Genomic DNA, 57671 nt, shown 5'->3' with positions numbered 1-57671 from the left:
TAAATTGCACTTTTTAATTGTGCTGTTCTGTTTGTCGCAATGAACAGGCAAAATCAATGTTCAAAATAAACCCAACACCCAATGAAATTTCACAGCCATCACGGCTGCTGTCCCTTTTAAGATTTTTACTAGGGGCAAAATACACCATTGATGCATCAAAAAATGCTTTAATAAAGAGACACATCATTCATTCTTATTTGACCAATCGGAAAGTAAAAATTGTATTGCTTACTGATCGAGTAGTAAAGTTTTTCTGCGAGTCACTTAAATATAAATTTATTTATACTAGAACACTTATAGTATAAGGAACGGCGAGCTTTTACAGGGAATGTTGGGATTTAGGTGTACCAGATCATAGTTAGATGTAAAGTGATAAAGAACATGAATACAGGATGAATCAATTCATAAAAAAGAGCTGTTTTCAGAATTCTGAAAACAGCTCTTTTCTTTTAATTATGGTGCTATTTTTTAAGTAGTACGCTCTTCGACACGTTCTTTCATTGTAAAATCCCTCCCTCGTTACATTTTATCAAGATTCAGAATATTCCAAACCCCGATATTGTCACTATACCATAACTCATTTCATTTTACTACCTTTTTTTTAATATTTTGTTTATTTATTACAAATAATGCTATGAATTTCTTCTGACATTCTAAGTGTTTCTTTCTCTTTTTCCATTATTAATTCGACTTTGTCAAGCATTCTCTGAATTAAATTTAACCTATTATTCATAGTTGATTTTAGAACCATATTCGCCGACACTTTCCAATCTTGTCCTATAAATAAATAAGCCTCTGCTATATTTTTTATTTCAGGATAATAAACAGAAATATCAAATAGATAATCAGCATATTTATATCTAGAATTTGAAACCGCCGATAACCCCCTATATATTTCCATAATTTTTTCTTCAGACTGATTGAAGGTGTCATCAATATTATGTTCGTAATAAAAATCTAAAAATTTTTCCAAACCCGACAACCCAAATTCTTTAATAACACCCGGTACATCAGGAATATTAGAGGTAGATATTATTCCCCTCAGATTATTATTATTATGTTTAATAGGTTCTAATAGTATTTCCTTAGTTAAATAATTTTCTTCAGGTAATTTAATATACATGTATTTAAGATTCATAGAGTTTGCCTCTATCAGCTCTTTAGGTTTTAGTTCTGCTATTGAACCATAAGCATCATCAACATATGTAAAAAGACTTTCTTCATAACCGATAATTGTGATTATATGAGGAGTGTGACGTGTTTGATAATACATATTTCCTCTCGTATAGTATGTATCAACTGGGACAAGTACAGGTTCATTTTCTCTTAGAAGATTGATTATTCCACTTAAAAAATCATTTTTATATTTATGTTTAATAGTCTTTACTTTAATATTGTGTATCCACTCTAGCTCTTGGACACGGGTTAAATATGAACCTTCTAAATTACCAATTCCATACTTTTCATCAATATAATAAATTAACCCTGATTGTTTCCAGACTGAATTAGAATGGGGATAATTCTTATAAAACAATATGTTAGTTACACTTAAATTCATACAATCATATCCAGCTCTATTATATGGTTTAATATCCAATATCATTATAAACACCCATCCTTCTCAAGTGTTAAAGAAAAAATATGCATACTGGGATTATCAACTAGTAATATGCTTTTAAAGAGACTATTACTTGGAATTCCAACAACAGAATACCATATATTAGTTTTTACTGTCCTAGTATAACCACTCTTATTTGAGTTAATACCTTCACAAATAATACCTTTTTTATTATTAAATTTAGGCGAAGACTCAATCCAATCTGTTAATCCAATTTTTACTTCTTTAATATCATTTCCCACAAGTTTAATAGGTTCAATAAAAGAGCCATTATCAGCGGCACCAAGAACATGTATATTGCTATAATATGCTTCTTTAATTTGAATTTCTTGATTCATAAACTCCAAATTGTCAACAACTAAAGGATCTTTATTTGGAAACAAAAAGGGCACACCATATAATTCTAAAACACTTCTAGAAGATGGGAGATTTTCAGAAATATAACTTGATCCAAATCCAGTAAAATTAGCATCTTGTGGATTATTCATTCTGGAAATCCCTTTATTATTAAATAATTCTTCTAAATTTATCATTTCGTATTTCCCCATAAAATCACCTTTCTTAGAAAATATACTTATTTAATTTGTTTAAAAGTTTTCGTCTGTTTTTGCAAAATCATTTCCTCTTATCTTTCCAGTTAAGTAATCTTTAACTGCCTCATCAACTTTTTTATAGTGATTAAGATTAAAAGTTTTTTCTCCAAAAATGGGGGTATCTATTAGATTTAATTCTGAATGTGAATGTAAAGAACTAACAATTTCCTGAACATAAGCAGAACTTGACAACTTAGCGAGGGTGAAACTTTCTCTTAACCCTTTAATTTCATTTACATTTTCGTCTATAAATATACTGGTCTTATGAACACAAAAAAGTTCTGAAATTATTTTATTAGAATTTACTTTCCAAGTATTAATTAATCTTTTTCTTCCATAAGGCAAATTAACTTTATAAACTCGACATATGTCCATATCCCAATGTGGTTTATCAAAGATCAGTACAACCATATATGTCACTATTCCTTCACTATTTGCTAGATAAAATTGTACATTTCGCCTGCGTTTTTCCCATAAAAATGAACTTGATCCATTAACAAGAATCTCATTTCCAATTTTTAAATTAACATTGATAGTATCTAACACTTGCTTTCCTGATATTGAAAAATCACTATAAACATAAGTACCTCCGAGTATTTCAAAAGGTGTACCAGGTTTAATATTACTAATCATTAATATTAAATCAATTGGGTGTGATATCTCAGATGTAACTCCTATTGTAGGTCTATGATCGTATAACCTGAACTTTCCCCAAAAAAAACTTGCCCTTTTTACAGTAAGGTTGTTTGTTTGCATCCAATTCAACAAATACTTTAAAATTAAACTATGTCTCTCTACAAAATGCACAGCAATTTCATTTTCATCATATATAGAAAGTATATCTCTGACTTGATTAAATTTCTCAACCAACAATTTTTCAACTAAAATTCTTTTATATTTTGTAGAATATTTCTTTATATCTTTAAGTATATTAAAATGGCTATTCTCATTTGTTGCTATAACTATAATATCGTACGCCCCATTTATGAGAAGGTCATTAACTTTTTGATAAGTTTTTATATTTGTATTATAAAAATTTTCAAGTCTCTCTCTATTTCTATCACAAATTGCAACTAGTTTTACATCGCCTTTAATTTTTTCTCTATATAATATCGCTCTTAAGAACCTGCTGCCCGCACTTCCCATACCAATTAAAGCAATTGATAGCATAATATTAAGTCCCCTTGAATAGATGTTTTCTTTTTATTCTTCCTTAGATAGATAATCAGCAAGGATTAGGATCCCTTTTTGTAATTCAGCTATATCTATTTTTTCATGAGCTGAATGTGCATCAGAGAGATCACCGGCACCAAAAATTAAAGTGGGTATACCAGTAAATCTTTGATAAAGATGTGCGTCACAACTTACACACCATCCATAGCTTTCTTGTTGTTTTATTCCATTTCTATTTAGTGAATTCATTAAGCTTACTACGTTCGGGTCATTTTTCTCGATCAGGTAAGCACTATTCTTTAATCCTTCAAATTTTATACAAACATTATTATTAGTCCAGTCATCATTTGTATCTCTGCATACTTTTGTTATTTTTTCTTTTATATCTTCAATAGAGTAGTTCGGAAGAAAACCAATATTACAAATAAGCTCGCAATATTCTGGGACGGATCCTGCCCACTCTCCTCCATTTATTTTTCCTATATTTATTTGTACTGGCATATCCCATATGGAAAATGCTTGATTGTTTTTTGCTTCTTCTAGTAACTCTAGTTCTAAGCACTTAAGTCGATTTACTATATTGTAAGCACTTTCTATAGCATTGACACCTGCTTCTTTACTTCCCATATGTACTGCCTTACCTTTTACGGTAATATTCGCTGTTATACAACCACGATGTCCCCTATACACTAAAAGATTTGTAGGTTCCATCACAATTATAGAATCTGCCTCGACACCATGCAGAATAGAAGATATAGTTCCATTACTACTGACCTCTTCTTCAATCACTAAATCAATAGCTATTTCTTTATTTATTTTAATATTGTTTTCTTGCAAAAACCTAATAGCTTCTATTAGCATAATTAAATTACTTTTTGTATCACAAGCACCGCGTCCATATATGTAACTATTTTTAATGTATGGAGAAAAAGCATGAGGAAAGTCTACTGTTGCTGGGACAACATCTATATGAATATTAAATAGCACACTCTTTAAACTATTATTTTTACTGTATTTAAACGCTTTAATATTAAAACGTTCTGAATTAATAACTGATTGGTTGGTTTTCACAAAAGCTGAGTGAAGTTCTAAATCTTTATGTAAATGTTGTTTTTCAATTATAAAGCCAACTTCGTTTAGATAGTCTCTTATAAAATTTAATGCTCTATGTTCATGTGGTGAAGAAGTATCTATACTTAAATAAGAAAACAAATTACTTATTATCCTATCTTCATTTTGATAAAACCACTCTTTAAATTTCATTTTCATTTTAACACCTCATTCTTTGTTGTTATTATTCTGATTGTCTGTTCTATTAAATTTGCATTCTTGCTTGCTTCTTTTCTATCCTTCCCTGTTACAATAATATAACCAATGCCTTCCGCCATATTGCGAGGTTTTTTCACAATATCTCCTACAGAGTATGGGGGAAACTTCCACCACTTAAAGTCATAATAACCTGGTAAATTTTTAATTTCTTCTAAACCCTCTATATTAGTTATAATACCTGGTTGTGCAAAAATTGTTCTATTTACCATACCCTTTTCATATTTTGGATTCAAATAATTGTAATCAATTTCTTCATGTAGTGCTTGTTGAATAGCAGCTCGGAGGATATTCGTACCATTACTTAAAGGAATCATCTCTGTACCGAAGCGAGGACCACCAAGCCTAGGCGTAATTTCAAGAACTTTTATTTGTTTGTTATGTAATATAAGATCTCCTTTTACAATCCCATTTTTAATTCCTAAAGCAAGGGCAGCTTCTTCAGTAACTTTAGAACACATCCTTTTTTCTTGATCCGCTAAAAGTGTAGGAATAATGTCTCCAACTTCCACAAAGTGGGGCTTGTACTTTTCATAATGAAAAACTCGTTCGGAAAGACCAGTTAAATGAAACTTTCCATCTATCATTAAACCTTCACTGCTGTATTCTGTTCCTTTTAAATATTCATTTACTATAACACTTTTTTCATTAGTAGCATTCGTACAGTATTTATAGGCTTCATAAAGATCTTGTTTACTTTCCACAAGTACTACGCCTATCGATCCGTATAGATTTATAGGTTTTAGTACTAAGGGAAACTCTACATCTATTGCCCTTTCCAATAATTCAGCATAACTATTTACGATTCTATATTTAGGTGATGGAATATTATTCTCTTCAAAAATTTTACTTCTATTTGATTTTATAGTTGAATTAACTGCAACTTCATAAGGAATACCGAATAAATTAAAATGTTCCGCAATGATTGATACAGATATTGCTGTATCAATACATAAACTAAAAACAGCTTCAAATTCATATCCTTTTTCATATAGGTAACAAGCTGCTTCTAAGGCGCTCTTAGGATCAATAGGATCTGCTCTAACGAATTTAGTAATATACTGCATGCCAATATCATGCTTAAACTCTGCTATCATATAAATTTCGTAGTCTTTGTTAAGATCTTTTAAAATCTCGGCACTATTTCCATTACCACAGAATAAAATTCTTCTTTTTCTCAATTTATAACACCTCATTATCTATGACTATTATTTATTGATATCGATACTTGTTATATTATCCAATTCCTTTAATAATGTTGTTTTTTGTACTAAGTATTTCAATTCTTCAATAAAAGGGGTGATCGAAGTATCGTATGATAGATAAGGTACAATCTTTCTTACATTATCATAAAGAACTTTGGTTGCATTTGATAGGTTGCTTTCTTCTCTTATATCAATAGCTTGACAAGCACATAAAAGTTCAAAACTAACGATATATAAAGTATTCTCTAAAATTTCTTTACATCTCCGTGAAGCTATTAATCCAAAAGAGACTATATCTTGAAAATCTCCAGTTGATGTTAATGTTTGTATTGATAATGGTGTGCATAATGATCTATTTTCAGCAGTCAGGGAAGTACTCATAAATTGACCACCCATTAAACCTAATCTTAATCCTGGATTTTCTTTTGTTAGGAAAGCAGGTAGACCATTACTATTTGACTTATCCATAAATCTATCAATTCGTCTATCAGACAAATTAGATAATGTCGTTAAGCAAATTGATAAGTAGTCCATAGCCATAGAGATATATTGCCCATGGAAATGTCCATTATGAAAAACATCGTTTTCCTCTGGTAAAATCAAAGGATTATCACTACTTGAATTGATTTCATTTTCTATAATAGTCGATGCAAATTCAACAGTTTCATATAATGGACCTAGTATCTGAGGAGAACATCTTAATGAATACGCATCTTCAATTTGATTGTCTAAATGCTCTACAACATTTTTTTTCTTTTCTTGAATATTAGCCTCTGTTTCTGCTTCATCTATAACAAATTTACTTGATTTTAAAATATTATAAATTTTAGTTGAAAAATAATTCTGTCCTTTATGGAGTTTTCTTTTATGAACTATTGGATCAAAAGGTTTAAGCTTTGTAGCAAGCCCTTCAAAAGTCAACGCAGAAATGTATTCGTAAAAGCCTAAAAGTTGTTTTACCCCATCACTTACCATAGCACCCGTACCTGCCATAGCCGAGGTTCCATTTATAAGAGCTAGACCTTCTTTGTAGCCCAATTTCATTTTTTTAATTTTAGCTTTAATAAGTGCTTCTTCTCCTGTTAAAACTTCGCCTTCAAACTTTGCCTTCCATTTTCCCACTCCAACCAATGCTATAAACGCTAGAGGCCCTAAGTCTCCGCTTGCACCTAAAGATCCTTTTTTTGGTATACATGGTATTACATTTTTGTTTAACATATTCAAAAATATTTTGAAATTCTCTAAAGATATTGCAGAAGCCCCTTTAGATAGAGAAATTAATCTCGCTAACATTGTCGCCCGAACATCTTCATCACTCATATATTCGCCTACATTTGAGGCAACAGAGGATATTAAATTATTTTGTAACTTTTCGGAAAATTCGACAGGGACTAGATAATCTACAAATCCTCCCATACTTGTTGTTACACCATAGATTATACGACCATTTTCAACATATTCATCCAATAATTTTCTAGACGCTAAAATTTTATTTTTCACTTCATCATCAATTTCAACTTTCAAATCTGGCTCTTTTACTATTTTAATAAAATCAGAGAGACTTATTTTTTGGTTGGATAATACAAATTTTTTAAATGAGTAATTTTCCATTAAATTATATTCCTCCTACTAGCTTAAGTTAAAATTTTTTATGCTTTGAGTAAAAATCATACAATCTAGGTAACATTTCATTTCCCAATCCTCGCTCTATAGCTTGTTGAAAAAATAAAATAAATTCATCAACAATAAATAGTTTACTCTGTTCTTCTTCATTAATTATTTCTTTAAAATATTTTAAATCTTTATAAGCATTGTTGATTGAAAATTGTAATATACTTTCTTCCTTATTATTAATCCAATTAATCATTGAAGGTAAAGTAGATATATAATTAGAACCTTTGGACATTATCTCATCAAGTTTATTAACATCAATGTTATTTAATTTAGCTAATGCCAAAGAAGTAATAACTATTCCTGTAAACCCCATAGAAATGAAATTGTTAAATAGTTTTAATTTGTGTGCTTCCCCTAATTTGCCTATATAAAAAATATTCTCCGAAAAACAGCGCAAAATGTCTTTATTTTTTTCAAAAATAGTATAGTCTCCACCAACCATAACATTTAGTTTACCCTTTATTGCTTCTTCAGGGCCTTTTGTTAGTGGGGCATCAAGAAGGGTTACTTGTTTATCCTTTAAATAATCCCCTAAGATTTTTGTTGATTCTGGGCGGGATGTTGAACAATCAATAATTACAGCATTATTCCTTAAATGATTAATAACTCCATCTTCCCCTAATAAAACTTCTTCTACAACCCGAGAGTTAGGCAAGCATAATAGAATTGTTTCACATTTAAGAGCAATATCAATTATTGAATACTCTAGCCTTGCCCCCATCTCCTGTAACTTTTGAACTTTTTGACTATTTCTGTGTTTAATTATGTGTAAAAAGTACCCTGCTTTTATTAAATTTAAAGCTATACCGTAGCCCATATTTCCAATTCCTATAAGACCAATTCTTTTACTCATTGTTTTTTTCTCCTTACTCAAACTTTTTATTTTGTATCCTATTTAATCTTATATATACAAAATTTATAATATCTTCTATCGTTTTAAATTTATCATAAATTAAAAAATCATCGTCAAACTCGATTTCAAAACGTCTTTCAATTTCTGAAACCATTTTGATAAATCGTACCGAATCCATACCAATTTCACTAATTTTCAAAGTTTTATTCTTAAAATCTGTCTGTAAAATATCATTTATAATATACATTATAGTTTCTTTATAATCACTTTTGTGTTCTGAAGTTTTTCCTTTTTGAATAACAAGTTCTTTAATTTTTTTCCGATTTATTTTCCCGTTAACGTTCATAGGAAATGATTCAAGACAAATGAAATGACTAGGAACCATATAAATTGGTAGTTTATCAAGTAAAAAAGATCTAAGTTTCTGTTCATTTATTGTGTTATTACTTGTAAAAAATGAACAGATCCATTGCTCGTTATTCTTATCTCTATTAATTTCTGTTACACATTGTTTTATTCCAGGGTATTTAATGATTACTTTTTCGATTTCTTCCAATTCTATTCTGTATCCTTGAAACTTAACTTGATTATCCTTTCTACCTAAATATTTAATATAACCACTTGGCAAAATTACACCGAGATCACCAGTTTTATAAATTCTATTCTCACTAATTGACGGAATTGAGACGAAGTTTTTTTTGGTAAGCTCAGGCTTATTAACATAACCTTTACCTACACCTATCCCTGATATATAAATTTCTCCTTTTTCGTTAACTCCCAGTTTTTGTTGTTTTTCATTTAAAATGAATACATTCATATTTTTAATAGGCTTTCCTATATGAATATCATTTGCTTTAGTTAAATTGCAATAAGTTGCAAATGCAGTTATTTCTGTTGGTCCATACAGATTATAAATCTTAGCACTACTATTAGTTTTAATTAATTCAAGTAGATTATAGGATATATTTTCAGCACCTAATAGCACAGTAGTTAGTCTTTTTAAAAAAACATAATCGTTATTGTAACTAAGGAGGTATTCTAATCTTGTAGGAGGAATAAGGAGTATATCAACATTGTTATTTATAATTAATTTTTTCATTAAAACAGGGTTTATTTGCTCTTTTTCATTCGCAAGCACAACTGTCAAACCCTTACATAAAGGTAAAATAGTTTCAGGTACTGACATATCAAAAGAAATATTTGATATGCAGGCTATTGTTTTCCCAAAATTTATTCCAACTTCTTCTGTTCCATTTCTAATTAAATTCATTAACGACTCCTGTGTTATCAGAACACCTTTTGGATCCCCTGTCGAACCAGATGTATAAATAATATAGGCTGTATTTTTCATATAATTAGGTGAACTTTTTTGTGGAATATCTTCAGTATATGTTGTTATTTCTTTTGCTTTAGACATATTTATAATTTTCTTGTTCTTAATGTAATTGCAATCTTGATCAGAAACAACACATTCTGATCCGCTATCTTTTATTAAATAAATAATCCTTTTTTCGGGTAATGTTGGTTCTATGGGGACATAAGTTGCACCTAGCTTCAGTAATGCAAATAATGTAGCAAGTAGCTCAGGAGACCTTTTCATTATTATACTTACTATTTTACCTGAATGAATTCCCTCTTTTTCTAAATATAACGCTATTGAATCCACACGGAATAGAAACTCTTTATAAGTAATTCTCTGACTTTCGAATTTGACTGCTACTGTGTCTGGATACTTAAATGAAGTCCTCCTTAACAAATCATAGATTGACAGTTCCATTTTATTACCCCCCCTTAAATTAACTGCTAGCGCTGCTATAATTCTTTATTGCATAATTCCAAAATATACGGACTAAAACAAAAAGAATGATCGGGACAATATAAGCCCATATTAAAAGCGTATTAGAAATCTTGCCAACTAAGAACATTGAAGGAAAATTTGAGATTGTAAAAATAGGTATAAGAAAAATCCCTATTCTTTGAATTATTTTTGTATAAATTACCATCGGCATTGTATTAAAATCCCATGCCTTATCTGATATATTAAATATCGCCTTTGTTTCAATAATCCAAAAAGACAAAAGCTGCGGAATCAAAAATAATGTATACGCAACAATTACTCCTAAAAAAATTAGTAATATATAACCAAGAAAATAACTAAATGTTAAATCTATATTTAATTTTAAAATAGCCATAATAACCATTGCCGTTCCACCTAAAAAGTTTGATAGGATCATAGAAAAGTCAATTTTCCTAAGTGTTAACATAAACTGGAGGGAGACTGGTTTTATTATAAGAAGATCTAAGTCACCCTTTTTTATGTTATTAGGTATTTCGTAAAAATTAATCATTATAAATCCAGTATAGAATGCTGTTATTATAGAAAAAGTTCCTACATAAAGTAAAATTTCATCTGGTGAGTAACCGTTAATAGTAATGTCTAGATTATAAATAACAATAAGATACATAATTTTTGTAAATATAAACCCACTTTCTACAATAAACCCAATGAAAAAATTCCATCTATATTCCATTTGAGTTATTAAACTAAGTTTTAAAAATTGAATATATACAATTAAATGCTTATTAACTACATTAATTAATTTACTCATTAGCCACCCACCGCCAAATATTTGTTCATACCAATTTTCCACAAAGCTTTAAGGAGAAAAAAGTGGATAACTATCCATACTAACTGAATTAGAACTCCATTAAGAATCATGGAAGGGCTTAATCTTCCTGTTATTATGTTTATCGGAAAATATACTGTATATTTAAAAGGTAAAAAATTAAGAGCATAGTTTAATCTTTCACCAAAAATATCTAAGGGGAATATTGAACCACTTATAATTAACGTTAAAAGATTGACTCCCCAAAAAAGCATTGATACTTCTTCAAACCAAAATGCTAATGAACTTATACAATAGAAAAAAAGAAAATTAAGCAATATAGATAATAATATAGGTATAATCGAAAAAAATATATTGATTATATTTAAATCTAAATCCATAACCGAGTTAATAGTACATAATAAGAATACTGAAAGTATTATTGTAACTAATAATTCGCTGCATTTTTGTCCTAAAAAACAACTACTTCTAAACTTAAAATAATTTATTGGCTGAATAAGAAATTTACTTAAACCCCCATCCTTTATATCTAGTGCAATATCCCTCTCAAACCCTGTAGATACTAAATTCGTAACCAAAGCAGCCATTACGGTATATATAATTAACTCACTATAAGTATAACCAAAAACTGTTTTGCTACTAGTATTTTCAAAAATAGAAGACCACAAGTATAATTGGATTACTAAAGTGAAAAATCCTCCAAATATATTAAGAAGGAAATTAGTTCTATACTCCATTGAATTTTGAATTCCTAATATAAAAGTTTTCTTATATTTTAGCCTCTTTCTCAATTTTAATCACACCTTCTTTCCTATACAATAATTCAATGCTCTCTTCAATTGGAATATTTTCTATGGTGAAATCTTTTATTGGAAATTGACTTAGAATGGATAATAAATCTTGATTAACAATTTTATTTTCAACTTCCAACTGTACATTATAATCATCATACATCCTAATATTTCCAAGTGGAGATAACTCATTTTTATTAAAGTTTTCTGTGAAATTTAGATTTATTAGTTTTTTATTGTTAAATATCTCATTTATTTTATATAAATCACCATCATAAACTAGCTCCCCATTATTAATTACTATAACTCTATCGCACAATTCCTCTATATCTTCCATATAATGACTCGTTAGTATTATTGTTGTTTTGAATTTTTGGTTATAATCTTTAATGAATGCTCTAAGATTTCTTTGAGTAATTACATCTAAACCTATTGTTGGTTCATCAAGAAAAATTATTTTAGGTTGATGTATTAGTGCAGCAATCAATTCCATTTTCATTCTCTGTCCTAGAGATAATCTTCTTACTTGAACGTTTAATAAATCTTTAACTTTTAATAATTCAGCCAGTTCTCTAACAATTAAATTGAACTGTTTATCATTTATTTCATATATATATTTATTAAGATTTAGTGATTCTATTGCAGGTAAATCCCACCAAAGCTGACTCTTTTGCCCCATAATTATGGAGAAGTTTTTCTTAAACTGTTCTTTTCTTTCCCATGGTATATAGCCGCTTACTGTAGCGGTTCCTTCAGATGGATAAAGTATTCCAGCTAACATTTTTAATGTCGTAGTTTTTCCGGCACCATTAGGACCTAAAAATCCAACGATCTCACCTTCTGAAATACAAAAGGACACATTCTTCACAGCTTTTTTGACTAATTTCTTTCTTCGAAATAAATTTTGAAGTGAAGATTTTACCCCAAGCTCTTTTTTATAATAATCGAAATGTTTAGACAAATCTTTGACTTCTATAATCATAAGACCATTCCTTTTCACATTTAGTCTCATAAGGCAACCATCAACAAATAGAGAAGTTTTGTTAACCAAAAACAATTGTTATAAATAACTCTTTTTTAATATATACAAAAACATTTACATATTAATATTTTTATAGATTATTCTTATACCAATCAATAGTTAACCGCAAACCAGTTGCAACGTCATAATCAGGTTTATAATTCAATAAATTCATAGCTTTATTTATATCTGCATTTGAATGTCTAACGTCTCCAACCCTATCCGGACCAAACTTAGGAACTATTTCTTTTCTAAGAATTCGAGAGATATCTGAATATAGCTGAATTATGGTTTTCTGTTGGCCGAATGCAATATTGAAAACCTTGCCAAAAGACTCTTCTTTAGCAAGACAAGCTTTTAAATTAGCTTGGACTACGTTATCAATAAAAGTAAAGTCTCTAGTCTGTAAGCCGTCACCATTAATTATTGGCGGTTTATTATAGAGAAGCGTCTTGATGAATTTTGGTATAACCGCAGCATAAATTGAATTAGGGTTTTGCCTCTTTCCAAAGACATTAAAATAACGCAAACCAATAGTTGGAAAATCATAAATCTCATTAAAATTTTTCGAATAAAGTTCTTTGGTAAGCTTTGTTATTGCATAAGGAGACAATGGATTACCTATTCTATCCTCAATTTTTGGTAGATTTAAATCGTCACCGTATACTGAAGAAGAAGAAGCATATACAAATCTTTTTACTTTAGCTTTTTTAGAGGCTACAAGCATATTTAAAGTTCCGTTCACATTTACATCATTTGTTTCAATTGGTTTGTCTATAGATCTAGGCACAGAGCCGAGTGCTGCTTGATGTAGTACATAATCAATTCCCTCACATGCCTTTTGACATTCTTCTAAATTACGAATATCACCTTTTTGGAGGTCAAAATTAGAGTTGCTATAAAAAACTTCAATATTTTCTTTATTACCAGTAGAAAAGTTGTCAAGAACCCTTACATAAAACCCCATTTCTAGTATTTTTTCAACAAGATTAGACCCAATAAAACCCGCTCCACCAGTAACGAGAAATTTGGAATTTTCAGGGAAATCATATCTATTATTATTATTATTCAACTTAAAGCCTCCAATAGAGAAAGTTTTTATTCTCTACTTCTTCTCGATTAAAAATGCCTTTTAAATCAATTAAAGTATTTTTTTTTATATTTATTTTATAATTTTGATTTTGCACTTCAGAGGAAGTTGCAGCTTCCATAATTGCAGCTTCGAAAGCAACATTATTGTATACATTGATTCTATACATATTTGAAATATCAGTTAAATCAATAGATTTAAATATATTATGAGGGACAGCGAAAATTATACAGTCCATATTTTTTATATCATTAATATCATTAAGTTTAATTCTGTATTCATCCCATAAATCATCTGCATTTGCAATAGGATCTACTACCTTTATGTTGGTTTCATACTCTTGAAGCTCTCTAATTGTATTCACAACTAAGCTATTTCTTATATCCGGACAGTTCTCCTTAAATGTCACACCAAATACTGCAATTCTTGCTCCCTTAATATTCTTCCCGGCTTTTAATAACATCTTTATAGTATTTTCCGCAACATACTTTCCCATACTGTCATTTATTTTACGTCCAGCAAGAATTATTTGTGAATGATATCCTATCTCTTCAGCCTTATATGTAAGGTAATACGGATCTATTCCTATACAATGTCCGCCAACTAAGCCGGGTGAAAAGTCCATAAAATTCCATTTAGTTTTTGCAGCTTCTAAAACAGACTTTGTATCTATCCCCATTTTATTGAAAATAATTGAAAGCTCATTCATAAAGGCAATATTTATATCTCTTTGAGAATTCTCAATTACTTTAGCTGATTCCGCCACTTTAATACTTTTTGCTCTATAAACTCCTGCCTTTACAATTGTTTTATAAACTTGTGATATAATATTAAGTGACTCCCTGTCCATTCCAGCTACTACTTTTGTGACATTTTCCAAATTGTGGTGATCGTCCCCTGGGTTTATTCTTTCTGGTGAATATCCAATTTTAAAATCAATCCCACATTTAAGACCTGACTCTTTCTCTAATATTGGTGCACATATTTCTTCTGTAACGCCAGGATAAACGGTAGATTCATAGACTACAATCGAATCTTTTTTTAAGTTTCTACCTACAATAGAACTTGCCTCTTTAAGTGGAGATAAATCAGGGGTTTTATTTAAATTAATAGGAGTAGGTACAGCAATAATATGAAATCTAGAATCCAAAAGCTCTTTTTCATTATACGTAAACAAGATATCTGAATTTTTTATTTTTTCCCTTTCTACTTCATAAGTATATTTTTTACCTTTCAAATAATTTTTTATTTTATCCTCAGAAATATCAAAACCTATTACTTTAAAATATTTTCCTAATGAAATTGCAAGTGGCAATCCAACATATCCTAAACCAATAACTGATACTTTAAACTTCTTATCCCGTAAAGATTTATACAAGTTCATAATTTCCTCCCATAAATATATGCGGACATGAGAATTCTTGATAAATTACAAAGGATTCCTAAAAAACAGTTATCAAGATAAGTCAAGTATACTTAATACACACAATATAAAAACTCTGAAAATTTCAATTCGCAATTCGATTTTTCAATTGCCCTTTTTAAGTTTTAGCCCTAGCATATCAACATCAGTTGTATATAAATACCCTTAACTTGATACCTTCAGCTTCTTTGATTATTATACCATAGTTACCACAATTATACAAACATTTTTCTGGTTTTTCAGAAAATTCTTTTTGATTTTAACAAATTCAATGGCTTAAATTCCATAGATAGCTAGAAAGGAATAATACTAAACTTTCGTCCTGAACTGCCGATATTAACAATAAGGCCGGCGCGATACTCCCTATAACATCCTTTTCAGTAGATTTCATTATCGTGCCGGTTTTCTCACATGCAAAGCAATCCCGCCAATCAGATTGGCGGGATTTTATTTTTTATTAATTTCCTGTCCAAACGTCTTTTATATAACGTTTTTGGTCTTGCAGCTTTTGCAGCCAATCGGCGGATTCTTCCTGACTTGCCCCTTTTTCAGTTTCATATGCCCATCGCAAAGTTTTCTCTACGTCAGGAGCCATTTGCGATCCATCACCGCATACGTAAATATGAGCGCCTTTTTCAATGAGTGTCATCAATTTCTGTGAATCTTGCTTGAGCAAGTGCTGGACATATCCTTTTGATTCGTTTTCGACGCGCGAGTAGCATCGGCGGATTGTGACCAAACCTTCCTGTTCCGCTTGATCCAGCTCTTCTCTGTAAAGGTCGTCATGGTCCGGGCGGCGGCAGCCGAAGTATAAAAGTGCTTCACCAAGGGTGCTTCCTTCCTTCTTCAAAACCGATCTTGCCTGAATAAAGCCCCTGAATGGCGCAATTCCTGTGCCCGGCCCGACCATAATCATAGGCGTTTCAGGCTCATCCGGCATCTGGAATCCGGACTGCGGGGTACGAATGAAACAGGCTGCTGCATCACCTGTATTCAATTCTGCTAAATAATTAGAGGCGACACCCCGGTATTCACCTCGGCCGCTCCATGCTGAGGCTTTCACAACTCCTACCGTCATGCTCACGATATTTGCATGAACTTTCGGTGAGCTTGAAATGGAATAGTATCTCGGTTTTAGTGATGGCAAAAGTGCTAAAAACCGTTCAAACGGCATTTCGCAGGCAGGATAATCCTCTAAAAAATCAAGCATGGTAAGACGTTTTGCAAGTACCTGCTCTTTGTAAATGCCATCATCTAAAACGAGCTGTTCCAGCTCTTTTTGATGCGGCGGACAGACTGTATAAGAGGCCAGCTCCCGAAGCTGAAGCCTTGATGCCGGTTCCTGCAGCTCCACATAGGACGACAATAAATCCGCAACTTTGATCGGCCGATCCATCGGCAGATGAGACATATGAGCGCTTCCGCTTACTTTTATCACATGATTGGACTGCAAACCGAATCGGCTGAGAACCCGCTGAACAAGCTCCCTGCTGTTCTTCGGCATGATTCCGATATGATCGCCTTCTTTATATGTTTTACCAGCCGGAATTTCCAATTCAATATGGCGGGTTGAACGCGTGCTGTCAGCTGTCTGGAGTTCTCGATTCTCTAACACAACCCCTTCAAACGCGCCATATGCTTTAGCAACCGGCGTTTCCGTCGCTTCACTGAGAAAAGCAATCGATAATGAAGGCCTGTCTTCTTTCTGGGCTATTTCGTTAATATCAAATGCGTCCATCGTTTCCTTCCAGAAGCGGTTTTCCCAAGACTCGCGATGGCTTTCAAAATCATCGGCGGCGTCACCTTCCCCAATCTCTGTTAAACGCGATGCCCCCTTTGCTTTCATCATGTCATCAATCAGGCGGGGAATCCGCTGATACGTGCTGGCCCAGCTCCGGTTCCCGCAGCCGAATACCGCATAGGAAACACCTTTCAATTGGCCTTCCTCAAGCTCTTTCAGCCACTCTACAAAGCCGGCTGCATTATCAGGCGGCGACCCATTATAAGAAGCCGTTACAATGACGACTGCCCCTTCTTCAGGGAGCTTGCCGATATAATCATCAAGCGGAGCCGTTTCAGCTGTAAAGCCCATCTGGCGGCCTTGAGCAGCCAATTCACCGGCTATTCCCTCAGCTGTCCCAAGGTTTGAACCGTAAAGAACGAGTAAAGGTGTGCCGTGTTTAGGTTTGGTTTCTTTTGGCTTTGTTTCTGCTTTGATGTCTGCCTGTTCTTTTCTCTGTACATTAATTGCCGCTGTTTTCCGCGGTTTCACAGTAATTTTAAAATCATCCGGCTTGATCGTTAATGCTTCTTTGATTTTTAGTTCGTAGCCAGTATGGTTAATCAATTCAAAATGCTTTAATACAAGACCGAGAACCATTGTCGCTTCTTGAAGAGCAAACTGCATGCCAATACAAGCGCGCTGTCCGTTTCCAAACGGCTTATACGCATGGTGAGGGATACTTGAAGGATCCTCAAACCGTTCCGGACGGAAATCTTCCGCATCCGGCCCCCAAGCGTTTTGGTCCCGGTGCAGTTTTGGAATTAAAACAGTGACTGGCTGCCCTTTGCTGATCGGATATTCCCCGCCTAGAACAGTATCCTCCTTCGCATATAGAGAAAAAGCCGGAGCTGTTGGATACAGTCTGAGGGTTTCATTTAAAACCATCCGAGTGTATTTGAGCTGCTGGATTTGTTTATATTCAGGCGTGTCATCCGTTAACACGCGATCCGCTTCCTCCTGAGCTTTTTTCAGTTTTTCTGGATGTGTAAGCAGACAATAAATCGCAAAGGAAAGCAAACCGCTTGTTGTCTCATGTCCAGCAATTAAAAATGTGATGATTTGATACCTTATGTTTTCATCATCCAGCGTTTCACCGGTTACTGGATCTTTGGCATAAAGCATGAGAGACAAGAGATCCTTGATGTTATCATCCGGATTCGCCTTTCGCTCCGCTATCATTCTATCAACCAGGGAGTTCATGACTTCTATATCCTTTTGAAACTGCAGCTTCGTTTTCACCATCATCTTATCTTGCAGGCCCAGTCTTTTTGATTGATTCATCGCCTCTTTTAAGGCACGGAGCATACTGGTGATAAACGGATGCTGTGAATCACGGTAAAAGCTGTTGAATCGATAGTTAAACCCGCACAACCCAATCGTATCAAGCGTCAGACGTGTCATATCGTCTGCTACATCAATTTCTTCATTAGGGTTTAACCGGCTCCATTTTTGAATCAGCTGGGTTGCGATATCCAGCATCATAGAATGGTAGCCTTTCATGGCTTTTTGACTAAAACTCGGCAGCAAAATGCGGTGGGCTTTTTGCCAGTTCGGTTCGTGCGTCCAGCTTGTAAATAAGCCATCTCCCCCGAATTCGCGCACCTTTTGCAAGCCTTTGCCAAGGTTCTTGTCAAAGCGGCTTTCATCACACACTTCAGCCACAAGATTGTGGCCCGATACAAAAACACTGGATACTCCCGGAAAATCAAAACGGAAAATCGGCCCCAATTCATCAGCTATCCGCCATAAGGATTGAGAAAGCTGTTCTTTTTCAAGATGCGGAAGATTTTTTAAAGGTCCGTATGTTTTGGGCTGAGGTATTGCGCTTGCCTGTTTCATTAACATCTCCCTTTCCTATTTTTGTGATGAATGAAGCTAATGGCGTCCCAGCAGCATTGTTCCAATTCAGTAATTAAATCAGTGTCCATCTCTATATCACCTGTTTGAACGAGCTGATATATCTTGAGAAACGCCCCTAATACAATCGCAATTAACACATTAGAGGGCAGGCTGCGAATCACGCCTTCCGCTTTTCCCTTATTAAAATAGTCATCAAGCATTTGAGTCAGATTTTCTATCATTTTTTTGCTTGTATGATTTAAGTAATGAGCATCTTTTTTGGTTTCAAGAAAAAAAAGCGCATAGTCGCTCTCTTTCGTAAACTGAACGAGACAGCAAAATACGTGGTGAAAGCCTTCTCTGACAGGCAATTCTGAAACGTCTTGCTTCAGTTTTTCCGTAAATCGCTGGATGCTTTCTTGAAACAGCACGTTAACGAGTGTTTCTTTGCTGTCAAAATAACGATAGATCGTTCCTGTCCCTACATGAGCACGTTCAGCTATCATAGGAATAGTGGTAGCGTCAAAACCCCTTTCCGTAAAAAGTGAGACCGACGCTTTCATAATCATGTCGTATTTACTGCTGGATGCGGATAGCATATAATCTGACAACCTCCGATTCGTTTGCGGAATGAATATTCATTCCTTTTGTTCACAAAGAATGTCTGCCCTGTCTGAAATCACCTCTTTGTTCTTTCTTCTGTTATAAGTTTAAATGAAAAAAACTTTTTTTAATATAAAGTATATGCAAAAAATAAAAAATTAAGAAAATATACCCAAATCCAAATGTAAGGATCTTGGATATATTTCCCGAGAAATTTTTTATTTAACAGCCACAATACATAGACAGGAAGCACGCCTGATAACAGAAAGATCCCTGAAATGCTGGTCTTTCAGCAGTTGAATATACGTTTTCTCTTTTTCACCGGTATTTGTGTCAATACTGATATAAAACCGGCCGTCAATTTGAAGCACCCTGTAAATTTCTCTTAATGCAAGCCTAATATCGGTGCAGCTTTGAACCGTATGTAAAGAAAAGACTTTATTAAAGGTACGGTCATCAAAGGGAATGTCCTCTGGATAGCCATGAAAAACCTCCCCGTTCCCCATGTTCTTTCGATTCGCACGTGATATCTGTCTTACCTTTCGTTTTGAAGGATCAATGCTTTTTAGGCTACCCTTTTTTAGTTTCTTGGTTATGCTTTTAAAGACAGTGCCGTTTCCAATTCCAATTTCTAAAATTCTGTCATTTTCTTGTATATCTATAGAGTCAATCATCATATGCTCAATTGTTTTGGTTAGCTTATATTTCCGAGAAAATAATTTCCAAAAATCCGATCGTTTATAGAGTCTATTTTCTAGCATTTTAAACACCTGCTTTTGGTTTCCTATGTTTATTTATTATATTCAAAAAATAAACATCATCTTCATTCTAAAAGTGAAGGAAGGTACCAACTAGACGGCAATGTATTGAAAAATGTTTCAATAGAACTAAACTTTTTCATTTTTTTCCGCAAAAAAAGCAGAAAACAAAATGTTTTCTGCCCTCTTTCTAATGCCAATGATAAGGGAATACATACAGCCTTTGCTGCTGCATTGCCATCAGCCTCTGCTGTCGGAATGGATTTCCATAACCATGTTTGAAGGAATGCGGCATGGACGCATAACCATGGCCAATCGACGGCAGCCTTTTTTGATAATCGTTCATCATGCCATCACCTGCCTCACAGTAACGTTGATTTATTGTATGCAGGCAGGCATTTTCTTGACAGTCATATCGCTAAACTTGGTCCTTCTCCATTGTATAATGCATCAATAATTCCATTCTAAGCATATGCCATTCCCCCTTCAGTTTTTTTCGTTGCTTTTAGCGCCAGTTTGTTAAATAAAGATGCTTTAACTGAGACTCTTTCATTTCATCATAAATCTGCTCAATCTGCTGTTCTCGTTCGAATTCTTCCAGGCTTTTAAACCGTTTTTTTATCGTTAACGTTAAAAAGAATAGGTTAATCGTCATATCGCTCACCCCCTTTCAAAGTCCGCATCAAGCGAAATAACCCGCGGCACACCCCTTCTGCCGCGGGCAAATAAAAACCGCAGACAAAAGAAGACACCAATGCCTCTACTGCCTGCGGGGAGTTGCGTATGTCCGACTATTCCGAATTTAATGCGTGCGATAAGCATCGGTTAAGGAAGGACACGAACTCTTCCACAGGCTGAATAAACCATGAACTTTTACATGTGTATCACGTACAGGTTGACGTCGTTGTCTCATTGTCATTTTGGTTCAGCCTCCTTTGCTTTTTTTCTTACTTTGTAAGTATATCCACCAAATTCCATTTTGTAAACATCTTTTTCTAAAAATGGACGGAAATTGTGCAAATCATCGAATGGATTTGCCCGTTGGTCATGACACCTGCTTCATTTCTTTTCTGGAGCGGTCTTTCTTATGATATGCAATAAAATAAATGAGACCGACAAATACAGCTCCGCCGATGACATTACCGATAAAAGCCGGAATGATGTTTCCGATGAACTGCCCCCACGTGAATGAGCCTGCAAAAATGGCAGCAGGAATCACAAACATGTTGGCGACAACGTGCTGAAATCCGATAGCCACAAAAGCCATGATTGGGAACCAGATGCCAAGGATTTTTCCTGCTGCGTCTTGGGCGCCGAAAGAAAGCCACACTGCAAGACATACAAGCCAGTTACAGCCGATGGCGGAAATGAGAACCTTGCCAAAGCTCATATCAAGCTTTCCTTGGGCAACGGCAATCGTTTTTTCTAAATAAGGACCTGTTTCAGTCAATCCAACCAAATGCCCGAAAAAGTACGCAACAAACAATGCGCCGATTAAGTTCATAATTGTGACGATTCCCCAGTTAATCGCTAACTCTTTTACTGATATTTTTCTCGAAAATAACGCCATTGCAACTGACATCATATTGCCTGTGATCAGTTCAGCGCCAGCGAGTACGACAAGGATCAGGCCGACTGGAAATACTGCTGCACCAATCAAACTGGACAGGCTCCCCCATTCTTTCGGAAGATCGCCGATTACCCTGATATCAAGCAAATACCCAAGCGCGATAAATGCACCGCCTAAAAACCCCAGCACGAGCAGTGACGGCAGCGGGAGCTTTATTTTTTTCATCCCTGCTTCAATTGCTGCTTCCGCTATTTCATCCGGTTTTCGAAAAGCCATAATAAAACGCCTCCATTACTTCTTCTTTTCTCACAGTTATGCAAGAAAGGCAATAAAAAAGGCAGCACTCAAATAACCTGTGTCAAACCAGGCGTTTGAATGCTGCCTAACTTGTATGCATACCCATACAACAATATCAAGCAGTATGAAGATATTGAAAGAGAATATATACAGTTCGTGCATACATTCCATTGCTTTAGCCTTCTATAACTGTAGCAACATCATATCAAATGTGACAAATTTGTGTCAATGACAAATATACTAGCTTTGCAGAACTTCTTTTTGCTCATCTATTTTTCGGTCAAAAACAAATACAGATACAGCTATGTTTTCCTCAATTTTAATATCAGAAAACAAATGGACTAGCTTAGCTCCCATGAGTTCCTCCATTCCTTCCGGTGTTTGTTTGGAATAAAGGTCTTGAATTAGGCTTGTCCGGGCCGCATGTACCATCTCTCTTCCTTCAGGCGTGCGGGCGATAAACTGCTCGCTTGCACTCAGATTTCCATATAGTGTTGAAACTGCCATGTTTTCTACAAATACAGTATGAATTCTCTCAGGCCCTTTTCCGAACAATTCTTTGCGAAGTTTTCGAATAATATCATTGAATTCATGAATTTTTTTAGACATGCTGATTACCCCTTCCGATATTGCCTTATAAAGGCTTTTCCCGGTTCCCCTCAGGACATTTCACTTGGTTAAAATTTTCCTGCCATATTGTATTATAATAAATATCACATTATAATAAAAGCAGTGTTGATGGATTTGTAATAGGATCTTGTTATGAGTCTATCGTTTTATAAAAATCAAGGATTGGTCTGTTAGTAAGACTTGCTAGTGAACTATTCCGCCATGTGTGTTTACACCTTCTTAGAATTAAGGGCAGGTGTATCTCTATACATGGCTTTTTTTGACTTCTTGAAAGAAAGATGGAGGGGAATATGAATATGATGGACGTTAAGTCGATCAGTGTCCGTGTAGACGGAACAGAAATTCAAGCACGAGCAGGGGCCACAATTTTAGATATTTTAAATGAAAACGGAATTGAGTACCCGCAGATTTGCCACGTACCAGAGGTTGACCCGATTCAAACTTGTGATACTTGCATAGTAGAGGCAAACGGCAAGCTGGTTCGTTCATGCGCGACCGTTGCAGAAAACGGGATGTCTATTGATCTTTCAGGAAATCGAGTGAAAGAAGCGCAAACCGAAGCGATGGACCGCCTTCTTGAAAATCATTTGCTGTATTGTACAGTTTGCGATAACAACAATGGAAACTGTACGCTGCATAATACAGCGGAAATGATGGGGATCGAGCATCAAAAATACCCATACACGCCAAAAGAAGATCCTTCTTGCGCGGTTGATATGTCTCATCCTTTTTACCGCTATGATCCAAACCAATGTATTGCCTGCGGCCAGTGTGTTGAGGTCTGTCAAAACCTTCAGGTAAATGAAACACTCTCAATCGACTGGGAGCGCGAACGCCCTCGCGTCATTTGGGATGAGGGAGTTCCGATCAATGAATCTTCCTGTGTCAGCTGCGGTCAGTGTGTAACAGTATGTCCATGTAATGCACTGATGGAAAAATCAATGCTCGGGCAGGCTGGTTTTATGACAGGCATTAAAGAGGACGTCATGGAACCGATGATTGATCTCGTGAAAAATGTTGAACCGGGGTATGGCAGCATTTTTGCCATTTCTGAAGTCGAAGCGGCAATGCGTGAAACGAGAACGAAAAAAACGAAAACTGTATGTACGTTCTGCGGTGTCGGATGTTCATTTGAAGTATGGACAAAAGGACGGGATATTTTAAAGATCCAGCCTGTTTCTGATGCTCCGGTTAACGCGATTTCCACATGTGTCAAAGGGAAATTCGGCTGGGATTTTGTCAATTCTGAGGAGCGGATCACAAAGCCTTTAATCCGTAAAAACGGAGCCTTTGTGGAGTCTTCTTGGGCAGAAGCCCTCGATCTTGTCGCAAGCAGATTAGGATCAATTAAAGAGCAGTACGGTAAAGGCTCTGTCGGGTTTATTTCTTCTTCTAAAATTACGAATGAAGAAAACTACGTCATTCAAAAACTAGCGCGTCAGGTATTTGAAACAAACAACGTCGATAACTGCTCACGCTACTGCCAGTCTCCTGCTACAGACGGATTGTTCCGCACTGTCGGCATGGGCGGTGACGCCGGCACGATTAAAGATATTGCCAAAGCAGGCCTCGTCATCATTGTCGGTGCCAATCCGGCGGAAGGACACCCAGTGCTCGCAACACGCGTCAAACGGGCACACAAGCTCCACGGTCAAAAACTGATTGTTGCTGACCTGCGTAAAAATGAGATGGCTGAGCGATCTGATCTGTTCATCAGCCCTAAACAAGGCACAGACCAAGTTTGGCTGATGGCTGTTACGAAATATATGATCGACCAAGGCTGGCACGATCAGGCGTTTATTGATGAGAACGTCAATTACTTTGAAGATTATAAAGAAACCCTTAAAACGTATACGCTTGATTATGCAGAACGCATCACAGGCCTTTCAAAAGAAAACATCATTCAAATTGCTGAAATGATTCGTGATGCTGACGGCACTTGTGTCCTTTGGGGAATGGGTGTCACACAAAATACAGGCGGTTCTGATACATCAGCAGCCATTTCAAACCTGCTTCTCGCTACGGGCAACTATCGCCGTCCAGGTGCCGGCGCTTATCCTCTGCGCGGACACAATAACGTGCAAGGCGCATGTGATATGGGAACATTGCCTGGCTGGCTGCCGGGATATCAGCATATTACAGATGACAAGGCCCGCGCTAAATTTGAAGAGGCATATGGTGTCGAGATTGATGGAAAGCCTGGTTTAGATAATATTCAAATGCTTCATGCCATTGAAGATGGAAAAATGAAAGCTATGTATCTTGTCGGTGAGGATATGGCACTGGTCGATTCAAATGCGAACCATGTGCATGATATTTTATCAAGCCTTGATTTCTTCGTGGTACAGGACATCTTCCTGTCAAGAACAGCTCAATATGCTGATGTCGTCTTGCCGGCCACTCCTTCACTTGAAAAAGACGGAACATTTACCAACACAGAACGCCGTGTCCAGCGATTGTATCAGGCGCTTCCGACGCTTGGTGACGCAAAACCGGACTGGTGGATTATTCAAGAGGTGGCAAACCGTTTAGGAGCGAATTGGAATTACAGCCATCCAAGTGACATTTTCTCTGAAATGGCGAGTCTTTCTCCTCTGTTTGCCAAAGCAAGCTATGAGGTGCTTGAAGGCTGGAACAGCTTCCTATGGGGCAGCTTCACAGGTGAAAGCACACCGCTTCTGTATGAAGACGGATTTAATTTCCCTGACAAAAAAGCCCGTTTTGCCCTTTCTGATTGGACCGAGCCAGCGGCATTTCCGGAGGAATATGACCTTCATATCAATAACGGCCGGATGCTGGAGCATTTCCACGAAGGAAACATGACAAATAAATCGAAAGGCATCCAAGCGAAAGTGCCGAATGTATTCGTTGAGATCTCACCTGAGCTTGCACAAGAGCGAGGTGTTTGTGACGGTTCGCTTGTACGGCTCGTTTCTCCGTTCGGAGCAGTCAAATTGAACGCGCTGATCACAGACCGGGTACGGAAAAATGAACTCTATCTGCCAATGAACTCGACAGACAAGGAGTCAGCGATTAACTTCTTGACGGGCCCTGCAGCTGATAAACGGACGAACACGCCTGCTTATAAACAGACAAAGGTCCGCATGGAAGTGCTTGGCGGCTGTGAAACAGCGCCGCTTCCAAAAACCAATCCGCGCAACAAAAAACGGCATCCGCAAAACGGAGTCGAAGCGGAAAGAAAATGGAACCGCCCTGGCTATGTCCATCTGACTGATTAAACGATAGGAGGAAAACGAATGGCCACTCCGATTACGACGATCAAAAAAGAAACAAAAACAGCTGAGCAAATTAAGCTTGAAAAAATAGAAGAACTGAAAGAGCTGCTGGCGGAAAATGAGGACGCCGTCTCTAAAACGATGACGTTAATGAATGAACTCAATGATCTTGGAATTTTTGATGCGGCAACAAGCATGCTCAGAGCGAAGGAAGACATTGCCAAGATTGCGCTTGGCCAAGTTTCCCGCGAGCCTGTCACCAACCTCATCAACACGATGATGGCCGCCGGAGGCGCATTGACAAAAGCCGATCCTGAGTTTACAGCAAAGCTTTTAGAAAGCGTAATGGCTGGGACTGAACAGGCACAAAGCTTTTTAAAAGAAGACAAGAAAGTCGGGGTTCTCGACCTGTTAAAAGCAATGAACGACCCTGACATCAACAGAGCCGTCGGCTTCGGCCTTCAGTTTTTAAAAGGCATGGGAAAAGAACTTCGAGAACAATAACAGAAAAACAGCCATCGCTTGATGATGGCTGTTTTTTTATTCGTCGGCTTCTTCCAAACGCTTCTTGTAAATAAGTGAACGGTCAGCGCAAAAGAAGGCACCGGCTAAAAATACGCAATCCGCTAAAAACATCGTCGATTTCTGGCCTAATGTTAAGCCTTGATCAGGGAGAACTGCGCCTATATATAAAAAAGTGCTGACTGCAAGCAATGTAAAAGCAAAATGCTTGTAGTCTTCTTTTAAAGATTTCATTCTATTTTTGTTCAAAAGAATCACCTGCCAGATTCATAGTATACGACTATTATAATATAATCCGGCGGCTTACATAGAAAGTAATTCTATCCATTTGTTATATATTTTCAAGTGCTTGGCTGATATCTTCCAACAAGTCTTCCGCATCTTCAATTCCTACAGAAATTCTGATCAAGCCGTCCGTAATGCCGAGCTCAAGCCGGCGTTCTCTCGGAATAGAGGCATGTGTCATTCTTGCAGGAACAGAAATTAAGCTTTCAACCGCCCCCAGGCTTTCAGCAATGGTAAACAGTTTCAGATTTCCTAAAAACGCATCAACCCGTTCTTCACTGCCAATATCAAAGGAGATCATGCCGCCGAAGCCCGATCCTTGCGTTTTTGCAAGCTCATGTCCGGGATGATTTGAAGAACCAGGGTAATATAACGTTTGGACAGCAGGGTGATTCTCAAGAAAGCTTGCGATTTTCCGCGCATTTTGATCGATCGCTTCCATTCTGAGTCCCAACGTTTTGATTCCTCTCATTAACAGCCAGGAATCTTGAGGGCCAAGCACGCCGCCTGTGGAGTTTTGCACAAAATGCAGCTCTTCTCCAAGCTCTTTCGAAGCTGTCACAACTAAACCTCCGACGACATCACTGTGTCCGCCAAGATATTTTGTCGCACTGTGAAGTACGATATCAGCGCCTAAAGTAAGCGGCTGCTGAAAATAAGGAGTGTTAAAGGTATTGTCTACAATAAGCAGAACACCCGCTTTTTTTGCGATATCAGCCATGAGCGTCAGGTCGGTGATTTTGAGCAACGGGTTTGTCGGTGTTTCAATATAAATGGCTTTTGTATTAGGGCGAATCGCTTTTTCAACTTCTTCCCTGCTGCTCGTATCAACAAATGTTGATTCAATGCCAAGACGGTTAAGCACCTTTGTCATCACGCGATATGTTCCGCCGTACACATCATCAGTCAACACGACATGATCTCCGCTGTTAAACAGCATCATAACCGCTGTAATGGCAGCCATTCCTGAGCTGAACGCATAGCCTGCTTCCCCGATTTCCAGTTCTGTCACAAGTGCTTCGAGAGCGGTTCGAGTCGGATTGGCCGTTCTTGAATACTCGTAGCCTGTATGCTGTCCTGCTTTCGGCTGCTTGTACGTGCTTACTTGATAAATGGGCACGGAAACTGCGCCTGTTTTCTCATCACCTGTGATTCCGCCATGTATCATCAATGTTTTTTTCTTCATATCAGATGCCTCCTTTGTATATTTGTTTGCTGATATATCGATCGCTGCTGTCAGGAAATACTGTGACAATGTTAGTTCCAGCGGATGCTTTTTTCGCTTCCTCCAATGCCGCATAAAGTGCTGCACCTGAAGAGCTTCCGATCAGCAGGCCTTCTTTTTCTGCCGCTTCTTTCACAAGTCTAAACGCATTCTCATCTGTTACGGTGTAGATCTCGTCAAAATGGCTCTTATCCATATAATCGGGGATAAACTCCATGCCGATGCCTTCTGTTTTATGAGCGTGAGGCTCTCCTCCGTTTAAAATCGAGCCCTCCGGTTCAACAATCACCGTTTTGACTGCTGGATTTTTTTCTTTTAAGAAGGAAGCTGTTCCTGCGAACGTGCCCCCTGATCCTGCCCCTGCGACAAACGTATGAATATTCCCGTCAAGCGCTTCCCACATTTCAGGTCCAAGCGTCTTATAGTAAGTCGATGGATTTACTCGGTTTTTAAATTGCAAAACGCAATAAGAATTTTCAATTTCAGTCTCCAGCTGAATGGCTTTTTGAATGGCTCCCTGCATTCCGTCTTGACGCGGTGTATGAATGATTGATGCGCCAAGCGCTTGCATAATTTGCTGTTTCTCTCTGCTGAAATGTTCAGGGACACAGAAAATCGCTTTCAGCCCATATTTTCTGGCACTTAACGCAAGGCCGATCCCTGTATTGCCTGCCGTAGCTTCTATAATCACTCCGCCGGGTTTCACTTTGCCTGAATCGAGCGCGTCACGAATCAGCATATCTCCCAGTCTGTCTTTGATGCTTCCCCCTGGATTCATCATTTCAAGCTTGGCATACACCGCGACTCCTTCTGGAACATCAAAGTTCTTCAAGCGGAGAAGCGGTGTATTCCCAATCAGCTCGGTAATGTCCGTAATCACTGTCATATATGTCCTCCTCCTTATTAGAGGGTGTTTTTAGAAAAAACGGAGGAGAACATTCTCCCCGTTTTAATGAATTCGTTTGATCACCTTTAACACAAGCTCTGTTGAATGGACAGCTGCCTGCTCTAAAAATTGGTCAAATGAAACATGTGATTCTTTGCCTGCGATATCTGATAACGCTCTGATGACGACAAACGGCGTTTTAAATTGATGGCACACTTGAGCCACTGCCGCAGCCTCCATTTCAACCGCGTACAGATCAGAAAATCTCGCACGCACCTCTTCAACCCGCTTCGGATCGTTCATGAAAGAATCGCCTGTTGCAATCGTTCCTTTTGCAACCTGAATGCCGTCGAGTTCAGATACCGCTTCTTCAGTGATGCTGATCAGCTTTTCATCCGCCGCATAAGCAGCCGGAAGACCCGGCACTTGGCCGTATTCATAGTCAAAAGCCGTTACGTCTACATCATGGTGGCGAACGTCAGTGGAAATAACGACATCCCCTACATTCAATGTATGATGAAATCCGCCGGCTGAGCCTGTGTTAATGACATAATCAGGCTTGTAACGGTCAAGCAGAAGCGTCGTGCTGATAGCAGCATTTACTTTTCCAATTCCTGATTTTAAAAGAATCACTTCAGTTCCTTCATATTCGCCTGTTGTAAATTCACAGTGTGCGATCGTTTCTGTTTTTGCATTTTCAAGTTTGTTTCTTAAGATGGTAACTTCCTCTTCCATTGCTCCGATGACTGCTAGTCTCATCTATTCACATTCCCTTCACTTTACCGTTTGATCGCCTCCATTATCCACACGAAGTCGTTTTGCTGAGTGAATCGGACTGCAAAACCTTCAGCTGTAAACATTTCTTTCAACGTATCCAATGTAGGATAATGCTCTGTCTCTAAATCATTTGCAAGCTGATAAAAGCCTTGAGAACGGGCTTTATCGATAGCCTGTTGATACGCTTGCGCATCTTCAAAGACGGTATCGGCAAACACTATTTTATCATGCAAGTGAAGGTATTTGCCATATTGCTTTATGGCAGCCCGCTTTTCTTCGTCAGTCAAATGATGAAAAGCATATGAACTGACAATCGTATCAGCCTGAAATGGCGGCTCAGGGAATGTCAGGAAGTCTCCATCAACGATTTCCGACCTGCCTGAAAGCTTGTCAGAAGCCAGTTTACGCATTGCTGGAGAAGGTTCGATTCCAAATACAGTTTTGCCTGCATCGAGCAGCTTAGCCGTCAAATTCCCTGTCCCAGGGCCAAATTCTAACACATGCGTTCCAGATTTTCTGACGATGGCATCAAGGATATGATCATAGCCTCTGAACGCTTCTTTATACTGAATATCTAAACCTTTTACTGTTTGATCATAAGTTGCTGCCCAATCTTCAAAGAGAGGGATAAATTCACGTCCCATATTTGTCACACTCCATATTTAATAATTCCTATAAGCATACTATGAATTAATGATGGAACAGTTCCTATAATACCACATCTTCTGAAAAGCAGGTACTAAAACACTTTGTGTATTTTATGCCATCTCATATTGCGCATTGACCGCAAAAAAGCTTATACTTCATATGACTTGTGAAAGCTGGAGGGTCAAGACATGAATTTTCAATTAGATCTGATTAAAGACAAAGTGGAATTTTTTGAAGCGGCTTCATTGCAGGAGCTTGAAAAGAAAATCAATACACAAATTGAAAACAATAAAGCCATCATGCTCCGGGTGAAATCTGTTTCACACCAAATTGCTGTGGCAGAAGGAAGAATATTGTACAGCGCGGTGGTTCATTTCGCAGCTGAAGCCTAAAACAAAAGCAGCCGGTTGTAACCCGGCTGCTTTTGTTTATTTTAGCTTTTCTACTTTTGTCGGCTTCCAGCCTTTTTCATCGACCCATGTAATCGTGACTTGATATTTATTCCCAGTCGCCTTGTCCAAAATTTTGCCTTTGGCATCCTGAGGGCTGCCGTTATTTCCGAGCCAGAGCACCGTCATGTTATCTGTTGAGACACCAGTTGCGTACGAAATGGCTTTCAGCATCTCAGCCCAGTCTTGTGAGCTTGAATCATAAGTAGCGGCATGCTCGCCAGTCTGCTCAGTTCCGACTGCTTTCCAGTCAGGATTTTCATACGTTTTTTCCACATCGCTCGATGAGCCGCCTTCTGTTACTTTTGCATCTTTAAGCCCGTCACCGGCTGAATCTGAGCTTGAATCTGAATCAGAGTCATCTTTTTTAGAAGAAGAATCATCTTTTTTGGAATCAGAGTCAGAAGACTTCTCAGAATCCTTTCCGCTGTCAGATGTATCTTTCTTGCTGTCTTTTATATCCTCATCCGATTTCTTTTCCGTCTTTCCTGAAGCCGGAGATTCCTGTTTTTGCGCCGTTTCAGAATCCTTGCTGACATCTTTGCTAGAAGGACTGTTAATGAAGAGATTCGCTGCTACTACGACAATTAGTATGGATACGATTGCGATTAAAATGTTAAGCACTAAATTGGCTTTTCTGCGTTTATCACGATTTTCATAACGAGATTGATTATTGCTCAATAATTCTGCACTCCTTTATCCCTCTTGGCTCAGCATATATTTTAACATGTGCTGAGAAGTTGTTCTATTTCTGATTGATTTCAATTTCGTGTACTTTTTTAACAATATCATAAAACACCGAATTTGTCAGAGCCTTATCTCCCGGTGTATCCATGTGTAAAACAACCAGAGCGTATTTCGGCTTATCCGCGGGAAAATATCCGGCAAACCATTTTTCGTAGAGCGTTTCCTTCTCTTTTGAAAGCTTGCCTGTCTGGGCTGTGCCCGACTTCCCTGCTACAGTATACGGAAGATCTTGAAACCTTCTGCCCGTTCCGGAAGGAGATTCTACTACCCGCCGCAGTATTTTTTGAAGCTGCTGTGACGTATATTTGTCTATCGTTTCCCCTTTGAGCTTCTGATCTTTAAACATAACGAGCGTTGTGCCGTTCTTATACTCAATTTGTTCGGCAATTTTCACCTGCCGTTTTTCTCCGCCGCGGGCGATTGTCGCCATCATATTGGCTATCTCCAGCGGCGTTACCTTTACATTTTTCTGCCCGATTGCTGTTTGCGCAATGGCTTTTTTGACTGCTTTGTCTTTTTCATCCCCCCAAATCACGCCGCTTTTTTCGTTATACAGCTGGCGGAAATCGGTTTCGTGGTACAGTTTTCCCTCCCAGCCTGCCCGATCAGTGAGAGCCAGCTTCTCGGACATATCTTCAATAACCGAGCTGTCTTTTTTCATTAATTGTTCTGCAAGACTCGTAAATGTGTAATTACAGCTTTGGGCAAAACTTTCATCAAAAGACAAGGTTCCTTTGTCGTCCCCCGGTTCCCCGTACAGGTTTAAATTGCAATTAAAGGTTTGACTAGGCTTCACCATATTATTTTCGATTGCAGCTGCGGCAATGACTGTTTTAAAAACTGATCCGGGATAGATTGGCGTCAGCATATAATTTTGAAGTGTGTTTTGCCGGGACACATCCGCATCTGGTTTGCTTACAATTCCCAGAACACTGCTATTTTCGATGTCCAGCAGCACAGCTCCTCCCTTTTTCAGCCCCTGTTCATCCAATACCTCCTCCATCGCTTTTTGAATGCTTTGATCGATCGTTGTTTTGACCTGGAGCGGATAAAATGTATTGGCTTCAGCTGTATATTTGACGTCCATGCCAAACAAAGGGTTTCCTTTTCCGTCCACATGATATAAAAGCTTTGTGTCTTGTTCCGGAAGCAAAAACTCGTCAAATGTCCGTTCTAAACCGGTTGTTCCGATTTCTGTTGTAATCGGAAGGCTCTCCTTGTCAGGATATTTCTTGCGAAGCAGCGCCGGATCTTGGTTCGTGCTCCCTATCGTATGTGAAGCAAGGCTGGGCTTGTCTTCATTCTCCATATATACGCCGTAAATGCCGGGATATTTCAAAGAATTGATTTTTGTGATAGATTGTTTTGAAAGTGTTTTGATTTTCTTTTGCTGCAAAATGACCGGTTTTTTTGCCTTACCTAGTGTCTGGCGCAAATCATCTTCAGACATGCCGAGGATATCCGCAACTTTTTTAATCGGCCAATCCTGCGTCAACAGAAAAGGGAACAAAACAACCGCAGGCTCGCTTTGTCCTGTCAGCGCCCGCCCGTTTCGATCTAAAAAAGAGCCTCTTCCATCTGAAATGAGCACTTCCTCCGTCCGCTGTTTCACACTTTCTTGAATCAAATTAATTTTCTTTTTAGAAAATGATTCTGTGAAAAACAGCTGGATTTCTGCAAGCCTCAGCAGAAGCAGAAAAAATACAATCAAAAAAGCGATGACTGCCAGCTTCATTCGTTTCGATATCTTCATAAAAAACACCTCACCCACATTGTGGACGAGGTGTTTCGCTGCTAAACAGATATTATGAAATTTTCACAATTTTCACGAGCATTTCTCCGCCCGGTGTTTGTACTGTGACTTCTTCATCTACTTTTTTGCCCAAGAGGCTTTTTGCGATCGGTGAATCGTTTGAGATTTTCCCTTCAAACGGGTCAGCTTCCGCGCTTCCGACGATCGTATATGATTCTTCATCACCGTCAGGCAGTTCGACGAAAGTGACGGTTTTACCCAAACCGACAACGTTAGAGCCGCCGTCATCTTCAATGATTTTCGCATTGCGAATCATATTTTCAAGAGTCGTCACGCGGCCCTCTACAAATGCCTGCTCTTCTTTCGCTGAATCGTATTCAGAGTTCTCGGAAAGGTCTCCGAAGCTTCTCGCAATTTTGATTCGCTCTACTACTTCTTTTCGTTTAACCGTTTTCAAATATTCTAATTCTTGTTCAAGTTTTTGTTTTCCTTCTGCAGTCATAGGAAAAACTTTCTCTTGTGCCATGTCCCTTCACTCCTTCTGGTTGTCCCTCAACATCTTCGATTATGTATGAGAGCATAAACTAAAAAATACAAGAATGAGAACACAGGGCAGTCCTCGTTCTTCTCTCCCATATAGGTACTGTTTATCTTAAACTGAATCGTGTCGTTCTGCAAATATTTCGCGTTTATAAACAGGGAAAGAAGGGAATTCGCACATTCCCTTCCTGCCTATACATAATATGGTCAGAGTTATTTATGTCTATGCTATGGTATTACAAAATCGCGTTTTGTTCAAGAATGGTTTGAATTTTTGTGACCATCAGATCAATTGCGACGTGATTCTGACCGCCTTCCGGGATAATAATATCAGCGTATCGTTTCGTCGGCTCGACGAATTGGTTATGCATCGGACGGACCACTGACACATATTGTTCAATGACAGAATCAATAGAGCGTCCGCGCTCATTAATATCTCTCATAATCCGTCTGATGATACGCAAGTCAGCGTCCGTATCAACATAAAGCTTGATATCCATCAGATCACGAAGCCTTTTGTCTTCAAGAACAAGAATGCCTTCAAGGATAATAACATCCTTTGGCTCTACGTGAACCGTTTCTTCTGAACGTGTGTGAAGCTTATAGTCATAAATCGGCTTTTCAATCGGGCGGTAATTCAATAGATCTTGAATATGCTCGATTAAATAGTCATTATCAAACGCAAGCGGATGATCATAGTTTGTGTTCAGCCTTTCTTCAAACGGAAGATGGCTTTGGTCTTTATAATAAAGGTCCTGCTGGATCATTAAAATTGAGTGTCCTTTAAACTGTTCATAAATGGACCGTGTGACACTCGTTTTTCCTGAACCGGAACCTCCTGCGATTCCAATGACTACTGGATTCTTACCCATGGGCTGTTACTTCCCCTTTCTCATCATGTTGCTCGGATAAATCTTTTTGTCTAGTTTGAATTTGACAATTTGCAGGGGATGGCGGGCAGCATCTAGCTCATTTCCGTCTTCGTCCCAAATGGTTTCAATCGTATGTGTAAAGTTTTCGATTTCTGGACCGAAAAATTCCACTTCGTCGCCTTTTTTGAAGAAATTGCGCTGCTGAAGCGTGACCATTTGTGTATCTTCATCATAATTCAGCACTAAGCCGACAAAATCATATGTCGTTTTCTTGGCGTGTTCGCCGAACATTTGCTCTTCATAGCCTGGCGTTCCTTCAAAGAAAGCTGTCGCAGTGTCCCTGTTGGCGCACTTATCAAGCTCTTCAAGCCATTCTTTTTGAATCACAAAGTTTTCTGGATCAGCGCAATAAGCATCGATTACTTTGCGGTATACGCTGACAACAGTTGCTACATAGTGAATGGATTTCATGCGGCCTTCAATCTTTAAGCTGTCGATCCCCATTTCAATCATTTTTGGAATGGATTCAATCAGCTTCAAATCTTTCGGGCTCATCGCAAATGGTGCATCTTCTTCACCATACAAAGCAACGGCGTTGGCACCGTCTGTTTGATAGAGATCATAATCCCAGCGGCATGACTGGCAGCAGCCTCCGCGATTGGAATCCCGCGCTGTCATGTGATTGCTCAGCACACAGCGGCCGGAATATGCAATACACATTGCGCCATGAATGAAGGATTCGATTTCGATATCTACCTTTTCTTTCATTTCTCTGATTTCAAGAGCGCTAGTTTCACGTGCCAGCACGACGCGGTCGAGACCTTCTTCCTTCCAGAATTGGACAGCCTTCCAGTTCGAAAGAGACTGCTGTGTGCTCAAGTGAACCTCAACATTCGGCGCCACTCTGCGGCATGTTTCGATAATAAGCGGATCTGCCACAATGATACCGGCAACGTTGGCGTCTCCAAGTGCTTTTAAATAGTCTTCAAGCCCGTCCATATTTTCATTATGGGCGAAAATATTCGTTGTTACGTAGATCTTCGCGCCATATTTCTTTGCGAATTCAACGCCTTCTGCAATTTCTTCGATCGTAAAGTTATCGGCATTCGAGCGCAGCCCGTATTCCTGTCCCCCGATAAAGACCGCGTCCGCTCCGTAATGAACAGCGATTTTCAGCTTTTCAAGATTACCCGCAGGTGCGAGAAGCTCCGGCTTTTTCGTAATCACACGCTTTCCATTAACGATTGTGGATATTTTATCATTTACGGCAGTCATAGCTTAACCTCCTTTTGATTAATAAACCGTTTCCTTGAAGAAGAATCCGGTATCAATTTTTCTGTTTACTGGCTGGATGCTTTCAATGCGTTCGATCCAGTCTTCTTTTTTCGCTTCGTATTCGTCACGGTTTTCCACGCACAAATCAATTGCTTCTCTGTACATTTTGGTGACTTCTATTAGGTATTCAGGCGTTTTCAAAACACCATCGATTTTAAAAGAATCAATTCCGGCATCTATCAATTCCTCGAGCTCATCAATGATGCACACATCGTTCGGGCTCATGATGTGAGTGCCGTTTTCATCTTCGAAAATCGGATATTTATTATCGCGTTCTTTATCGTGTAAAAACATGCCTGATTCTTTTTTCTTTCTTTCAATGTCCATGACTTTGCCCTGATATTCAAAATAGTTTCCAATCAAAGAACGCTTCGATTGGAACATGCACGTCATTCCATGCACCTGGATTTCAATTTCGACTTCAGCATTTTCTTTAATCTCAACAATGCTGTCCATGTTTAATTCTCTGGCAAGCACAGAGCGCGCCGCACCCTTGCGTCCCCAGTAGTTGCATGTATAATAGTTGGTACCTGTCGTTTCTGTGCTCCAATGAAGCTTCAGATCAGGCGCAGATTCACGGGCAGCCATCAGCACGGCAGGATCGCCGAATACCGCTGCATCGACACCGGCTTCTGCTAAGAAAGCCAGATATTCGCCAAGCTCACCCACTTTATCATTATGGAAAATTGCATTTACAGCAACGTATACTTTTGCCCCTTCTTTGTGAGCAATCTCTACGGCTTTTGTTACATCTTCACGAGAAAATTCTCCGGCTAATCTCAAGCCGTATCTCTGTTCCCCAACTAAAAACGCAGTTGCCCCAGCCTGTATGAGCGGCAAAATGTCCGCTGTACTCGTCGGCGTCACTAAGAGCTCTGGTTTTTTCATGACGTTCACCTCTTCTTTTTACTAATCGCAAGTCCGTCCCCGACAGGAATAATCGCAGTTTGATAATCCGGATGATTCATCAGCCAATGATTATATTCATCAATTTTTGCTACAAGCCTGCGCCTTCTCTTCGGTTCTATTTTGCTGTAATCCTCTGCCACCAGACCCTTAAACAGCACGTTGTCCGTTAAAATCACCCCGTCCGGTGAAAGCATCGGTTCATATAAATGAAAAAAGTTTTGATACTGACCTTTTGCAGCGTCAATAAAAATGACATCGTAAGGCGCAGTTACATGAACGGCGTCGGCTAATTCAAGCGCATCTCCGTAAAAAACATGAATCCGGTCATCAAGCTGAAATTCCTTGATATTGTTTACCGCTTCTTCATGCCGTTTCTCATTGCGTTCAATTGTATATATTTCAGCAGACGGCAGCTCCAGCGCCATTCGAATAGCTGAATAACCAATGGCCGTTCCGATTTCTAGTATTTTTTTCGGCTGTTTCACAGACAAAATTTGAAGCAGCACCTCCATGCCCGCTTTTTCCATGATCGGGACATGATGTTCTTCTGCATATGCTTCAAGCTTCTTCACGTTATCCGGCCGAGGCTTTAATAATGCTTCTATATAGTCATTTATTTGTTCATACCGGTCAGTCACTACAAACAGCCTCCCGTTCTAAAAAGGAGTGCCCCAGTCTTATGCGCAGGACACTCTCTGAATACATCATGATACATCGGTAAACAACCCGATATATTTTATCATAAAACCTTGCGGAAAGCGAACAAAAGGAGAGCTTTTTGCTCTCCTTTTATTTCTCATTTTTTGAGGAAATGTATTTTTCTTTTGCTTTATTATGCTCTTTTAGCGTTTTTGTAAATACGACCTCACCATTTGATTTGGCCAAGAAATACAGATAGTCCGTTTTATCCGGATGCAGCGCCGCTTCCCATGACGACATGCCGGCATTGGCAATCGGCCCTGGCGTCAGCCCTGTTTTTTTATACGTATTGTATGGTGAATCGATTTCCAGATCCTTATAAAGAACCCGATCTTTATGCTTGCCTGCCGCGTACAGGACGGTCGGATCTGTTTGGAGCGGCATTTTCTTTTTCAGGCGGTTATAAAAGACGCTCGCAATTTTATGGCGGTCGGCTTTTTCAGTCGCTTCTTCTTCTATCAAAGAAGCCATTGTCAGCAGCTTATGCACAGAAACTTTGTTTTTCTTCATTTCTGATTTATATGTTTCCACATAAGAATTTGTCTGCTTAATCATTGCCTTGATAATGTCTTCAAGTGATGTGTCCGGATCGTTAAAAGGGTATGTAGCCGGGAATAGGTACCCTTCAAGCGGGTGCTTAATGTTTTTATTGAAAACATCATTTGTCACAGTGTCCGGGAATTCTTTCTTCAGCTGATTGATAAATGTTTCATCGTCCAGCTTCGCTATGACTTGTTTTTTAGAGTATTTTGTTTCATCCGCAATAGCAGCCGCGATTTGGGTCAGCTGTGCTCCCTCAGTCACTGTGATTTGAAAAGCGTAACCTGTAGCCCCGCTTGTCAGCTTCTGAATAATGGCATCTAAATCCATACCTTTATTCAGATGGTAGAATCCGGCCTGAAACCCGGAAGCACCTTTATATTTCACATAGTACTGAAACGCCTTCTCGCTTTTTATGACATCATTTTTCTTTAATATCGATGCGATGGCTGAAACAGACGAACCGCTCGGAATGTTAATATTAACTGTCGTTTTACTGTCTTTTTCAACAGGTTCAAGCAATGATTTCCCATATAAAAATGCCCCGCCAATGATGAGAAACAGCACAACAATGGAAGACAGTATGATTCTTTTTTTATTAAAAAACGATTTTTTTTGCTGATTGATATACATTAGGTCTCCTCCCATCAGCTCTTATACTACATGATTCATTGTATTTCGGCAATTTATTACAAAAAGAGGCCTGCATAAAGCAGAAAAAAGCCGGAGCAGTATAGCTCCGGCTTTGGTTTGGCGCGATGTTTTACTCTTCGTCTTCGTCCGCTAAGAATGTGTTTAATGTTTCTTCGATCATATCCCATTCTTCGTCAGTTTCAATCGGGAATAGCTCACCGTTTTCACCGTCTTCGTTTGGCGTGAAGCTGGAAGCAAGAATTTCTACTTCTTCGTCATCTTTTGATTCGATTGGATAGTACAAGACATAAGACTTGCCAAACTCTTCGTTTTCAAATGTAAACAGCACTTCACAAAGCTGTTCATTTCCTTGATCGTCAACAATTGTAATATTTTTTTCGCCGTGTTCCATTTTCTTCACCTCTGGCTTTAATTTAAGCTGTCAAGATATCCTTGTAAAATCATAACAGCCGCCATTTTATCAATGACTTTTTTTCGTTTTTGCCTGCTGACGTCAGCTGCAATCAGCATTTTTTCAGCCGCCATTGTGGTAAGACGCTCGTCCCACAGCACAACAGGAACATTGTACGTTGTTTCAAGCACTTTCGCAAATGTTTGGCTGGCTTCGCCTCTCGGGCCGACTGTTCCGTTCATGTTCTTAGGAAAGCCGAGCACGATTTTATCTATAGTATAGTCCTTTATCAGTTCAGATAAACGGGATAAACCATAATCGCCTTCTGCTTCATTTATCTTTATGGTCTCAATGCCTTGAGCAGTCCAGCCCATTTCATCGCTCAGAGCTACACCGAGTGTTTTGGTTCCTAAATCGAGTCCTAATATTCTCATTCTTTATTTACGCCTCTTTATGCTGTTCTAAATAAGACTTTACCAATTCCTCGATTAATTCGTCTCTTTCAAGTTTGCGAATTAAATTGCGAGCGTCACGATGCCTAGGAATATAAGCGGGATCACCTGACAGCAAGTATCCGACAATCTGGTTGATTGGATTGTAGCCCTTTTCCTGAAGCGCGTCATACACTGTAATCAGCACCTCATTTACGTTAGTCTCAGCAGAATCATCGGAGAAATTAAATTTCATCGTTTTATCAAACGAGCTCACCGTTTTGCACCTCTTTCCCAAATTCGCAGGCAAAGTTCAGCCTGGGGTCCTAATCTTACCATCATTCTACACTACATGGGCGAATTATAAAACGGATTTCACCCAATCTTCTACAGAAGCCAAAGCTTCTTCTAATTTTTCCGGCTGTTTACCGCCTGCCTGCGCCATGTCCGGACGGCCTCCGCCGCCTCCGCCGCAAACTTCCGCAGCTTGTTTAACCAGCTTGCCGGCGTGAAGGCCTTTCTCAATGAGGTCCTTTGTGACTCCGGCAGAGATATTAACTTTATCGTTTTGTACCGCACCAAGCACGATCACCGCAGAGCCAAGCTTTGCTTTGAGTTCATCGACCATAGTGCGGAGATGATTCATGTCTTTTGCATTTACTTTTGCCGCAAGCACGTTTACACCGTCAACTTCTTTTACTTTCGACAGGATTGCTCCTGCTTCCACGTTGCCTAGTTTTGCAAGAAGAGATTCATTTTCTCTTTGTGCATCCTTCAGTTCAGCCTGCAGAGCCGCGACCCGTTTCGGCACTTCTTTGATATTTGTTTTCAGCTCGTCAGCGGTCTGCTTCAATACAGAAATCTGGCTGTTCATTTCGACGTAAGCGCCTTGTCCCGTTACAGCTTCAATCCGTCTTGTGCCTGCTCCGATTCCGGATTCAGAAACGATTTTAAACAAGCCGATTTCTGCTGTATTTCTGACATGGCAACCGCCGCACAGCTCTAAGCTGTAATCTCCAACTTGAACGACACGGACAATATCGCCATATTTCTCGCCGAACAGTGCCATCGCACCCATTTCTTTTGCTTCAGCGATCGGTTTCAAATCAATGCTGACCGGGATGCTCGCCCAGATCTTTTCGTTTACGATTCTTTCAATTTGTTCGAGCTCTTCTTTTGTCACTTGGCCAAAGTGCGAGAAGTCAAAACGAAGACGGTTTTCCGTTACAAGAGAGCCCGCCTGATTGACATGAGTTCCAAGAACATCTTTTAGAGCCTGATGCAATAAATGCGTTGCCGTGTGGTTTTTAATGACGCCGCTTCTCATATGGTCTTCAACTTCAGCCGTAACATGCAGGCCTTTTTGAACAGTACCGCTCTCTACAACACCTTCATGCACATGCTGGCCGTTCGGCGCTTTTTGAACATCTTTAATTCTTACAACTGCCTGCTCGCTTCGGAGATAGCCTTTATCGCCAATTTGGCCGCCGCTTTCTGCATAGAACGGTGTTTCATCAAGAATGATTTGAACGCTTTCTCCTTCATGAGCCTCTTCGATTAATTGGCCGTCCTGAAGAAGCACAATGATATTGGCATCAGCTTGGGTTTGAGAGTAGCCGACAAATGTGCTTTCATCTGTCACGTCGCGCAGTGCGCCGCCCTGCACCTGCATGCTGCCGACATCCTGGCGGGCGTTTCTTGCCCGTTCACGCTGCTGGTTCATTTCCTCCTCAAAGCCCTCATGGTCAACCGTCATGTTCTCGTCTTCTGCGTATTCTTCAGTCAATTCAACCGGGAATCCATACGTATCATACAGTTTAAACACATCAGCACCTGAGATAACGCTGCTGCCCTTGTCTTTTTCTTTTTTGATCATTTCTGACAGGATCGCAAGCCCTTCATTAAGGGTCTCATGGAAGCGTTCTTCCTCGGTTTTAATGACTTTTGCGATGAAATCCGCTTTCTCTTTCACTTCAGGATAGAAATCAGCCATGATTTCTGCGACAACCGGCACTAAATCAAACATGAACGGACGATGGATGTTGATCGTTTTGGCATAACGCACGGCACGGCGTAATAAGCGTCTTAATACATAGCCGCGGCCTTCATTTGACGGCAGCGCACCGTCACTGACAGCAAAGGCAACCGTTCTGATATGGTCAGCAATCACTTTAAACGCAGTGTCTTTCACATTGTCTTTGCCATATGTTTCACCAGAAATCGATTCTGTTGCTTTAATGATCGGAACAAACAAATCGGTGTCAAAGTTTGTCGGAACATTCTGGATGACAGATACCATTCTTTCAAGACCCATGCCTGTATCAATGTTTTTCTTTGGAAGCGGTGTGTACGTTCCGTCAGGGTTATGGTTGAACTCTGAGAACACAAGGTTCCATACTTCCAGGTAACGGTCGTTTTCCCCGCCTGGGTAAAGCTCCGGATCTTCTGGATCATTACCGTATGCTTCACCGCGGTCGTAAAAGATTTCCGTATTCGGTCCGCTCGGCCCTTCACCGATATCCCAGAAGTTCCCTTCCAGACGGATAATTCTTTCTTCAGGAATACCGATTTTTTTCGCCCAAAACTCATATGCCTCTTCATCTTCAGGATGAACCGTAACAGAGAGAAGCTCTTTGTCGAAGCCAATCCACTTGTCGCTCGTTAAAAACTCCCAAGCCCATGTAATGGCTTCTTCTTTGAAATAATCGCCGATGGAAAAGTTTCCGAGCATTTCAAAGAAAGTGTGATGGCGCGCAGTTTTACCTACATTTTCTATATCGTTTGTTCTGATCGCTTTTTGAGCGTTTACGATTCTTGGATTTTCCGGCACGACACGGCCGTCAAAATATTTTTTCAGTGTCGCAACACCGCTGTTGATCCAAAGCAGTGAAGGATCCTCATGAGGCACTAATGACGCGCTTGGCTCTACCGCATGTCCTTTTTCTTTAAAGAAATCCAAAAACATTTGACGCACTTCCGCAGAAGTTAAGTGTTTCATTGTATTTCCTCCTCTATAAAAATCGAAATTCTCTTCAGTGACAGCAAAAAAGCCCTCCCCCTATGCAAACCAACGTTTACACAGGGACGAGAGCTGTCTCGCGGTACCACCCTGATTACGGGCATTCATGCGCCCGTCACCTTTAACCCTGTAACGCAGGATAAGCGGCAGTGATTAACTGCACTCAGGATTAGCTTCCTCCGATCTTCTGATAAAGCTCCTTTCAGCTTATGGAGCTTCTCTCTTTAACAGGGCTTCGGCGTACTCAGATCCGTCACTCGAGATTCGTATGTATTCTACGAGAAATTATAGACAAGCGGCACGCCGATGTCAATGCTCCGTCCTCATCCGCAAAAAATGGATCATCATTACTTTTAAAACAGCCGTCGCAGGAACAGCCAGAATCATCCCGACGATTCCCGCAAGCTCCCCTCCGGCAAGGAGTGCAAGCATGATAACGACCGGATGCATTTTAAGGCTTCTGCCGACAATGAACGGACTGAGGATATTTCCTTCCATAAACTGCAGAATAAACACCGTAATCACCACAACAAGAACCGCCTTGACTGAGATCGTCATCGCAATTAACAACGCAGGAACAGCTCCGATGAAAGGGCCAAAATACGGGATGACATTCGTTACTCCAGAGATAAGGCCAAGTATCAGCGGATATGGAAGCCCAAATACCCAGAACGAAATGCCTGCAATCACGCCAAGAATCAAGCAGACCAAAAGCTGGCCGCGGATATAATCGCCAAGCGAATCATCCACATCCCGCAAAAAGGCGCTGCCCCGCTTTCTCCACGACTTCGGAGTCAAGTACCATACTGTCTTTTTCATTAACTCAATGTCCTTCACCATATAAAACACGAGAAAAGGGATTGTTGCAGCAATTAAGAAGTAATCAAGCACATTGCGGATCCCGCTGATCGCACCCTCGATCGTTCCCGCAAAAAACGCCTCCGTCTGGCGGATCATTTTATCTATACGGTGATGCATACCATCAGGCCAGTCATCCGTATGGTTATGAACATGAAGAAGAAGCCCGTTATACGTTTCGGCAAACATGGGTATATTTTCTGACAAATCCGTCAGCTGCACGATTAAAACAGGCACCCCTTTATACAACGCCCAGCCAATCCCGCCAAAAAAAAGAACATAAATGACCAAGATGCTCAAAGTCCTAGGCAATCCTTTGCCATGCAGCCATTCAGTGACCGGAAGCAATAAATAAGATATAAAAATAGAAATGATCAAGGGAATAAAGATCGTTTTTATGACGAGCCAAAAGGGTGACCATAACATATCAAGCATAAAAAAGACATAGACTGTTAACAGAACCAGCAAACAAATAGCCACCCACAACAAAAGCTGCACCGGTTTTTGGAGCATCTGCTTTCACCTCACCTATATCTTTTGAGGTTTACACGGAATTATTCTTTATGTTTCTTTAGTCAGTCAGAAGTCATGGACATTTTTTCACATTTAATTTTCAGAAAAGTTTGATCATTTACTTTTTGGTCAAATTTCTGATAGGAGGATTGCGATGATCACATTTCAAAATGTAAACAAGCATTACGGAGATTTTCACGTGTTAAAACAAATTAATCTTCAAATCGAAAAAGGCGAAGTCGTTGTTATCATCGGCCCATCCGGTTCCGGTAAAAGCACATTGCTCAGATGCATCAACAGACTTGAGACGATCAATGAGGGAGTGCTCACAGTAAACGGCACCGCCATTAACGACAGAAAAACTGATATCAATCAAGTGCGGCAAAATATCGGGATGGTGTTTCAGCACTTTCATTTATATCCGCATAAAACAGTGCTGCAGAACATCATGCTGGCTCCGGTAAAAGTGCTTAGACAATCACCTGAACAAGCAAAGGAAACGGCGCGGTACTATCTTGAAAAAGTCGGCATCCCAGACAAGGCTGACGCCTATCCTTCCCAGCTTTCCGGCGGGCAGCAGCAGCGTGTTGCCATCGCAAGAGGACTGGCGATGAAGCCGGAGGTCATGCTGTTTGACGAGCCGACATCAGCACTTGATCCTGAAATGATCGGTGAGGTGCTAGATGTCATGAAAACACTCGCCAAAGAAGGCATGACAATGGTTGTCGTGACACACGAAATGGGGTTTGCCAAAGAAGTTGCCGACCGGATTGTCTTCATTGACGAAGGAAAAATTTTAGAAGAAGCAGTGCCGGCTGAATTTTACGCGAACCCGAAGGAAGAACGGGCCCGCTTATTCTTAAGCCGTATTTTAAATCATTAAAACAGAAATGGGGGAGCTTGTATGAAAAAGATTTTTTCTTTAGCATTGATTTCTTTATTCGCTGTCATCTTGCTTGCCGCTTGCGGCAGCAAGGGATCAAACGGAGAAGCCTCAAAGGAGAGCAAAAAAGATACGCTAGCAGCCATTAAAGACAATGACAAAATTGTCTTCGGTGTAAAAACGGACACTCGACTGTTCGGTCTTAAAAATCCAAGCTCAGGTGAGATTGAGGGTTTTGATATTGATATTGCTAAACAAATCGCTAAAGACATTTTAGGTGATGAGAAAAAAGCTCAATTTAAAGAGGTCACCTCAAAAACAAGGATTCCTATGCTGCAAAACGGGGATATCGACGCCATTGTCGCCACAATGACGATCACTGAAGAACGAAAAAAGGAAGTTGACTTTTCTGATGTCTATTTCGAGGCCGGGCAATCGCTTCTCGTGAAAAAAGGCAGCAAAATCAAGAGTGTCGAGAATCTTGGCAAAGGCTCAAAAGTTCTTGCAGTAAAAGGCTCCACCTCCTCTCAAAACATTCGTGAAAAGGCGCCTGAAGCATCTGTTTTAGAATTTGAAAACTACGCAGAAGCCTTTACAGCCCTTAAATCGGGGCAAGGCGATGCCCTCACCACAGATAATGCGATTTTATATGGAATGGCTGATGAAAATAAAAATTATCAATTAACAGGAAAGCCTTTTACAGATGAGCCTTACGGGATCGCCGTGAAAAAAGGGCAATCTGCTCTCGCGAAAGAAATCAACGCTTCACTTAAAAAGATGAAGTCGGATGGCAGATACGATGAAATTTATAAAAAATGGATCAAAGAAGACCCAGCTGAATAACAACCATCCCGGGATGAGCAGGCGATGCTCATCCCAATTTGATAAGGAGTGAATAGGCAGATGAATGTGTCAATTCTTTTCGATAACTTCGGCATGTATATGGACGGTTTTTACCATACCTTGCTCGCAAGTGTTATCGCGCTGGCCGGCAGTTTTGTCCTCGGCGTCGCTGTAGCGGTTATGAGAATAACAGTCTTTAAGCCGCTGCAATGGCTAGGGACCGTATATGTAGAATTCATCCGCAACATCCCTCTTCTTTTAATTACCTTTGTTTTCTATTTCGGACTTCCAAACGCAGGCCTGAGGCTTGACGGTTTTCAAGCGGGAACGGTTGCTCTCACCATTTATACCTCTGCGTTTATCGCTGAAGCCATCAGAGCAGGCATCCAGTCTGTTTCAAAAGGGCAGATGGAAGCGGCACGCTCGTCAGGCTTTACCTACAGCCAAGCCATGCTCCATATCATTTTGCCGCAGGCAATCAAAATCGTCATTCCGCCTTTAGGCAATCAATTTTTAAACTTAGTCAAAAACTCTTCGATTCTTGGGGTTGTGGCCGGATTGGATCTTATGTACCAAGCCGATTTAGTTTCGTCGAGCACACTCGTTGTATTTGATGTTTATATTTTTGTGGCGCTTTTTTACTTAGTGCTGACGATTCCGCTTAGCATCGGTGTTAACTATCTGGAAAAACGGCTGGAAAAAAGCTATTGATAAGGAGTGAGTTACATTGGATTTCATCGATGCTTATTCACAGGAGCATTTAGCGTTTTTATGGGATGGCTTTCTCGTCACCTTGTACGTTGCTTTCATCTCCATCATTCTGAGCTTTTTCTTCGGTTTAATCGCAGGCACCCTGCGTTATGCGAAAGTTCCCGTTCTTTCTCAATTGATTGCGGTTCTCGTTGAAACGATCAGAAACCTCCCCTTGCTGTTAATTATTTTCTTTACGTTTTTTGCCCTTCCGGAAATTGGTATTAAGCTTGAAATTACAGCTGCTGCAATTACAGCACTAACGATTTTTGAATCCGCTATGCTATCTGAAATTATCCGAAGCGGACTGAAATCAATTGACAAAGGACAAATTGAAGCGGCGCGCTCCTCCGGGCTGAGCTATACACAGACCCTGTTCTTTATCGTTATGCCGCAAGCGCTTCGCCGCATGGTTCCGCCCATCGTAAGCCAGTTTATTTCTTTATTAAAAGATACATCGCTCGCTGTTGTGATCGCCCTGCCTGAACTGATTCACAACGCGCAAATTATTAACGGCCAAAGCGCAGACGGCAGTTATTTTTTCCCGATCTTTTTACTTGCGGCCCTTATGTATTTCGCAGTCAACTACAGCCTTTCACTCGCAGCAAGACGCCTCGAGGTCCGGCAAACATAGAAAAGGATACTCTTTGGAGAGTATCCTTTTTGCATTAAAACATTTTCGTAATTCTTCTTCTCATCCGCTTCATGCTTCGATTATTCAGCATGTCAGATTGAGTCGCCATTCGGTACACGAGAGCTCCGGCTCCCATTGCCAAAAGAGAAGTCATCGTCCGATTCATCCTGCGCATCTCCTTTCATGATTAAAAATTGATGCTGCGTTCATCCTCAGAAAACAAATCATCCAAGCTGCTTAACGTTCCGTCTTCTTCCACCTGATGAGTTGCAATCTTCCCTTTCGCCACTGTCAGTTCAATAAAACAGCCCCAGCAATAATATTGGTTCACGCCGATTTTGCCGATATCCTTACTTTTGCAATTCGGGCATATAAGCATACCTCACACCTCTATCCGTTCAGAACGATCTCGTCTTTCCGCACCTCGACAAGCGAATCCGCTCTTTGGATCTGGCGCTTGCTTCCCGCCAGGTCAGAAAAGAAACCGTCCGAGAGTTCATATGCTACGATTATGCCCCTGTCCAAACAAAAGTATACATCTTCCAGCATCCCCAATATATCGCCCTCTTGCGATTTCACAAGCTTCATCTTCATCTGCTCGTATGTGAAGCATGATTTCGGAAGAGGCAAAAGCTGTTCTGAACTGACCGAAGCCAATATGCGGTCATCAAGAATGGAAGAGATATCACACGCCCGTAATAGCGCATGATGATGATGCAAAAAGCGTTTTTGTGCAAGAATAAACCCAAGACAATCTCCTTTCAGAGAAAAACAAATATCGGAAATTGTCCCGAGATAACTAGAAGTTCGTTCTGAGTATACTGGGAATCCTTCTACTTCATGGCATGTTCTCAAAGTGTGATCAACCACCTTTTGTTGAACAGGCTTAGGTTTTGCTTTGCGCCTTAGACTCATACGATGAAATCAATTCCACTGCAAATGAAAAAACTCCCGCTTGCACGGGAGCATTTTATTGCTGTTCTTCTTTCATAAAATCGAATGGTGTAATGCCTTCCATGCCAATGTTGGCGTCGTGTACGCTGAACGGGAGCTCTTTTTGCAAAGCTTCAAGCTCGGCATCCATTTCCTCAACCTGTACGGACAGCCTGTTTTTCAAGGAGGTCTGTCTGACAGTTGCATCATTATTTTTTACGCCCCACTCCAGCGCCTCCTCCTCACCGCATAAAATGAGAAATTTCTTTGCTCTTGTAATCGCGGTATAAAGAAGGTTTCTTCTGAGCATTCTATAATAGCCTTTCACAACAGGCAAAACCACAATCGGAAATTCACTTCCCTGCGATTTATGAATAGAACAGCAATACGCATGGGTAAATTGATTAAAATCTTTTTTCGTAAACGTCATTTCATTGCCATCAAAAGAAACAACGGCCATGTCTTCTTTTTCTGTATTTTCCTTTGCATAAAATATCGACGTGATTTCGCCAATATCTCCGTTGAATACATTGTTTTCCGGCTGATTGACAAGCTGCAAAATTTTATCTCCGGTTCTGTAGACAACATCCCCGAACTTCAATTCTCTCCGTTTTTCTTTAGGAGGATTTAAAATGTCCTGCAGCATCACATTCAATTCATTAATGCCGGCTTTTCCTCTGTACATCGGAGCGAGGACCTGAATGTCCTTTGCTGTATAGCCTTTTTTCAATGCATTGGCGACAACCTTCTCAACTACTTCTTTGATTTGCGACCCGCCGCAGCGAATAAAGGAACGGTCCTTTGTCGGGGCAGTCAAATTGTTCGGCAGCAATCCATTTTTCATCTGGTGGGCAAGCTCGACGATTGATGACCCCTCCGCCTGGCGATAGATGTCTGTCAGTCTCACAGTCGGAATCACCTGGGATGCCAGCAAGTCTCTGAGCACTTGTCCCGGACCGACAGAAGGCAGCTGGTCTTCGTCTCCGACAATGATGATTTGTATATGATCAGGGATCGCCTTGAACAAATGATTCGCCAGCCAAATATCAAGCATACTGGCTTCATCGATAATTAACAGCTTCCCTTCGATCGGCTGATCCTCTGTATGAGTAAAGCCTTCAGCACCGTTCCAGCCAAGCAGCCTGTGTATCGTGACTGCAGGGAGTCCCGTTGATTCACTCATCCGTTTTGCTGCTCTCCCTGTCGGAGCGGCCAAAACAATCGGAAAAGCTTCATCCTTTTTATAAGCTGACGGATCTAGTGACACACCGTGAAGCTCTCCGTAGAGCTCGACAATCCCTCTGATTACCGTCGTTTTCCCTGTTCCAGGACCGCCTGTTAAAAGAAGCATCGGCGAGGAAAGGGCTTTTTGAATCGCTTCCTTCTGGCTGGGGGCATACTGAACGTTCATCCGTTCTTCCAGTTCTCCCAACGCGAGCAAAAACTCTGATTCGGGAAACTGGTTCTCATATTCGGTTTGGCTAGCGATATGTTTCACACGCTTTGCAACGTTTTGTTCTGCGTAAAACAGCGAAGGAAAATAACAGCGGCCATCTTCTATGACAATGTCTTTATTTTCTCCAAGGGCAATAATCGCGTTAGCGGCATCCATTTCTGTGATGCGCTGCCCTTCCCTTGCTGACTGGTTTAACAGTGATTGAGTGTCGATGATCAGCTGTTCCGTTTCTATGTACGTGTGCCCCTCTGACAGACAAGTCGTTTCAAGCGTGTACAAAATAGCAGCTTTTACCCGCTCAGGATGGTTACCCGAAAGACCCATTCTGCTGCCCAGCTCATCCGCTTTCCCAAACCCGATGCCTTCTACATCCTTCACAAGCTGATAAGGATTTTCCTGAATCTTTTCAAGCGTCTCGGATTCATAGGCTTGATAGATTTTCATAGACAGCTGCGGGCCAAAGCCAAACTGATTCAAGGAAATCATGATTTGCTCCAGTCCCTGATGCCGCTGCAATGCGCCAGCCAGCGTGTCGGCTTTCTTTTTTGAGAGTCTGGGAACATCATAAAGCACTGAAGCATCAGCCAATATTTTATTAATGGCGCTGTCGCCCAGCTTTTTCACAATTTCTTCAGCTGTTTTTTTGCCGATCCCCTCGAATAAATCACTCGATAAATATTGAATGATGCCTTCCTTAGTCGTTGGAATCTCCTTTTTGAAATGCTCCGCCTGAAATTGGAGCCCGAACTTTGGATGGGTTACGATCTTTCCGTAAAACGTGTAGGTCTCTTCTTCTTGAAGCGCAGGGAAGTAGCCCGTCACGGATACGGCTTTATCTTCAATGGCTTCGGAGGTCTCTGTGACTTTCACTTTCAGAACCGTATATAAATTGGTGTCATTATGATAGATGACTGTGTTGACTGTCCCTTTTAAATAGGGCTCTTCCTCCAGTTTAAGCTGATCCGGATGCTGCTGCACGAGCTGTCCCTCCTCCTGTGCCTGTTATGATGGATCAATCAGTTTTTTAGCATGAAGCGCAAGCATATGATCTGGCTGGATATCAATTGCCTTGTCCAGCATTTCAAGCGCTTTTTCTCGGTTTTCTTTATAAGCATAAGCGACACCAGCATTATAAAATGCATCTGCATGCCCCGGGTCTTGCTCTGTCACAGCTGCGAATTGGCTGAGCGCTTCGTCCAGCATGCCCTCGTTGGCTAAGCACATCCCGAATTGAAAACGCGCTTCCGTATCGTTTTCATTCAGTTCGACCGCTCTTTGTAAATATGGCAGTGCAAGCTTAGGCTGTTCGAGCTTGACAAGTACCGTTCCGAGCATGTAAAACAGGTCGCCGTTTTCCATCCCCGCACGAAGCGCTTTTTCAAACATGTCTTTCGCTTCTTTGTACATTTCTTTTACAACATAGACATTTCCTGCTCCATAATAAGCAGTGGCTGCGCTACTGTCTAATTCAAGCGCTTTATCATAAAACGCAAGCGCACGTTCCAGCTCGTTTACGGATGAAAGCAGGTTGGCAAAATTGATATACGGAATCGCGTCTTCTTTATTTTCTTCAATCGCTTTTGTAAATGCCTCTGCCGCTTTCTCGTAATCGCCTTCCTGCATCGCCTCTATACCGAGTTGATTATAATCCACCGATCATCTTCCTTTCATTAAAAAACCCCAACTCAGTGTTGAGGTTTTTCATCTTTTATACGTACCACAATTTTGTTCCGTCTTTGTACACATCATCAATTGTCCCGCCGCCAAGGCATTCTTCGCCGTCATAGAAGACAACGGCTTGTCCCGGCGTTACAGCGCGGACTTGTTCATCAAAGATGACTTCCGCTTCACCTTCGCCAGTCATGCGCACTGTTACTTTATGATCCTCTTGGCGGTAACGGAATTTAGCCGTGCAGGAAATCTCTTCGCCCTTCATGATATCCGAACGTACCCAGCTGATATTTGTTGCTGTGATTTTGTCGGAATATAAAAGAGGGTTATGGAACCCTTGATCTACGTAGAGGATGTTCTTTTCAAGATCTTTCCCTACCGCAAACCACGGCTCGCCGCTTCCGCCGATGCCAAGGCCGTGACGCTGTCCGATCGTATAGTACATCAACCCGTCGTGGCGGCCTTTTACTTCGCCGTCCATCGTCATCATATCGCCCGGCTGTGCAGGGAGATATTGGCTGAGAAACGTTTTGAAGTTGCGTTCGCCGATAAAGCAGATGCCTGTACTGTCTTTTTTCGTCGCCGTTGCAAGTTCTGCTTCTTTGGCGATTTCACGCACACGGCTTTTTTGAAGTTCGCCGATCGGGAACATGACTTTGCTCAGCGTATCTTCTGTCAGCTGATTCAAGAAGTACGTTTGATCCTTGTTTTCATCAATGCCGCGCAGCATTCTGACTTTTTCGCCGCTTCTGTCTACTCTTGCATAGTGGCCAGTCGCTAAATAGTCGGCGCCAAGTGACAATGCATGCTCCAAAAAGGCCTTGAATTTAATTTCTTTGTTGCACAATACATCCGGGTTTGGTGTTCTGCCTGCTTTATATTCATCAAGGAAGTATTGAAATACCTTCTCATAATATTGCTTTTCAAAGTTTACGGCATAATACGGAATTCCGATTTGGTTGCAGACGCGGATCACATCTTCATAATCCTCTGTCGCCGTGCAAAAACCGTTTTCGTCCGTATCATCCCAGTTTTTCATAAAGATTCCGATTACATCATAGCCCTGTTCTTTTAACAGCAGGGCCGCCACAGATGAGTCTACTCCGCCGGACATGCCGACGACGACTCTTGTATCCTCCGGCCGTTTTTCCATTTCATTCACTCCAATTACTACGCCGCCTTATTATGTCAGCCGTTTGACAACGTCGGCCACATGTTTGGCAGCAGTTTTCACTTGCTCAGCCGTATTGCCGAGGCCGAAGCTGATTCGAATAGAGGACGTCAGCCGGTCACTCTCTTCGCCGAACATAGCAGTCAGAACATGTGACGGCAGGACTGAACCGGCCGTACACGCTGAACCGCTGGAGACAGCGACACCCGCCATATCAAGATTGACCAGCAGCGCTTCCACTGACACACCGGGGAAATAAAGATTCAGAACATGCGGCAGACTATGCTCTTTGTCCCCGTTGATCTCGAATGCCACACCTGCATCTCTAAGCGTGTCGGCAAAGATTGCTTTAAACGATTGATACTTCTCGTTTTTTTCGTCCCGTTCTTCACTTGACAGCTTGATCGCTTCTTTCAGCCCGACAATGCCTGGAACATTTTCGGTTCCGGCACGGCGTTTTCTTTCTTGCTCTCCTCCGAATAAAAGCGGTGAAAGCTTCACATCTTTACTAGCATATAAAAAGCCTGTCCCTTTTGGCCCGTTGAGCTTGTGCCCGGAAACAGACAGAAGGTCAATATGGCTGTTTTTCACATCAATTGGCAGCAACCCGAATGCCTGAACAGCATCGGTATGAAAATAAGCTTTGTGTTCCTTTAACAGCTCACCGATTTCTTCGATCGGCTGCACTGTTCCAACTTCATTATTTCCATACATCACTGTCACAAGGATTGTATCATCACGCAGTGCTTCTTTCACCTGTTTTGCACTGACTCTTCCATTTTGGTCAACGTCCAGATACGTTATGTCAAATCCGTCTTCCTCAAGTTTTTCACATGTGTGAAGCACGGCGTGATGCTCAATTTTTGTTGTGATGACATGTCTGCCAAGATCTTTTCTTGCAAGTGCGGTTCCCATGATCGCCAAGTTATCAGCTTCCGTTCCCCCGCTTGTAAAAATGATCTCCTGCTCTGCCGCTCCGATTTCTGCTGCGATCTGCGCTCTTGCTTCATCCACCCATTTTCGAGATTCTCTGCCAAATGAATGAATACTGGAGGGATTACCGAAACTGCCGGAGAAGTGCGGTATCATTTTTTCCAGCACGCGCTCATCCATCGGAGACGTTGCGGCATGATCTAAATAAATCCGTTCCATTATGTTTACACCTCTGATCTAAATATAGAACATATAAGCTTCTTGCTCTCCGTCTGTATAGCTGGCAAGATCCTCTAATGTTGTACTGTCTAAAACCTCTTTTACAGCATCCCGGATGCGAATCCAGAGCTCACGCTTGGCAGGCTCCTCATCTTCCAGCACTTCAACAGGGCTGATCGGCCCCTCAAGCACACGGATAATATCTCCCGCGGTAATGGCATCCGGCTCACTTCCTAATACATATCCGCCATATGCGCCTCTGATGCTTTTCACTAAACCGGCATTTCTGAGCGGCGATACCAGCTGCTCCAAATAATGCTCAGACAAATTATTCGTCTGTGCGATGCTTTTTAATGAAGTCGGGCCTTCACCGTGCTTTTTTGCAAGCTCGATCATAATGGTGAGCCCGTATCTTCCCTTAGTTGATATTTTCAACATGAACACCTCTGTTATTTCATGATTTTCCACATTTATAATGGTAATTTCTATATGTTTCGTCCGTTTATTATCTTATAGACCAACTGTTATTATAACATACCTTCAGCGAATTTTCATTGAGGCAGAAGGAAAGGGGCCTTTACCCTTTTCTAATGTACGGTTTTCCGTTACCCTGTAATTAAGTAAGGAGAGATGATAGATGAAGCCATTGGCATATCGGATGCGTCCGACAAAAATAGAGGATATTATCGGCCAGCAGCATCTGGTGGCTGAAGATAAAATTATTGGCAGAATGGTCCAGGCAAAACATTTGTCATCCATGATTTTGTACGGGCCGCCCGGAATTGGAAAAACATCAATCGCAACAGCAATCGCCGGTTCAACAAGTATTGCTTTTCGAAAGCTGAATGCTGTCATTAACAATAAAAAAGATATGGAAATCGTAGCTCAGGAAGCCAAGATGTCCGGCCAAGTGATTTTGATTCTGGATGAAGTCCACAGACTGGATAAAGGAAAACAGGATTTTCTATTACCCTATTTAGAAAACGGGATGATTATTTTGATCGGAGCAACGACGGCTAACCCGTATCATGCCATTAATCCGGCGATCAGAAGCCGGACCCAGATTTTTGAGCTTGAACCGTTAACACCTGATTTGATTAAACAGGCACTGGAACGTGCGCTCCATGATGAGCATCGGGGCCTTGGCACCTATTCTGTATCCATTGATGATCAGGCGATGGAGCATTTTGCCCACGGATGCGGAGGAGATGTCCGCTCCGCTTTAAATGCGCTTGAGCTTGCCGTGTTGTCAACGAAGGAGTCAGCAGACGGTGAAATTCACATTACATTAGAAACCGCGGAAGAATGCTTGCAGAAAAAAAGCTTTTCTCACGATAAAGATGGTGACGCGCATTATGATGTACTGTCCGCTTTTCAAAAATCGATCCGCGGCTCTGATGCCAACGCTGCTCTTCACTATTTGGCTAGATTAATTGAAGCCGGTGATCTGGAGAGCATCGCAAGACGATTGCTTGTTATCGCCTATGAAGATATCGGTTTAGCAAGCCCGCAAGCCGGTCCTAGAGTGCTGAACGCTATTCAGACCGCTGAGCGAGTCGGGTTTCCTGAAGCGCGAATCCCGCTGGCCAACGCAGTTATTGAGCTTTGCCTCTCACCGAAATCAAACTCTGCCATTCTGGCAATCGATGAGGCCCTGGCAGATATCAGAGCCGGAAAAATTGGGGATGTCCCGAAGCATTTAAAAGACGCGCATTATAAAGGAGCTCAGGAATTAGGAAGAGGAATCGACTATAAATACCCGCACAATTACGACAACGGTTGGGTCGAACAACAATACCTCCCTGATCCTCTGAAAAATAAGCAATACTATAAGCCGAAACAGACAGGAAAATTCGAATCCGCCTTAAAGCAGGTGTACGATAAATTAATGAAAAGAAAATAAAACAAAAACAGCCTTGATCATCAAGGCTGTTTTTATGCATTATTTATCCTTCACACGTTTGATTTCAATGTCTTTCAAAAGATCCATGACAACATGTCCGCCCATAATCAAACCTGCAACTGACGGCACAAAAGCATTAGAGGAAGGCGGCATTTTTGCTTTACGGATTTTCGCTTCGTCATTCCCCACTTCTTTTCTGACATCTTCCCGAATGACAATCGGGCTTTCATCAGAGAAAATCACTTGAACGCCTTTTTTGATACCCTCCTTGCGTAATTTCGTACGGACGACCTTCGCAATTGGATCAGTGTGCGTTTTTGAGATATCAGCGATTTGGAAGCGTGTCGGATCCGTTTTATTTGCAGCACCCATGCTGGAGATGAGCGGAATATCCCGTTTCAGACATTCCTTCATTAAATGAATTTTATAACAAATGGTGTCTGACGCATCAATGACATAGTCAAGATCATAGTCAAAAAACTGCTCATACGTTTCCTCCGTATAGAACATTTTTAACGAGATTACTTCACACTCCGGGTTAATGTCTGCGATCCGCGCCTTCATTAAATCAACTTTCGGCTGTCCGACAGTTGAAAGCAGCGCGTGAAGCTGACGGTTTACATTTGTAATGTCGACATCATCTTTGTCGACAAGCAGAATGCGGCCGACGCCTGACCGCGCGAGAGCTTCCGCCGCGAACGACCCGACTCCTCCGACTCCAAGCACAGCAACTGTGCTGTTTTTCAGCGTTTCAAGGCCTTCTTTTCCGATAGCTAATTCATTGCGTGAAAACTGGTGTAACAAGAACCTCACTCCACATTCGTATTCTGGTTTCATCTATAAAATGGCTGATCCATGAGCAGCCGTTTTTCTGCGCACAAAAAATAAAGTCCCAATAGTGCCGTTGCAGCTTTCCTTTGTTTTGAACCCGCTCTCAGCAGGTGGGTGCCCTCTTTTAAATCTTGTAAGTCCTCTTTACCGAATGAAAAGAGGCATGTACGCCATTTAAAAATGCGGGCTCCCAAATCAAAAAAATGTTCGGTCAAAACTAGGTGTACAACTAACACATCAGGACTTTATTTAACTTGTCAAAATCATATCACAGACGATTTTGATTTTCAAGAATCCAACTGCACATTCAGTTCTTAACTTTTTTCTTGATAGAAAGATGAAGCTCGTCAAGCTGAGCGTCACTTACTTCTCCAGGCGCCTCTGTCATCAGGCAGCTTGCACTTGCCGTTTTCGGGAATGCAATCGTATCTCTCAGGTTCGTACGTCCTGCGAGAAGCATAACGAGACGGTCTAAGCCAAGTGCGATTCCGCCGTGCGGAGGAGCGCCGTATTCAAATGCTTCCAGCAGGAATCCGAACTGTTCAGCCGCTTCTTCTGGTGAGAAGCCGAGAAGCGCAAACATTTTTTCCTGAATATCCTTTTCGAAAATACGGATTGAACCGCCGCCAAGCTCATAGCCGTTTAAGACGAGGTCATAAGCTTGTGCTTTCATGTCTTCAGGCGCTGTTTCAATCAGCTCAAGGTCTTCCCGGACAGGCATTGTGAACGGATGGTGCGCTGCGTAAAAACGGCCTTCTTCCGGATCATGCTCTAATAGCGGCCAGTCGATGACCCATAAGAAATTGAACAATTTTTCGTCAATCAGTCCGCGTTCTTTCCCAAGCTTTAAGCGCAGGGCGCCGAGTGATGCGGCCACAACTTCGAATTGATCCGCTCCGAACAGCAGCAAATCACCTTCAGCAGCATCAAGTGCTTCAATCAGCTTAGACTGCTTTTCTTCATCAAAGAATTTAGCGATCGGGCCTTTCACTCCGTCTGCCTCAACCTTCACCCAGGCAAGCCCTTTTGCCCCGTAGTTTGCAGCAAAAGCGCCAAGAGCGTCGATGTCTTTTCTGGAGTAATCGCCGGCACCGCCTTTTACATTGATGGCTTTGACCACGCCGCCGTTTGCTACAGCTGATGAGAACACTTTAAATTCCGTATCCTTTACAATGTCAGACACATCCGTCAAAAGCATGTCAAAACGCGTATCCGGTTTATCAGACCCATACTTGTTCATTGCTTCGTCATACGTCATTCGAGGAAGAGGAAGCTGAAGTT

55 protein-coding genes, 1 other RNA gene and 1 pseudogene (1 of these 57 only partly in view) are annotated in these 57671 nt (G+C 40.2%); 8 read left to right on the top strand and 49 right to left on the bottom strand.

Going from position 1 to position 57671, the window contains the following annotated elements; genetic code table 11:
* Positions 1–613: 613 nt before the first annotated feature.
* From SB658_RS02010 to SB658_RS01915, 20 genes and pseudogenes are all read right to left on the bottom strand, one after another.
* Positions 614–1603 (bottom strand): cysteine peptidase family C39 domain-containing protein, encoded by a 990-nt coding sequence (locus tag SB658_RS02010; RefSeq protein WP_015714405.1) that lies wholly within the window; start codon positions 1601–1603, stop codon positions 614–616.
* Positions 1603–2151, bottom strand: coding sequence for a hypothetical protein (locus SB658_RS02005; RefSeq protein WP_128422325.1), 549 nt, complete (start codon positions 2149–2151; stop codon positions 1603–1605). Before SB658_RS02005 ends, SB658_RS02010 begins: the two co-directional genes overlap by 1 nt.
* 54 nt (positions 2152–2205) lie before the next feature.
* Complete coding sequence (locus SB658_RS02000) at positions 2206–3381, bottom strand: Gfo/Idh/MocA family protein (RefSeq protein WP_015714407.1); 1176 nt, start codon at positions 3379–3381, stop codon at positions 2206–2208.
* Positions 3382–3414: 33 nt separating this feature from the next.
* Positions 3415–4653 (bottom strand): M20 family metallopeptidase, encoded by a 1239-nt coding sequence (locus SB658_RS01995; RefSeq protein ID WP_015714408.1) that lies wholly within the window; start codon positions 4651–4653, stop codon positions 3415–3417.
* Positions 4650–5891: an ATP-grasp domain-containing protein gene (locus SB658_RS01990; protein WP_015714409.1), complete on the bottom strand. Its 1242-nt coding sequence runs from the start codon at positions 5889–5891 to the stop codon at positions 4650–4652. The genes SB658_RS01995 and SB658_RS01990 overlap by 4 nt, the downstream gene beginning before the upstream one ends.
* Positions 5892–5918: 27 nt before the next feature.
* Positions 5919–7526: a phenylalanine aminomutase (D-beta-phenylalanine forming) gene (locus tag SB658_RS01985; protein WP_015714410.1), complete on the bottom strand. Its 1608-nt coding sequence runs from the start codon at positions 7524–7526 to the stop codon at positions 5919–5921.
* Positions 7527–7554: 28 nt separating this feature from the next.
* Positions 7555–8442, bottom strand: coding sequence for an NAD(P)-dependent oxidoreductase (locus tag SB658_RS01980; protein ID WP_015714411.1), 888 nt, complete (start codon positions 8440–8442; stop codon positions 7555–7557).
* Positions 8443–8455: 13 nt separating this feature from the next.
* Positions 8456–10219 carry a non-ribosomal peptide synthetase gene (locus SB658_RS01975; protein ID WP_015714412.1) on the bottom strand — a complete coding sequence of 588 codons (1764 nt, stop codon included), beginning with the start codon at positions 10217–10219 and terminating at the stop codon, positions 8456–8458.
* Positions 10220–10238: 19 nt separating this feature from the next.
* A complete protein-coding gene (locus SB658_RS01970; RefSeq protein ID WP_015714413.1) occupies positions 10239–11051 on the bottom strand; it encodes an ABC transporter permease in 813 nt (270 codons plus the stop codon).
* Positions 11051–11806 (bottom strand): ABC transporter permease, encoded by a 756-nt coding sequence (locus tag SB658_RS01965; RefSeq protein WP_128753637.1) that lies wholly within the window; start codon positions 11804–11806, stop codon positions 11051–11053. Before SB658_RS01965 ends, SB658_RS01970 begins: the two co-directional genes overlap by 1 nt.
* 31 nt (positions 11807–11837) lie before the next feature.
* Positions 11838–12842, bottom strand: coding sequence for an ABC transporter ATP-binding protein (locus SB658_RS01960; protein WP_015714415.1), 1005 nt, complete (start codon positions 12840–12842; stop codon positions 11838–11840).
* 130 nt (positions 12843–12972) lie between these two features.
* The gene (locus SB658_RS01955; protein ID WP_015714416.1) at positions 12973–13953 is read right to left on the bottom strand and encodes an SDR family oxidoreductase; all 981 of its coding nucleotides are present in this window, start codon (positions 13951–13953) and stop codon (positions 12973–12975) included.
* A gap of 1 nt (position 13954) precedes the next feature.
* Positions 13955–15355, bottom strand: a complete 1401-nt coding sequence (locus SB658_RS01950; protein WP_015714417.1) for a nucleotide sugar dehydrogenase — start codon at positions 15353–15355, stop codon at positions 13955–13957.
* Between the two features lie 496 nt (positions 15356–15851).
* Positions 15852–19016, bottom strand: coding sequence for a bifunctional cytochrome P450/NADPH--P450 reductase CypB (gene cypB / locus SB658_RS01945; protein ID WP_015714418.1), 3165 nt, complete (start codon positions 19014–19016; stop codon positions 15852–15854).
* Between the two features lie 15 nt (positions 19017–19031).
* Positions 19032–19615 (bottom strand): annotated as a pseudogene (gene fatR / locus SB658_RS01940) (transcriptional regulator FatR).
* Between the two features lie 222 nt (positions 19616–19837).
* Entirely contained in the window at positions 19838–20380 is a 543-nt protein-coding gene (locus tag SB658_RS01935; RefSeq protein ID WP_004398716.1) for a class I SAM-dependent methyltransferase, read from the bottom strand.
* 187 nt (positions 20381–20567) lie between these two features.
* Positions 20568–20726: a hypothetical protein gene (locus SB658_RS01930; protein WP_003229817.1), complete on the bottom strand. Its 159-nt coding sequence runs from the start codon at positions 20724–20726 to the stop codon at positions 20568–20570.
* Positions 20727–20882: 156 nt separating this feature from the next.
* Complete coding sequence (locus tag SB658_RS01925; RefSeq protein WP_004399102.1) at positions 20883–21032, bottom strand: YrzI family small protein; 150 nt, start codon at positions 21030–21032, stop codon at positions 20883–20885.
* Positions 21033–21422: 390 nt separating this feature from the next.
* Entirely contained in the window at positions 21423–22223 is an 801-nt protein-coding gene (locus tag SB658_RS01920) for a formate/nitrite transporter family protein (protein WP_003229815.1), read from the bottom strand.
* Between the two features lie 261 nt (positions 22224–22484).
* Positions 22485–22853, bottom strand: coding sequence for a Na-translocating system protein MpsC family protein (locus SB658_RS01915; protein ID WP_003229814.1), 369 nt, complete (start codon positions 22851–22853; stop codon positions 22485–22487).
* A 317-nt stretch (positions 22854–23170) separates the two neighbouring features.
* Between SB658_RS01915 and fdhF the strand changes: the two genes are divergently transcribed.
* Positions 23171–26113, top strand: coding sequence for a formate dehydrogenase subunit alpha (gene fdhF / locus SB658_RS01910; protein ID WP_144500673.1), 2943 nt, complete (start codon positions 23171–23173; stop codon positions 26111–26113).
* Positions 26114–26131: 18 nt separating this feature from the next.
* Positions 26132–26614: a helical membrane plugin domain-containing protein gene (locus tag SB658_RS01905; protein ID WP_003229812.1), complete on the top strand. Its 483-nt coding sequence runs from the start codon at positions 26132–26134 to the stop codon at positions 26612–26614.
* Between the two features lie 36 nt (positions 26615–26650).
* Here the strand turns inward: SB658_RS01905 and SB658_RS01900 are convergent, their stop codons facing one another.
* The 5 genes from SB658_RS01900 to SB658_RS01880 form a co-directional block, all read right to left on the bottom strand.
* The gene (locus SB658_RS01900; RefSeq protein ID WP_003237358.1) at positions 26651–26881 is read right to left on the bottom strand and encodes a YrhC family protein; all 231 of its coding nucleotides are present in this window, start codon (positions 26879–26881) and stop codon (positions 26651–26653) included.
* A gap of 82 nt (positions 26882–26963) precedes the next feature.
* Positions 26964–28103 carry a bifunctional cystathionine gamma-lyase/homocysteine desulfhydrase gene (locus SB658_RS01895; protein ID WP_144500672.1) on the bottom strand — a complete coding sequence of 380 codons (1140 nt, stop codon included), beginning with the start codon at positions 28101–28103 and terminating at the stop codon, positions 26964–26966.
* A gap of 1 nt (position 28104) precedes the next feature.
* Positions 28105–29028: an O-acetylserine dependent cystathionine beta-synthase gene (locus tag SB658_RS01890; protein ID WP_144500671.1), complete on the bottom strand. Its 924-nt coding sequence runs from the start codon at positions 29026–29028 to the stop codon at positions 28105–28107.
* 63 nt (positions 29029–29091) lie between these two features.
* Complete coding sequence (gene mtnN, locus SB658_RS01885) at positions 29092–29787, bottom strand: 5'-methylthioadenosine/S-adenosylhomocysteine nucleosidase (RefSeq protein ID WP_009967881.1); 696 nt, start codon at positions 29785–29787, stop codon at positions 29092–29094.
* A gap of 20 nt (positions 29788–29807) precedes the next feature.
* Positions 29808–30449 (bottom strand): class I SAM-dependent DNA methyltransferase, encoded by a 642-nt coding sequence (locus SB658_RS01880; protein WP_119899624.1) that lies wholly within the window; start codon positions 30447–30449, stop codon positions 29808–29810.
* A gap of 192 nt (positions 30450–30641) precedes the next feature.
* On the opposite strand from SB658_RS01880, the gene SB658_RS01875 reads away from it, so the two are divergent.
* A complete protein-coding gene (locus tag SB658_RS01875; RefSeq protein WP_088326636.1) occupies positions 30642–30845 on the top strand; it encodes a YrzA family protein in 204 nt (67 codons plus the stop codon).
* Between the two features lie 36 nt (positions 30846–30881).
* On the opposite strand, the gene SB658_RS01870 is transcribed toward SB658_RS01875, so the two are convergent.
* The 13 genes from SB658_RS01870 to SB658_RS01810 form a co-directional block, all read right to left on the bottom strand.
* On the bottom strand, positions 30882–31583 hold the full coding sequence (locus tag SB658_RS01870; RefSeq protein ID WP_144500670.1) for a YrrS family protein: 702 nt from the start codon (positions 31581–31583) through the stop codon (positions 30882–30884).
* 64 nt (positions 31584–31647) lie between these two features.
* On the bottom strand, positions 31648–33402 hold the full coding sequence (locus tag SB658_RS01865) for a peptidoglycan D,D-transpeptidase FtsI family protein (protein WP_144500669.1): 1755 nt from the start codon (positions 33400–33402) through the stop codon (positions 31648–31650).
* 52 nt (positions 33403–33454) lie between these two features.
* Complete coding sequence (gene greA, locus SB658_RS01860; RefSeq protein ID WP_004399078.1) at positions 33455–33928, bottom strand: transcription elongation factor GreA; 474 nt, start codon at positions 33926–33928, stop codon at positions 33455–33457.
* 250 nt (positions 33929–34178) lie between these two features.
* Positions 34179–34814: a uridine kinase gene (udk, locus tag SB658_RS01855; protein WP_003225916.1), complete on the bottom strand. Its 636-nt coding sequence runs from the start codon at positions 34812–34814 to the stop codon at positions 34179–34181.
* 6 nt (positions 34815–34820) lie between these two features.
* On the bottom strand, positions 34821–36089 hold the full coding sequence (locus SB658_RS01850; protein WP_003229802.1) for a peptidase U32 family protein: 1269 nt from the start codon (positions 36087–36089) through the stop codon (positions 34821–34823).
* An 18-nt stretch (positions 36090–36107) separates the two neighbouring features.
* A complete protein-coding gene (locus tag SB658_RS01845; RefSeq protein WP_015714428.1) occupies positions 36108–37037 on the bottom strand; it encodes a peptidase U32 family protein in 930 nt (309 codons plus the stop codon).
* A 5-nt stretch (positions 37038–37042) separates the two neighbouring features.
* Entirely contained in the window at positions 37043–37696 is a 654-nt protein-coding gene (locus tag SB658_RS01840) for an O-methyltransferase (protein ID WP_015714429.1), read from the bottom strand.
* A 151-nt stretch (positions 37697–37847) separates the two neighbouring features.
* Positions 37848–38930, bottom strand: coding sequence for an endolytic transglycosylase MltG (mltG, locus tag SB658_RS01835; protein WP_015714430.1), 1083 nt, complete (start codon positions 38928–38930; stop codon positions 37848–37850).
* A 130-nt stretch (positions 38931–39060) separates the two neighbouring features.
* Positions 39061–39342, bottom strand: coding sequence for a DUF1292 domain-containing protein (locus tag SB658_RS01830; RefSeq protein ID WP_003246199.1), 282 nt, complete (start codon positions 39340–39342; stop codon positions 39061–39063).
* A gap of 17 nt (positions 39343–39359) precedes the next feature.
* The gene (gene ruvX, locus SB658_RS01825) at positions 39360–39776 is read right to left on the bottom strand and encodes a Holliday junction resolvase RuvX (RefSeq protein ID WP_003229795.1); all 417 of its coding nucleotides are present in this window, start codon (positions 39774–39776) and stop codon (positions 39360–39362) included.
* Between the two features lie 7 nt (positions 39777–39783).
* Positions 39784–40050, bottom strand: coding sequence for an IreB family regulatory phosphoprotein (locus SB658_RS01820; RefSeq protein WP_003225903.1), 267 nt, complete (start codon positions 40048–40050; stop codon positions 39784–39786).
* An 84-nt stretch (positions 40051–40134) separates the two neighbouring features.
* Entirely contained in the window at positions 40135–42771 is a 2637-nt protein-coding gene (gene alaS, locus SB658_RS01815; RefSeq protein ID WP_015714431.1) for an alanine--tRNA ligase, read from the bottom strand.
* A gap of 330 nt (positions 42772–43101) precedes the next feature.
* Positions 43102–44163, bottom strand: coding sequence for an AI-2E family transporter (locus SB658_RS01810; RefSeq protein WP_009967889.1), 1062 nt, complete (start codon positions 44161–44163; stop codon positions 43102–43104).
* 154 nt (positions 44164–44317) lie between these two features.
* Between SB658_RS01810 and SB658_RS01805 the strand changes: the two genes are divergently transcribed.
* From SB658_RS01805 to SB658_RS01790, 4 genes are read left to right on the top strand one after another with little or no spacing between them, the layout of a single operon-like run.
* On the top strand, positions 44318–45046 hold the full coding sequence (locus SB658_RS01805) for an amino acid ABC transporter ATP-binding protein (protein WP_017696070.1): 729 nt from the start codon (positions 44318–44320) through the stop codon (positions 45044–45046).
* Between the two features lie 21 nt (positions 45047–45067).
* Positions 45068–45889, top strand: a complete 822-nt coding sequence (gene glnH, locus SB658_RS01800) for a glutamine ABC transporter substrate-binding protein GlnH (protein ID WP_003245954.1) — start codon at positions 45068–45070, stop codon at positions 45887–45889.
* A gap of 60 nt (positions 45890–45949) precedes the next feature.
* Positions 45950–46600, top strand: coding sequence for an amino acid ABC transporter permease (locus SB658_RS01795; RefSeq protein WP_015714433.1), 651 nt, complete (start codon positions 45950–45952; stop codon positions 46598–46600).
* 16 nt (positions 46601–46616) lie between these two features.
* Entirely contained in the window at positions 46617–47273 is a 657-nt protein-coding gene (locus SB658_RS01790; protein WP_015714434.1) for an amino acid ABC transporter permease, read from the top strand.
* A 34-nt stretch (positions 47274–47307) separates the two neighbouring features.
* Here SB658_RS01790 and SB658_RS01785 read toward each other — a convergent pair whose 3' ends face one another.
* The 8 genes from SB658_RS01785 to cymR all read right to left on the bottom strand — a co-directional run bounded on the left by SB658_RS01785 (position 47308) and on the right by cymR (position 54091).
* Complete coding sequence (locus SB658_RS01785) at positions 47308–47439, bottom strand: YrzQ family protein (RefSeq protein ID WP_003229780.1); 132 nt, start codon at positions 47437–47439, stop codon at positions 47308–47310.
* A gap of 21 nt (positions 47440–47460) precedes the next feature.
* Entirely contained in the window at positions 47461–47652 is a 192-nt protein-coding gene (locus SB658_RS01780) for a hypothetical protein (protein ID WP_003225893.1), read from the bottom strand.
* A gap of 11 nt (positions 47653–47663) precedes the next feature.
* Complete coding sequence (locus SB658_RS01775) at positions 47664–48188, bottom strand: PRC-barrel domain-containing protein (RefSeq protein WP_072173323.1); 525 nt, start codon at positions 48186–48188, stop codon at positions 47664–47666.
* 55 nt (positions 48189–48243) lie between these two features.
* Complete coding sequence (recD2, locus tag SB658_RS01770) at positions 48244–50640, bottom strand: SF1B family DNA helicase RecD2 (RefSeq protein ID WP_014477509.1); 2397 nt, start codon at positions 50638–50640, stop codon at positions 48244–48246.
* Positions 50641–50664: 24 nt separating this feature from the next.
* A complete protein-coding gene (locus SB658_RS01765; protein WP_206697897.1) occupies positions 50665–51285 on the bottom strand; it encodes a tetratricopeptide repeat protein in 621 nt (206 codons plus the stop codon).
* An 85-nt stretch (positions 51286–51370) separates the two neighbouring features.
* The gene (gene mnmA, locus SB658_RS01760) at positions 51371–52486 is read right to left on the bottom strand and encodes a tRNA 2-thiouridine(34) synthase MnmA (protein WP_014480424.1); all 1116 of its coding nucleotides are present in this window, start codon (positions 52484–52486) and stop codon (positions 51371–51373) included.
* A gap of 30 nt (positions 52487–52516) precedes the next feature.
* Entirely contained in the window at positions 52517–53656 is a 1140-nt protein-coding gene (locus SB658_RS01755; protein ID WP_015714436.1) for a cysteine desulfurase family protein, read from the bottom strand.
* Between the two features lie 18 nt (positions 53657–53674).
* A complete protein-coding gene (gene cymR / locus SB658_RS01750; RefSeq protein ID WP_003225879.1) occupies positions 53675–54091 on the bottom strand; it encodes a cysteine metabolism transcriptional regulator CymR in 417 nt (138 codons plus the stop codon).
* A gap of 202 nt (positions 54092–54293) precedes the next feature.
* Here cymR and SB658_RS01745 point away from each other — a divergent pair, with 202 nt between their 5' ends.
* Positions 54294–55559 (top strand): replication-associated recombination protein A, encoded by a 1266-nt coding sequence (locus SB658_RS01745; protein WP_015714437.1) that lies wholly within the window; start codon positions 54294–54296, stop codon positions 55557–55559.
* Between the two features lie 39 nt (positions 55560–55598).
* Here SB658_RS01745 and SB658_RS01740 read toward each other — a convergent pair whose 3' ends face one another.
* From SB658_RS01740 to aspS, 3 genes are all read right to left on the bottom strand, one after another.
* A complete protein-coding gene (locus tag SB658_RS01740) occupies positions 55599–56363 on the bottom strand; it encodes a tRNA threonylcarbamoyladenosine dehydratase (RefSeq protein ID WP_014480428.1) in 765 nt (254 codons plus the stop codon).
* Positions 56364–56444: 81 nt separating this feature from the next.
* Positions 56445–56637, bottom strand: a non-coding RNA gene (ssrS, locus tag SB658_RS01735) — 6S RNA.
* 60 nt (positions 56638–56697) lie between these two features.
* A protein-coding gene (gene aspS, locus SB658_RS01730) for an aspartate--tRNA ligase (RefSeq protein ID WP_003229758.1) crosses the window boundary here: on the bottom strand, positions 56698–57671 show its 3' portion. Its footprint extends 805 nt past the window's final position; only the last 974 of its 1779 coding nucleotides appear in the window; its start codon lies beyond the right edge, outside the window; it ends in the stop codon at positions 56698–56700.

The sequence above is a fragment of the Bacillus sp. SIMBA_008 genome, assembly GCF_046535495.1.
Taxonomy (GTDB): domain Bacteria; phylum Bacillota; class Bacilli; order Bacillales; family Bacillaceae; genus Bacillus; species Bacillus subtilis.
Note: the sequence above shows the minus strand (reverse complement) of the source record. Positions and strands in the feature narration are given on the sequence as shown.

Bases quoted from the DNA above. Each gene is read 5' to 3' on its own strand.
- SB658_RS02010 (WP_015714405.1), bottom strand. From the start codon at position 1,603: ATGATATTGGATATTAAACCATATAATAGAGCTGGATATGATTGTATG.
- SB658_RS02005 (WP_128422325.1), bottom strand. From the start codon at position 2,151: ATGATAAATTTAGAAGAATTATTTAATAATAAAGGGATTTCCAGAATG.
- SB658_RS02000 (WP_015714407.1), bottom strand. From the start codon at position 3,381: ATGCTATCAATTGCTTTAATTGGTATGGGAAGTGCGGGCAGCAGGTTC.
- SB658_RS01995 (WP_015714408.1), bottom strand. From the start codon at position 4,653: ATGAAAATGAAATTTAAAGAGTGGTTTTATCAAAATGAAGATAGGATA.
- SB658_RS01985 (WP_015714410.1), bottom strand. From the start codon at position 7,526: ATGGAAAATTACTCATTTAAAAAATTTGTATTATCCAACCAAAAAATA.
- SB658_RS01980 (WP_015714411.1), bottom strand. From the start codon at position 8,442: ATGAGTAAAAGAATTGGTCTTATAGGAATTGGAAATATGGGCTACGGT.
- SB658_RS01975 (WP_015714412.1), bottom strand. From the start codon at position 10,219: ATGGAACTGTCAATCTATGATTTGTTAAGGAGGACTTCATTTAAGTAT.
- SB658_RS01970 (WP_015714413.1), bottom strand. From the start codon at position 11,051: ATGAGTAAATTAATTAATGTAGTTAATAAGCATTTAATTGTATATATT.
- SB658_RS01965 (WP_128753637.1), bottom strand. From the start codon at position 11,806: ATGGAGTATAGAACTAATTTCCTTCTTAATATATTTGGAGGATTTTTC.
- SB658_RS01960 (WP_015714415.1), bottom strand. From the start codon at position 12,842: ATGATTATAGAAGTCAAAGATTTGTCTAAACATTTCGATTATTATAAA.
- SB658_RS01950 (WP_015714417.1), bottom strand. From the start codon at position 15,355: ATGAACTTGTATAAATCTTTACGGGATAAGAAGTTTAAAGTATCAGTT.
- cypB (WP_015714418.1), bottom strand. From the start codon at position 19,016: ATGAAACAGGCAAGCGCAATACCTCAGCCCAAAACATACGGACCTTTA.
- SB658_RS01935 (WP_004398716.1), bottom strand. From the start codon at position 20,380: ATGCTAGAAAATAGACTCTATAAACGATCGGATTTTTGGAAATTATTT.
- SB658_RS01930 (WP_003229817.1), bottom strand. From the start codon at position 20,726: ATGATGAACGATTATCAAAAAAGGCTGCCGTCGATTGGCCATGGTTAT.
- SB658_RS01925 (WP_004399102.1), bottom strand. From the start codon at position 21,032: ATGACGATTAACCTATTCTTTTTAACGTTAACGATAAAAAAACGGTTT.
- SB658_RS01920 (WP_003229815.1), bottom strand. From the start codon at position 22,223: ATGGCTTTTCGAAAACCGGATGAAATAGCGGAAGCAGCAATTGAAGCA.
- SB658_RS01915 (WP_003229814.1), bottom strand. From the start codon at position 22,853: ATGTCTAAAAAAATTCATGAATTCAATGATATTATTCGAAAACTTCGC.
- fdhF (WP_144500673.1), top strand. From the start codon at position 23,171: ATGATGGACGTTAAGTCGATCAGTGTCCGTGTAGACGGAACAGAAATT.
- SB658_RS01905 (WP_003229812.1), top strand. From the start codon at position 26,132: ATGGCCACTCCGATTACGACGATCAAAAAAGAAACAAAAACAGCTGAG.
- SB658_RS01895 (WP_144500672.1), bottom strand. From the start codon at position 28,103: ATGAAGAAAAAAACATTGATGATACATGGCGGAATCACAGGTGATGAG.
- SB658_RS01890 (WP_144500671.1), bottom strand. From the start codon at position 29,028: ATGACAGTGATTACGGACATTACCGAGCTGATTGGGAATACACCGCTT.
- mtnN (WP_009967881.1), bottom strand. From the start codon at position 29,787: ATGAGACTAGCAGTCATCGGAGCAATGGAAGAGGAAGTTACCATCTTA.
- SB658_RS01880 (WP_119899624.1), bottom strand. From the start codon at position 30,449: ATGGGACGTGAATTTATCCCTCTCTTTGAAGATTGGGCAGCAACTTAT.
- SB658_RS01875 (WP_088326636.1), top strand. From the start codon at position 30,642: ATGAATTTTCAATTAGATCTGATTAAAGACAAAGTGGAATTTTTTGAA.
- SB658_RS01865 (WP_144500669.1), bottom strand. From the start codon at position 33,402: ATGAAGATATCGAAACGAATGAAGCTGGCAGTCATCGCTTTTTTGATT.
- greA (WP_004399078.1), bottom strand. From the start codon at position 33,928: ATGGCACAAGAGAAAGTTTTTCCTATGACTGCAGAAGGAAAACAAAAA.
- udk (WP_003225916.1), bottom strand. From the start codon at position 34,814: ATGGGTAAGAATCCAGTAGTCATTGGAATCGCAGGAGGTTCCGGTTCA.
- SB658_RS01850 (WP_003229802.1), bottom strand. From the start codon at position 36,089: ATGACTGCCGTAAATGATAAAATATCCACAATCGTTAATGGAAAGCGT.
- SB658_RS01845 (WP_015714428.1), bottom strand. From the start codon at position 37,037: ATGAAAAAACCAGAGCTCTTAGTGACGCCGACGAGTACAGCGGACATT.
- mltG (WP_015714430.1), bottom strand. From the start codon at position 38,930: ATGTATATCAATCAGCAAAAAAAATCGTTTTTTAATAAAAAAAGAATC.
- SB658_RS01830 (WP_003246199.1), bottom strand. From the start codon at position 39,342: ATGGAACACGGCGAAAAAAATATTACAATTGTTGACGATCAAGGAAAT.
- ruvX (WP_003229795.1), bottom strand. From the start codon at position 39,776: ATGAGAATATTAGGACTCGATTTAGGAACCAAAACACTCGGTGTAGCT.
- alaS (WP_015714431.1), bottom strand. From the start codon at position 42,771: ATGAAACACTTAACTTCTGCGGAAGTGCGTCAAATGTTTTTGGATTTC.
- SB658_RS01810 (WP_009967889.1), bottom strand. From the start codon at position 44,163: ATGCTCCAAAAACCGGTGCAGCTTTTGTTGTGGGTGGCTATTTGTTTG.
- SB658_RS01805 (WP_017696070.1), top strand. From the start codon at position 44,318: ATGATCACATTTCAAAATGTAAACAAGCATTACGGAGATTTTCACGTG.
- glnH (WP_003245954.1), top strand. From the start codon at position 45,068: ATGAAAAAGATTTTTTCTTTAGCATTGATTTCTTTATTCGCTGTCATC.
- SB658_RS01795 (WP_015714433.1), top strand. From the start codon at position 45,950: ATGAATGTGTCAATTCTTTTCGATAACTTCGGCATGTATATGGACGGT.
- SB658_RS01785 (WP_003229780.1), bottom strand. From the start codon at position 47,439: ATGAATCGGACGATGACTTCTCTTTTGGCAATGGGAGCCGGAGCTCTC.
- SB658_RS01780 (WP_003225893.1), bottom strand. From the start codon at position 47,652: ATGCTTATATGCCCGAATTGCAAAAGTAAGGATATCGGCAAAATCGGC.
- SB658_RS01775 (WP_072173323.1), bottom strand. From the start codon at position 48,188: ATGAGTCTAAGGCGCAAAGCAAAACCTAAGCCTGTTCAACAAAAGGTG.
- SB658_RS01765 (WP_206697897.1), bottom strand. From the start codon at position 51,285: ATGCAGGAAGGCGATTACGAGAAAGCGGCAGAGGCATTTACAAAAGCG.
- mnmA (WP_014480424.1), bottom strand. From the start codon at position 52,486: ATGGAAAAACGGCCGGAGGATACAAGAGTCGTCGTCGGCATGTCCGGC.
- SB658_RS01755 (WP_015714436.1), bottom strand. From the start codon at position 53,656: ATGGAACGGATTTATTTAGATCATGCCGCAACGTCTCCGATGGATGAG.
- SB658_RS01745 (WP_015714437.1), top strand. From the start codon at position 54,294: ATGAAGCCATTGGCATATCGGATGCGTCCGACAAAAATAGAGGATATT.